The following is a 57,671-nucleotide window of genomic DNA, read 5'->3' on the forward strand; positions in this document are numbered from 1 at the left end:
CAACTTGGTAAACGATAAAATGAACCATCAACTAATCCTTTTCCAGAAGTAAAAATGATCCAACGATACGTTTCTTGCCCGATGATTTTTCCTAATTTCAAGGCTTTGAATCCTGCAGCTGTCATTTCTGCATCGCTCAATGAGTATTCGTTAATTAATAAAACAATTGGTTTTCCTGAAGGAGCAAAATTTGGTTGAACAGTTAATTGTCCTTCACGATATTTCCATTTCAAATAAGGTCTTTGCGATAAAAAGTTCAAAACTTTATCATGTACATTTCCACCTGTATTGAAACGTAAATCTAAAATGACACCATCTTTTCTATTCTCTTGCTCTACCATGTCCAATAAAAATACATCCAATTCAGAAGTAGACATATTTTTCATGTACGAATAAGCGATTCTATCGTTGCTTAATTTTTTTACACGCTGACGATTTTCATAAATCCATTCATCATATAAAAGCGATTTCAATTCGTTATTTGAAATTGGATGAATCTTCGTCGAAATTGTTTTTCCTTTTCGGTCAAATTCAAGAGTTAATTCTTCTAATTTTTTAGGCGTTGTAAAATAAGTTTCGCGATTTTGGTTTTGATCGATTTTTTGCCCATTTACGCTCACTAAAATATCACCTTCTTGAACATCAACATTTTTAAGAAAAGCAGGAGATTTTCGTAAGATTTTTTCAACTGTAAAAGGTTGATCTTTTTTGAAAATAATTCCTGTTTCGTTGGTGAAATAATTCAATCTTCGACTTTCTTCTTTTCCGAAAGATGAAAAACCTAAATGCGAAGAATTCAATTCACCTAGCATATCATTTAACAAAATTCTCAAATCATTTCGATTGTTGACATAAGGTAAAAACGTTGCGTATTGCTCTTTTTTAGCTTTCCAATCGATTCCATGAAAATTCTCATCATAGAAATTTTCTTCTACTCCAGCCCAAGCTTCTTCGTACATTTGATTGAATTCTGAAGCCAAGTTTTTATTGAAATTATATTTAATACTAACTTTTTCAGGATTTGTAGAATTAATACCAAATTTGTAAACAGAATTATCGATTAAAGCGTAAAGATTTTTTTCATTTTTCAAGATAAAATCAGCGCCTTTGTTGAATATTTTGTCTGTTTTATCTTCTTCAAAATCAGCGGTCGTTTTTCTGTATAACTGAAATTTACCATTTTCTTGGTTAGTATTATAGAATAAAAATTGCTTTTTATCATCCGCAAAAACAAAAGGATTTGTCTGATATCCAAAACGGTCTGTTACCAATTCAATTCTTTCTAAGAATCCTTCTGGATTAATAGTTAATGCTTTAAAATCGTTCTTTTCTTCTTTTTTCTCTTTCTTCTCAACCTTTTTTTCTTCGACAAATAAATTATCAAATTTTTCTGATTTATACGCTTGATCAAACCAATCTAAAGAAGCTCGATAAATACTCGATTCTTGCATTCCCAAAGGATAGGAAGGGTTTTTTCTGTCGCTTGAAAAATAAATGTATTTTCCGTCTGGTGACCAAGTAGGGTCAGCTTCTGAAACACCAGTATTTGTTAAATTAACCGTTGTATTTTTCTTGATGTTGTGAATAAAAATATCCAACTCGAAATTACGTTTTGCAGAGAATAACACATATTCATCATTTGGAGAAAAAGATGGTTTCGAATTTTGGAAAGCCCAAATTTCATCTTTAACAATTGTTGATGATTTAAGTGATTTCAAATCTAATAATCTGACTTCATCGCGTCCGCTTAAATAAACAGCTTGTGATAAATCATTGTTGAATGTAATGTCTCGATTATTTCTTAAATCAGAAGTTAATTGTTCAACTTTTCCTTTTCCGTCAGCCGAAATTTTAAACCAATTTTGGTAACCTTTATATGTTTGGTTGAAGATTAAATTTTTGTTGTCTTTCAACCATTTTACTTCTAAAACACGCTCTTTTCCATCAGAAATTTGATTGACAAATTTTCCTTCATTATCCGAAACAAAAATAATTCCTCTACTTACAAAAGCCATTTTCTTTCCGTCGGGAGAAATATCAAAATAATCAATATTATTTTCAACTTCAAAATTTTGTTCTTTTTCTAAAGATTTATTCGAATTAACATTAATTATAAGTGGTTTCGATGTTTTTGCTTTTACATCGTAAACAAATAATTGATAATCTTTTTCGAAAACAACTTTTGAACCATCAGCCGAAACAAAAGGTTTTTTAATCGAAGTTTCAAATTTTGTTAACGCTTCTTTTTTACCATTTGCTAACTGATATAAGTTGTATTCGCCATTATTTTCGTCCGAAATAAAATAGATAATTCCATTTTTATCAACTGTAGGATTGAAATCTTTTCCGTTATAATCGGTATATTGTTTATAACTTTTTGTGGTTGGATTATATCCTAATAAATCTGGATTATTTTCTCCTTTGTATCTTTTTCGTGTAACTTGACTTGCACTTTCAGATGAATTTGTGAAAATATATTCGCCTTGAGGAGTTTCTACTAAACCATTTGTTGTGTTGAAATAATTTGTAAAAAGCGCTTCTGGTGTTTTTCCATTTAAATTAATTTTAAAACTTCCAAATCCATTATTTTGGTTTGATGTAAAATAGATCGATTTACTGTCCCAACTCCAACTTTCGACTTCGTCTTTGGCTTGATGAAACGTCAATTGCTTAATTTTTCCACCATTTATAGGCATTACATAAATATCGTAATTCCCGTATTGATTAGAACTGAATGCCAACCATTTTCCGTCTGGTGAAACACGAGGATTGATTTCTTCTCCTTCTAAAGCTATGATTCTTGACGCATTTCCACCATTAATGTCAGTTGACCAAATGTCGCCATCGTAACTGAAATAAACCGTTTTAGCATCTGGACTTAAAGAAGGAGTAGAAGTGAAATACACTTTTTCCTGAGCAGAAACCTGCGAAATGGCGAAAGCACTAAGTAAAGTAAAAACTATTTTTTTCATGTGTGAGAATTTATAATACTATAAACTTAGAAAGTTTTTTAGGATTTGTTCTCCTATTCCTGCAGATTTCTCTGGGTGAAATTGAGTTGCGTAAAAATTATCTTTATGTAAAGCAGCTGAATATTCTAAAATATAATCTGTTTTCGCGATCGTATATTCTGAATTTTCGCAATAAAAACTGTGTACATAATAAATGTCGGAGTTTTCGTGAACTCCATTAAACAAAGGCGTTTTTAAATCATAAATCGTATTCCAGCCCATATGAGGAACGATTTCTGTTGAAGGAAATAATTTAACTTGAATAGGGAAAATTCCTAAACAATCGGTATTTCCTTCTTCCGAATAAGCACACATTAATTGCTGACCCAAACAAATTCCTAATGTTGGTTGTTTTAAGTTTTTGATGACTTTGTCTAATCCTTTTTCTTTTAAATAAGTCATTGCGGAACTTGCTTCTCCAACTCCAGGGAAAATTACTTTGTCAGCATTTTGCAAAGTTTCAAAATCGTCTGTAATTATAGCTTCGAACCCCAAACGAGTTACTGCATTATATACCGATTTTACATTTCCTGCATTATATTTTACTATTGCTACCATATTCTTTGATTTACGACTTTTGATTTACGATTGATATTAATCTTAAATCTTCATTCGTCAATTATAAAAGTCCTTTTGTTGAGGGTAAAATCATTTTTTCAGGATCGCGTTTTACAGCTACTTTAATGGTTTTTGCAAACGCTTTGAAAATCGCTTCGATTTTGTGATGCTCGTTTGTGCCTTCCGCTTTGATGTTTAAGTTGGCTTTTGCGCCATCTGTAAATGATTTGAAGAAATGATAAAACATTTCAGTTGGCATTTGACCAATCATCTCACGTTTAAAATCAGCTTCCCAAACCAACCAATTTCTTCCGCCAAAATCAATCGCTGCTTGTGCTAGACAATCGTCCATTGGCAAGGTGAAACCGTAGCGTTCGATGCCTAATTTGTTTCCTAAAGCTTGGGCAAAAACTTCGCCCAAAGCAATGGCAGTATCTTCAATTGTGTGATGTTCGTCAACTTCTAAATCGCCATCGACTTTAATCACCAAATCCATTTGTCCATGACGCGCAATTTGATCTAACATATGATCGAAAAAGTGAATTCCTGTCGAAATATCCGATTTTCCTGTTCCGTCAAGATTTAAATCAATTTTAATCTTTGTTTCATTCGTATTACGAACAATTGAAGCAGTGCGATTTTGAAGTTTTAAGAACTCATAAATATCTTTCCACGACGTTGTTTTTAAAGCAATCGTTTCATTCAAACCTTCGTTATCATTGATTTCGTCTGCGCCTAAAGCTTCATCATTCGCGATAAAAATTCCTTTTCCACCAAGATTTTGAGCTAATTTAACATCCGTTATTCGATCACCGATTACAAACGAATTTGTTAAATCATATTCAGGGTTATTGATATACTTTGTTAATAAAGCCGTTCCAGGTTTACGCGTTGGCGCATTTTCATGAGCAAAAGTTTTATCAATGTAAATATCCTCGAATTTCACGCCTTCATTTTCGAATGCTTTCACTACGAAATTTTGTATTGGCCAAAATAATTCCTCAGGATTTGCAGGTGTTCCTAAACCATCTTGATTGGTTACCATCGCCAATTCGTAATCCAATTCTTTTGCAATTTTACCTAAATAAGTAAAGGCTTCTGGATAGAATTCTAATTTGGAAAAGCTGTCAACTTGGTAGTCAGCTGGCTCTAAAATCATTGTTCCATCACGATCTATGAATAGTATTTTTTTCATTTTAGTTGTTTTTGATGTCATTCCGATGTTAGGAGGAATCTCAGAGATTTCTCATTTCACTGTCGTTTCATTCGAAATGACAAATTATATTATTTTAAGTGTTTGTATTAATTTTTGGTTTTCCTCTTCTGTTCCAATCGTTATTCTTAAACAGTTTTGACACAAATCATCGTTGTTTCGATTTCGAATAACAATTCCTTTTTCAACCAATTGATTGTAACGTTTGTTCGCATTATCAACTTTAATCAAAATGAAATTCGAATCGCTTGGATAGATTTTTTCTACAAATGAAATCTCAATTAAAGCAGTTTCTAAAACTTCTTTTTGTTCGATAATTGTATTTGTAACAGCTATCACTTTATCGTAATCGCTTAAAATTTCAATCGCTTTTAATTGTGTTAATTGATTGATGTTATAAGGTGGTTTTATTTTATTTAAAACATCCACAATTTCTTGTGAAGCATACAAAATTCCTAAACGAATTCCAGCCAAACCAACCGCTTTCGACAAAGTTTGGGTAACAATTACGTTTGGATAATTTTTGATTTCTTCTATCCAAGACTGTTCTGTGGCGAAATCGATATAAGCTTCGTCGATAATTATTAAGCCATTGAAACGATTCACAATTTCTAAAATAGTTTCTCTTTTGATGATTTCTCCTGTTGGATTATTAGGAGAGCATAAAAAAATCATTTTTGTATTTTCATCTACTTTTGAGAAAATATCTTCGATGTTTGGTTGAAAATCTTCTTTGTTTAATAACGATTTTCGGTATTCAATAGCATTTAAATTCGCTAAAACACCATACATTCCATAGGAAGGTGAAATCGCAATAACATTATCTTGATTCGGTTCGCAAAATGCTCGGAAAATTAAATCTAACACTTCGTCACTTCCATTTCCTAATAGAATCTGATTTGCAGGAAAGTTTTTGATTTCACTTAAAATCGATTTTACATTACGTTGTAAAGGATCAGGATAACGATTCAATCCATTATTGAAAGGATTTTCGTTCGCATCCAAGAAAACGAAATCGTTATTTATTTCTTGAAATTCGTCACGAGCTGATGAATAAGCTTTCAGCGTTTTTACGTTAGGACGAATGATGTTATTTATGTTGAATGAATTCATGTACGATTTTTGATTTACGATTTTAGATCATTTAGTCTTAAGGTTACTGCATTTTTGTGCGCAAATAACTCTTCGGCTTCAGCCATTAATTCGATTGCTGGACCAATGTTTTGAATTCCTTCTGCTGTTAATTTCTGAAACGTGATTTTCTTGATAAAACTATCAAACGAAACACCAGAATAGTTTTTCGCATATCCGTTTGTAGGAAGTGTGTGATTAGTTCCTGAAGCATAATCTCCAGCGGATTCGCACGAATAATTTCCTAAGAAAACTGAGCCTGCATTAATAATTTTTGCGATGTAATTGTCAGCCGTTTCGCAAGCAAAAATTAGATGTTCTGGCGCGTAAATATTCGAGAAATCTACACATTCTTCGATAGAGTTTAAAACAATTCCTCTTGAATTTTCTAACGCTTTAGTTGCTAATTCTTTTCTTGGTAGAACTTCTAATTGAGCATTAATTTCAACAATTGTTTCGTTTAACGTTTGCTCGTTTGTTGTTAATAAAATCACTTGTGAATCTATTCCGTGTTCTGCTTGCGATAATAAATCGGCTGCGACATATTTAGGAACTGAAGTTTTGTCAGCAATTACTAAAACCTCGCTTGGACCTGCGGGGATGTCGATCGCTACACCAAAGTTTTGAGCTACTTGTTTTGCTGCAGTTACATATTGGTTTCCTGGACCGAAAATTTTATCCACTTTTTGAATCGTTTCTGTTCCAAAAGTTAACGTTCCAATCGCTTGAATTCCGCCAACTTTGTAGATTTTTTCAATTCCGATTAAGTTCGCAGTATATAAAATTGCAGGGTGAATTTTTCCTTCTTTATTTGGAGGTGTACATAAAATAATATTTTGGCAACCAGCTAATTTAGCAGGAATTCCTAACATTAAAGTTGTAGAAAATAACGGAGCTGTTCCACCTGGAATATAAATTCCAACATTTTCGATACCGCGAGATTCTCTCCAACAATTTACTCCTTTTGTGGTTTCAATAACTTTTACTTCTTCACGTTGTTCAGTGTGAAACTTCTCAATATTAGAAGCTGCTAATTGAATTGCTCCTTTTAATTCTTCAGAAATTAAAGTTTTTGCTTCTTCAATTTCTTGAGTAGAAACTTCTAAAGAAGTTAGCTTAACTTGATCAAATTTTTCTGTAAAATCAATTAAAGCTTGATCTTTCTCGGTTTGAATTTTTCCAAAAATATCTAAAACTATTTCTTGTAAATCTTGTGCTTCTTTCGTTGGTCGAGCTGTTAACGTAGACCAATCTGAAAGTTGAGGTTTGATATATGTTTGCATTTTGTTACGAATTACGATTTTAGAATTACGAATTACGATTCAATCGTAAATTGTAAATCGTCAATCAAAAATTATAAAATCATTTTTTCAATTTCTAGTACTAAAATTCCTTCAGCACCCAAAGCTTTCAATTGCTCGATGATGTCCCAAAAAGTATCTTCTTTAATTACAGTGTGGATTGATGACCAACCTTTTTCGGCAAGTGGTAAAACTGTTGGAGATTTCATTCCGGGTAACAAAGCAATGATTTCTTCTAACTTTTCGTTGGGCGCGTTTAATAAAATATATTTGTTCTCAGAAGATTGTTTTACCGCTTCAATTCTAAATAAAAGACGATCTACAATTGCTTGTTTTTCATTGTCGAGATTTTTGTTAGAAATTAAAACTGCTTGTGATTCAACCACTGTTTCCACTTGTTTCAAACCATTTGTTAATAATGTTGAACCTGTAGAAACGATGTCAAAAATAGCATTTGCCAAACCGATACTTGGAGCAATTTCTACGCTTCCACCAATTTCTTCAATCTTAACGTTGATACCTTTTTCTTGGAAAAATTTTTGTAAAATACGTGGATAAGAAGTGGCAATTTTTTTGTCTTGAAAATAACTTAAATCTGTATAAGCTTCATCTTTCGGAATAGCTAAACAAAGTTTACAACCTGCGAATCCTAATTGACGAATTTGAGTGACATTTTTATCTTTTTCCCAAACTTCATTTTCTCCTAAAATACCGATGTCAGCAACGCCTTGTTCTACATATTGTGAAATATCGTCGTCTCGTAAGAATAAAACTTCGATAGGGAAATTTGGAGATTCGGTTCTTAATTTTCGATTACTTGTAGAAATTTTAATTCCGCAATCTTTCAATAATTCGAGTGATTTTTCACTTAATCGACCACTTTTCTGAATGGCTATTTTTAATTTACTCATTTTTAATGTTTTATATTTTTTAAGTTTGAGTAAATCGATGATTAAATCTTGAAGTAACAAAAAATCCCGTTCGATTTACTCAAACGGGATTTAGATATTGTGATAAAATCATTACATACCACTATCTGCTCGCTTGAGTGCAAGTATGATGGTGATGATGATGTAATTGATTTTTGTACATTTTTACTTTTTTGTCGGAACAAATGTAGAAAGGAAATTTTAATTGACAATAGATTTTTTGAAAATTAGTAAATAAACTTGTTATTAATTATGAAAACCTTATTTTTTTCTATTTTTATCCAAAAGAACTCAAATATTTATTGAGTTTTATTGATTTGATTAATTCTCAATATTTTATAGAAAGTTCGGTTACATCCAAAACTTTCTTTTATTTTTGCAGTAATATAATATATGTTAGAAAAACAAGAAGCACAATACGAAAAAGTAGTTTTAGTTGGATTGATTACACGTGAACAATCCGAAGAAAAACTGACGGAATATATGGACGAATTGGAGTTCTTAGCTTATACAGCTGGAGCGACAGTTGGAGAACGTTTTACACAAAGAATGGACAAACCTGATTCTAAATTCTTTGTAGGAAGCGGGAAATTAGATGAAATCACGGCTTTTGTCGAAGAATATGATATTGATACAGTTATTTTTGATGATGAATTAACGCCTTCTCAGTTGAAAAATATTGAGAAAGTTGTCAACAAAAAAATCATCGACCGTACACAATTGATTTTAGATATTTTTGCTCAACGAGCGCAAACTTCATATGCACGTACGCAGGTAGAATTGGCTCAATACCAATATTTATTACCACGATTAACACGAATGTGGACACACTTAGAGCGTCAACGTGGAGGAATTGGTATGCGTGGTCCTGGTGAAACGGAAATTGAAACGGATAGACGTATTATTCGTGATCGAATTACGTTATTGAAAGAGAAATTGAAAGGAATCGATAAGCAAATGGCGACTCAACGTAAAAATCGAGGAGCATTGGTACGCGTTGCGTTGGTTGGGTACACAAATGTTGGGAAATCAACGTTGATGAATGTCTTATCGAAGTCCGAAGTTTTTGCCGAAAATAAATTATTTGCAACATTAGATACAACGGTTCGAAAAGTGGTAATTGGTAATTTACCTTTCTTATTAACGGATACGGTTGGGTTTATTCGCAAGTTGCCAACACAATTGGTAGAATCGTTCAAATCTACATTAGATGAGGTTCGTGAAGCGGATTTGTTGGTCCATGTTGTGGATATTTCGCATGCGAGTTTTGAGGATCATGTGAATTCTGTGAATCAAATTTTAGCTGAAATAGAGTCGAAAGAAAAACCAACGATTATGGTTTTCAATAAAATTGATAATTTTTCTTATATCAAACAAGATGAAGATGATTTGTCTGAAAAGAAATTTGAAAATTATTCGTTAGAAGATTGGAAACGTACGTGGATGGCGAAAACAGATTATCCGACATTGTTTATTTCGGCAACGGAAAAAGATAATTTAGAAGATTTGCGAAAAACGGTTTATGAAGAAGTGAAAGAAATTCACATGAAACGTTTTCCTTATAATAATTTCCTTTTTCAATATTACGATGAGGAAGAAAATGATTCGGAAGAGTAATAGTTTTAATTTTTAGATTTTTTAAGATTAAAAATTAGAATTAATATAACCATAAATAATAATCCAATTTGAATATAAAGACCCATTGAATTTTCAGGAAAATTATTATACAACTTTATAAGACCATTGATTATTATAATCAGGAAGAAGAATAATATTAGAGGCTTGTGTTTGAAATTCATAAATGTAAGTTTGCATTAAAGTTATTAAATTTATATTTAATATTTTAAAATAAATAAGAGTTCAGTTTTTGGACTCTTTTTTTGTTAACTTCAAAATCTAATTGATAAAATATGATAGAGCAATTAAAATCAACTTTACAAGATTTAGCGGACGATGATAAAGCGAAGATTATGATGCGTTTTTTCAAAACTGGAAAAGGAGAATATGGTGAAGGAGATATTTTTCTTGGGATTTCTGTTCCGAATCAACGTTTGATTGCGAAAGAATTTTATCAACAAGTTTCATTAAATGACATCAAAAATTTATTGAATTCCAATATTCACGAATATAGATTAACAGCTTTATTGATATTGGTCTTGAAGTACGAAAAATCAAAAGATGAACTTGTAAGAAAAGATATCATCGATTTTTATCTTGCTCAAACTTCTCAAATCAACAATTGGGATTTGGTTGACACAAGTTGTTATAAAATTTTGGGACATTATTGTTTTCATCAAAAACGAGAAGAATTGCTTTTTGAATTGGCAGATTCAGATGATTTGTGGGAAAAACGAATCGCAACTGTATCAACTATGTATTTTATCAAACAAAAATCATTTTCAATTGTTCCTGAAATTGTGTTGAAAAATCTTAATCATTCACACGATTTAATGCACAAAGCAAATGGTTGGATGTTGCGTGAAATGGGAAAAATGAATGAAGAAAAGTTGATTGAGTTTTTGGACGAATATACGTTGCAAATGCCAAGAACAACGTTGAGATATGCGCTCGAAAAAATTGATCCAATTCTCAAAGATTATTATATGAAATTGAAATAGTTTGCATAAAAAAGTCGCTCAACGAGCGACTTTTGATTTTATATCAAGAATAAATTCTTACAAAATAACATGACCTAATTTCGTCAACTTTTGATGATCTAAAACTTTTATTTTTCTTCCTTCAACTTCGATTAATTCATCAGTTTTGAATTCAGAAATCAAACGAATTGCAGATTCTGTCGCTGTTCCAATCAAATTTGCCATTTCTTCGCGTGTCAACGAAATGTTGATAAATCCGTCTTTGTCTGTTCCTAATTTTCCTTCTAATAAAATTAAAACTTCAGCCAAACGTTCGCGAACTGTTTTTTGTGCTAAATAAGTGATTGTTCTTGCATATTCTCCCAAATCTTTAGCAATTCTTTGTAAAATATTGAAAGCTAATTTTGGATTAACTTCTAATAATTTTAAGAAGAATTTTTCTGGAATATAATATATTTCAACTGGCGTCATTGCGGTTGCAGAGGCACCAAATACTTCTTGACTTAAGATTGAGCGATAACCGATAATGTCACCTTCGTTGATAAAACGTAGAATTTGCTCTTTTCCATTAAAACCAATTTTGAACAACTTAGCAGTTCCTTTCATGACGCAATATATACCTTTTGGTGTATTACCTTCCTGGATAATCTCGTCTCCTTTTTTTAGGTTGATGATTTTCTTCTCTTGCTCAAACTCCAATAATTCTTCCTTACTAAAAACCCCGAAAGACTCTGGGTTATCAAACATCGCTTTAATCGATACTACATTCTCATTAAACTCTGACATATCTTGTTGTTATGACTTAATTCATACAAAGTTAACGTTAATTCTGATAAAAGGAAAGTAATTTTGTAAAATAGTATGGAAGAGAATTGTTTTCACTGTGGTCAACGAATTGAAGAAGAGGTTATTCAGTTCGATGAAAAGGATTTTTGTTGTCAGGGTTGTAAAACGGTTTACGAGATTTTAAACGTAAATAATTTAAAAGATTATTACGACCTTAATCGTAATGCAGGTTTGCGTCCTGATGGAAAAAGTAATCATCAATTTGATTTCTTAAACACAAAAGAAATCTTTGATAAAGTTGTCGATTTTTCAGATGATGGCGTTACTGTTGTGTCCTTTTATGTGCCTGTAATGCATTGTACTTCGTGTGTTTGGTTGCTAGAAAGTTTGGATACAATTAATCCAAATATTATATCTTCTAATGTCAATTTTACGCAAAAAACTGTTCAGATTACGTATCGAGATGCGGATTTGAAATTGGGTGATTTGGCAAGATTTATTACAAATTTAGGCTACAAACCTTCGATTAATCTAAAAACATTAGACAAAAAGAAAAAAAGCAAAGTCGATCGTTCTTTGGTGAGCAAATTGGTAATTGCAGGATTCTGTTTTGGGAATATTATGCTTTTATCGTTTCCAGAATATGTCGAAGTTTTTGGTAATGTAAAAGAACAATGGTTAGATCAAAACAAAGGATATTTTCGTTGGACGATGTTCGCGTTGTCGTTGCCTGTTTTCTTTTATTCATCTACCGATTATTTTGTTTCGGCTTGGCAAGGTCTGAAAAATAAATATATCAATATCGATGTGCCAATTGCGTTAGGAATTATCGTAATTATGTTCAAATCGACTTATGATATCATTTTTGATATTTCGCCAGGTTACTTTGATACATTAGCGATGCTTTTATTTTTGATGTTGACAGGTAAATGGTTTCAGCAACAAACAATGCAAGCATTGGCATTTGATCGAGATTACAAATCGTTTTATCCAATTGCAGTTGCGAAATTAGAAAATGGTTATGAACAACCAATTTTGTTAGCTGATTTGAAAAAAGGTGATCGAATTTTAATTAGAAATGAAGAAATTATTCCAGCCGATGCTATTTTGATGAAAGGTGAAGCGATGATTGATAACTCGTTTGTGACGGGAGAATCTCGTTTGATTCAGAAAAAAGCTGGAGATAAAATATTTGCTGGAGGAAAACAATCTGGTCATGCAATTGAGTTGGAAATTATTTCGGATGTTAATCAAAGTTATTTAACCCAATTATGGAACAATGATGCTTTCCAGAAAGAAGAATCTGAGTTGAATGCTTTGACGAATAAAATCAGTCATTATTTCACATTAATCATCCTTATTATTACAGCAATTTCTGCTGTTTATTGGTATTTCCACGATTCTTCAAAAATATTAGAAGTTGTTACATCAATCTTAATTATTGCTTGCCCTTGTGCGTTAGGTTTGTCTTCTCCGTTTATTTTGGGACACATGATGCGTATTTTTGGTAATAAGAAATTCTATGTAAAAAATACATCTACAGTCGAAAGAATGGAAAAAATTACAGATGTAGTTTTTGATAAAACTGGTACAATTACGGAAAGTGATGAAGCGCAAGTGCAATATGAAGGGAAAGAACTTTCTGAGTATCAAAAGCAATTGGTGAAAGCATTGATTAGAAACTCTAATCACCCGTTAAGTCGTACATTATATAAGAAGTTGACAGTTGATGATCATTTACCGATTTCTAATTACGAAGAGATTGTAGGAAAAGGTCAGCAAGCTGATGTAGATGGACATCAAATAAAAGTTGGTTCGAGAAGTTTTACGAATGCTATTTTTAATGAAAATACTTTAAATCAATCTCAAGTATTTATATCAATTAATGAAGAAGTTTTTGGTAAATTTGTTTACACCAATCGATATAGAAAAGGTTTAGATCGTTTATTGAAAGAATTGGATGCTTATCAGTTACACGTTTTGTCTGGGGATAATGATTCTGAAAAAGAATATTTAGAAACAATTTTTCCGTCAAATGCTAAATTGATTTTTAATCAATCACCATCTGATAAGTTAGATTATATCAAACAACTAGAACATGAAGGAAAGAAAGTAATGATGCTTGGAGATGGATTGAATGACGCTGGAGCTTTAAAACAAAGTACAGTTGGGATTTCGATTTCTGAAGATATTAATAGTTTTTCACCGTCATGTGATGGAATTTTGGATGCTAAAAGTTTTTCAGCAATCCCTAATTTCTTAAAGTTATCGAAGACCACGATGAAATTTGTAAAAATTGCTTTTTTTATCAGTTTCTTGTATAATATTGTTGGACTTAGTTTCGCTGTTTCTGGTTATTTACAGCCAGTTGTAGCGGCTATATTAATGCCAATAAGTTCTATTTCAGTGTTAATTTTTGCAACGGCAAGTACGCGAATTGTAGATAAATTAACAAAATGGAATTTAGATTGATTTTAAATTAGACTTATACATACTGCTCTGACCAAAATCATTGTGATAAGAACTTAGGGCTTTGTAATTTTGTGGAGCTATGGGGATATTATTATTAATGATATTAGTTAGTGTCTCTTTGGGGGCAATTTTCTTACTTTTATTCTTTTTAGGGTATAAGAAAGGACAATTTGATGAGGATGAATCCCCAGCAGTGAGAATGTTAAAAGATGATAAAAAAACACAAGATAAAATCGACTCATAATGCAAATGCAGACTTTTAGTTACGACAATAAGATCGTAAAGTATTTCCTTTATGCCACATTGTTTTGGGCAGTTATGGCATTTTTCTTTGGAGTATTGGTTGCAACTTTGTTGTTTTTTCCAACGTTACCAGAATACATCTTCGGATCGGATGATGGTACAATCGGAGGGAACATCCAAGGGTTAATCAATTCACAAGGGACACTTGGTTTTGGTAGATTAAGAATGATTCACACAACATTTGCGGTGTTCGCGTTTGTTGGAAACTCGTTCTTTACCGGAGCTTATTATTCAATGCAAAGGTTGTTGAAAACCAGAATGTACAGCGATGTTTTAAGCTGGATCGTTTTCTGGGGATGGCAATTATTTATTGTATTATCATTTGTAACATTTATCTTAGGATACAACACTTCTAAAGAGTATGCTGAGCACGAATGGCCAATTGATATTTTAATCGCTTTAGTTTGGGTATTGTTTGGAGCACAAATGTTCTTAACGATTGCTAAACGTCGTGTTCGTCATTTGTATGTAGCAATTTGGTTCTTTATCGGAACTTGGGCTGCAATTACAATGTTACACGTGTTTAACAATTTAGAAATCCCTGTAACATTTAGCTTAACGGCTCCGAAATCATATTCATTGTATTCTGGAGTTCAAGATGCGTTAGTACAATGGTGGTACGGACACAATGCGGTAGCATTCTTCTTAACGACACCTATCTTAGGATTAATGTATTACTTTGTACCAAAAGCAGCTAATAGACCTGTATTCTCATACAAATTATCTATTATCCACTTCTGGTCATTAATCTTTATTTATATTTGGGCTGGTCCTCACCACTTGCTTTATACCGCATTACCAGGTTGGGCACAAGCTTTAGGAACAGGTTTCTCTATCATGTTAATCGCTCCATCTTGGGGAGGTATGTTAAATGGTTTATTAACATTACGTGGTGCATGGGATAAAGTACGAGAAAATCCTATTTTGAAATTCTTCGTAGTTGCTTTAACTTGTTATGGTATGGCTACCTTCGAAGGACCGTTATTAGCAACAAAAACTTTAAATAAAATTGGTCACTTTACAGACTGGGTTCCTGCTCATGTACACGTAGGTACTTTAGGATGGAATGGATTTATCGCTTTTGGTATGATCTATTACTTAGTACCAAAGTTATTTGGAACTAAATTAGCATCTGTTAAGATGGCTAATACACACTTCTGGATTGGTACTTTCGGTATCTTATTCTGGGTAATTCCTATGTATGTTGCAGGTTGGACACAAGGTTTAATGTGGAAACAATTCGCAGCTGACGGAACATTAGAATATGGTAACTTCTTACAAACAGTTACAATTCTTAAACAATGGTTATATCCATTACGTGCATTTGGAGGAACATTATACTTAATAGGAGCAATCTTAATGATTATCAATGTTTGGAAAACTGTAAAATCTGGACACTTTGTTGCAAATGAAGAAGCAGAAGCTCCTGCATTGGCTCCAAAAACAGCAGCGCGTACACAAGGAGAAGGCGTACACTCTTGGATCGAAAGAACACCAATCGTGTTAACAATCGGAGCTGTATTAACTTTAGCAGTAGGTGGATTAGTAGAGATTGTTCCTACAATCGTAGTAAAATCTAACGTACCTACAATTGCAAGTATCAAACCTTACACTCCATTAGAGTTAGAAGGACGTGATTTATATATTAGAGAAGGATGTAATGCTTGTCACACGCAAATGGTTCGTCCATTCCGTGATGAAGTAAAACGTTATGGTGAATACTCAAAAGCAGGAGAATTTGTTTACGATCACCCATTCTTATGGGGTTCTAAAAGAACTGGTCCAGACTTACACCGCGAAGGAGGTAAAAACCCAGATGCTTGGCATTACAAACACATGTGGAATCCACGTTCTACATCAGATGGTTCTATCATGCCTCGTTACCCTTGGTTAATTGATAATAAATTAGACCGTGAGTTGACGCGTGATAAAATGAAATCTATGGTTGCATTAGGAGTTCCTTATCAACAAGAAGATTTTGACAGTATGCAAGTTTCTATGAACAAACAAGCTTTAGCAATTGAGCAAACTATCTTTAAAGATGCATCTGACTTGAAAGAGTTATACGCTAAGAAAGAAGCAGAAGCTAAACAACAAGGTAAAGAGTTTGTTCCGTTAAGAGATCGTGAGATTACAGCATTAATCGCATATTTACAACGTTTAGGAACAGATATAAAAGCTGAACAAGTAGAGACAGCAAGTAACTAATGTTAAAATATTATAAAGAATTCCTTTCTCAGTATGAGTATGCATCTTTCTTGCAGACATTGATCCTTATTGGATTCATAGCAGTCTTTGTAACGATATTTGTAAAAGTAATGAAAAAACCGAAAGGTTATTACAAAGACAACGAGTCAGCAGCTTTAGATTTAGAACCAGAAGAGAACGAAAAAAATAATACAAAATGAGACAACGTACCCCAGCTTATATATTTATCCCATTAACGCTATTAGCAGTAATCTTAGCGTTTACAATGGTGACGCCAGTAGATGTGGTGCCAGAACCAGGTTTTCAAGGAATGATTCACAATTTACTTGAGCACTTGAAACATGTGTTTGCACAAGGAATTTTCTGGGCAGTATTAGCAGTTGCAATTGTGATGCTTTTAATTATCAATGCTTTGAACAAAGTAATCGAAGCAGAAAGATTCAAAAGATTATCAGAAGTAGAACAAGCACAGTATTTAGAAGAAGGAAAAATAGGTTATTTCAAACGCTTATTTAGTTCAGCTGCTAAAAAACAATCTGATAAAGAAGAAGAGTCTATCATCTTAGATCATGGTTTTGATGGAATCAAAGAGTTAGACAATGCTTTACCACAATGGTGGTTATCATTATTCTATTTCGGTATTGTATTTATGGTTGTTTATGTAATGGCATATAGTTTTACAGACTTCGCTCACATGGACAAAGAATACGAAGAAGAAATGGTTTACAAAGATGCGCAAGATAGTATTTGGGCAGTTGCAAATGATATTGATATCACAGGAGCTGTAAACAAATCTAACGATCCTGCAATCGTAGAACAAGGTAAAAAAATCTTTGAGCAAAATTGTACACAATGTCACATGGAAGGTGGTAAAGGAGGTATTGGACCAAACTTAACGGATGATTACTGGGTGAATCATGTAGAAGATAGTTTATTCAAAAATATTTATCACATTGTTTACAATGGATCTCCACACAATCCTCAAATGCGTGCATTTGGACAACGTAAAGAGTTATCTGGATTAGCAATTGAGAAAGTAGCTTCTTACGTATATTACATCAACCAAAAAGAACCTACGAAAACAGTTGCAGAAGGTGCAGCTGCTCCTCAAGGTGACTTAATGGAAGCATGGAAACAAAAGTAATTGATTGAATAATTACAACAAATATCATATTGAAAGAGAGCTTATTTATAAGCTCTCTTTTCTTTTTTAGTCGTAAATTTGTATATATTTAAAATTCACTATAATGAGTGTTCAAAATTCTGACCCAAAAGATGAATTTAATTTAGACGATTATTTGGATGAAAACAGCCAAATGAACGAAGATGTACGTACTTCCATTGGAACTATGGAGCGAACAGGAGAGCGTAAATGGGTTTACCCTAAAAAACCAAAAGGTAAGTTTACAAATTATAGGACGTATGTAAGTTATGTATTGTTAGCAATATTAATCTTAACGCCTTTCTTTAAATTACCTAATGGAAATCCATTGTTCAAATTTGATGTATTGCACAGTCAATTCATTTTATTTGGTTTTCCATTTTTTACATCAGACTTCTTCCTTTTAGCTTTAGGAATGATCACGACAATTATTTTCATCGTATTATTCACCATGGCTTATGGTCGTTTATTTTGTGGATGGGTATGTCCACAAACTATTTTCTTGGAAATGGTTTTTCGAAAAATAGAATACGCCATAGAAGGAGATAGAGCAAAACAAATAAGATTAGATAAGCAAGATTGGGACGAAGAAAAAATTCGTAAAAAATTACTGAAATGGACCATCTTCGCAATCATTTCATTTATTATCGCAAATGTATTCCTAGCTTATATTATTGGAGCTGATGCATTGTATGATGTAATAAAAGAAGGTCCTGCAGAAAATGTAGGAACATTAGTTGGATTGGTTTTCTTCTCAGCTACTTTCTATTTCATCTTTGCATGGTTTCGTGAACAAGCGTGTACATTGGTTTGTCCTTACGGACGTTTCCAAGGTGTATTAATTGATTCGCATACAATCAATGTAACATACGATTTTAAACGTGGTGAAGGAACAGCTGGTCGAGCAAAATTCAAAAAGAACGAAGATCGTAAAGCAAAAGGAAAAGGGGATTGTATTGACTGTGGTCAATGTGTTGTTGTTTGTCCTACTGGAATTGATATTCGTAACGGAATCCAATTAGAATGTGTTAACTGTACAGCTTGTATTGATGCATGCGACGAAGTAATGGAAAAAGTCGGTTTACCAACAGGATTGATTCGTTATGCTTCGGAAGATGATATCAAACGTGGCGAAAAATTCAAATTCACAAAACGATTAGCTGCTTATACATTTGCTTTATTATTATTAATTGGAGCAATGACAGCTTTCTTGTTCTCTCGGTCTGATGTAGAATCTAAATACCTTAAAGTTCCTGGAACAGATTACAAGGTAGAAGGTAAATATTACGTTAATCAATTCGAGTATACATTGTACAATAAAACAAATGCAGACCAAATTGTAACAGTTCAATTGCTATCACACAAAAACTCAAAAGTAGAAATGTACGAAGGCGAGAATAAATTGAACATGGAAAAAGGTCAAATCATCCAAGGAAAATTCTTCTTGAAAATTCCAATGGATGAAGTTAAATCGTACAAAGAAAAAGTAGTGATTGGATTAGTCAATCAAAAAGGAAAAGTAATCGATAAATACGAAACGAGCTTCTCAGCTCCATTCAAATATTAATCATATGAAGTTAAATTGGGGACATTATGTAGCAATTGCTTTGGGATGTTTTATGATATTCATTCTATCATTGTTATATTTTGCAGGAGATACAGGTGGAATGGTAACCGAGGATTATTACGAAAAAGAAATTCATTTTCAGGATGAAATAAATGCTGAAAAACGTGCAAATACTTTAGCCGAAAAACCAGAAGTTATTGTACAAGCAAATGGATTTTTATTTCAATTTCCAGCAACTACTGCTGCCGATTTTAAAGGAGATATTTTTTTGATGCGAAATGATAACGAAACCAAAGACGTTAAAACAACAATCAAATTATCAGACAGAAAAAATTTCTTAGTACCTTCTGTTAAGTTAATTGACGGAGAATACGAATTAACTTTAAGCTGGAAAGAAAATAATCAAACTTATTTGATTAAAAAGTCCATTCGATGGATTTCACAATAGTTATCATAGCATTATCCATAGGTCTTACATCGTCCCTGCATTGCGTGGGGATGTGCGGGCCTATTGCTTTATCTTTGGGATTAGAATCTCAAAACAAACTAAAATTTACACTTCGTAATTTGACGTATCAATTAGGACGTGTAACCACTTATACAATTTTAGGCGCAATTTTAGGATTGATTGGTGAATCATTTTCATTTGTTGGATTACAAAATTACTTAAGTATTTTGATTGGAGTTTTGATGATTATTATGGTCATGATTCCAAAATTCTACGAAAATGGTGCTACGCAACTTCGCCCTGTTAACGCCTTGATGGTAAAAGTAAAACTCTCTCTTGGTAAATTCTTAATCAAGAAAGATTCTTCCTCACTTTATATAGTTGGTCTATTAAATGGCCTTTTACCTTGCGGAATGGTTTATGCTTCACTTACAGCTGCCATTGGTTTAGGATCAGTTTACAAAAGTGCGATGTTTATGTTCTTCTTCGGATTTGGAACTTTGCCTTTGATGTTTGCAACCGTTTTATTTGGTAATTTTTTATCAGTGAAACAACGTCAAACGATCTTAAAAATCTTACCAATTATCACACTTATTTTGGGTGTATTATTTATCCTTCGCGGATTAGAATTAAACATTCCTTTCATTTCACCAGCCAAAGAAGCACTTCAGCTAAATGGAATGGATGAGCATTGTATGTAAATTTATTTGTAATTAATTGAATTTTTGAATTTTTGAATTTGAAAAATTTAAAAATTATTATTTTATCCTTATTAATTTCAATAATAATATTATTTATAGTTCAACATTTTGGAAAAGTATTTGAACAAAGTCCATTAGAATCTGACGGATTATATCCTTGTGAAAAAAATTATGAGGGTTATTTTGAACCATTACCTTATTCATTTGATAAAAATTATGATGACAAATTAAGATGTTCTAGTCTTAAAACGAGAGTAACGTTTAATAATCCTATTAGTGATAAAGAGTATTCAACTGATTATTTTAAAACTGTATTTACATTTCCTCCGTTTAGTACGACGGTTATATTTCAAACCAACAACAATATGAAAAACTAAAAATTGATTTCTCAAAATATTTAATTCAAATCAATTGAAGCCTTGTCAAGATTTAAATCTTGACAAGGCTTTCATTAAAATCAATACTTTCATCCTTACAAAATAAATCGTATTTTTGACGTTATCACTATATGTGTGTAACTAAATAAACATCAAAATGATAACACAATTAAGAGGTAAATTAATCGAGATTTATCCAACAAATGCTGTAATAGATTGTAATGGGGTCGGATATTGGGTCAATATTTCATTGAATACATATTCTACTTTAGAACACGAAGAATTGGTTACAATTTTTACACATTTGATTGTTCGCGAAGATGCGCATATACTTTATGGATTTGCAACAAAATTAGAACGAGAAATTTTTCAGAAATTAATTAGTGTTAACGGTGTTGGTCCAGCTTCTGGAATGATGATTATTTCTACACTTTCTTCCAAAGAAATTGCAACTGCAATCGCTCAAGAAGATGCCAGATTATTGCAAAGTGTAAAAGGAATTGGAGCTAAAACAGCGCAAAGAATCATCATTGACTTGAAAGATAAATTGGATCAAAATTTAATATTAGATGTTAATTCTACTTCGGTTAAAAATAAATCTAAGAATGAAGCGTTATCTGCTTTAGAAGTTTTAGGAATTCCTAAAAAATCTGCAGAGAAAATCATGGACAAAATCCTACAAGATCAGCCAGATGCAGACGTGGAATTCTTAGTAAAAGAAACCTTGAAGAAAATTTAATGAAGATTCATAACGAACCAAAAACTATTCGTAAAGGCTCTACTATAGCGGCTTTGTGTTTCCTTTTTGCAATGGGAACTATGAGCGATGTTATGGCTCAGGAAAGTGATACGCTTAAGTTTCCTATCCGAGATCAAAAAGGTGGATTGTTTTTAGATAATCAAATAAAATACGATGTACAATATGATGCGATAAAGCGTCAGTATATTTTATATCCTCAAATTGGAACAAGTTTAGTTTCCGAACCTATCTATTTGACACGTCAAGAATACCTGACTTTGGTTCAGAATCAAGACATGAAAAATTATTTCCGTACAAAATCTCAAACCAACGATCAATTTTATCGTGAAGAACGTTTTGGAGATAAGGAAGGAAAAAAAGAAGGAAGTATTTTACCAAGTTTTAAGGTGAAATCTAAAGCTTTCGAAACTATTTTTGGTGGATCAGAAATTTCATTGATTCCGCAAGGTTATGCAAATTTAGAATTGGGTGTTTTCTTGCAAAAGATAGATAATCCAATGTTGTTGCCACAAAACCGTCAAACGCTTACAATGGATCTTAATCAACGTATGCAATTGAGTATTTTGGGTAAAGTCGGAGAAAATCTTCAGATGAAAGTGAATTATGACACGCAAGCTGGTTTTGGCTTCGAAAATCAAATGAAACTTCAGTGGAGAAAGGCTTTGGGGAATAAATTGGATCCATTTGGAGGAGAAGATGATATCCTACAAAATATAGAGGTTGGTAATATTTCGATGCCGCTTAGTACTTCGTTGATTACAGGTGCACAGTCACTTTTTGGAGTTAGAACAGATCTTAAATTCGGTCGTACAAATGTATCGGCTGTCTTTTCAGAACAACGTTCGGAATCTAAAAATATTGTGGTTCAAGGTGGTGGTGTGATGACTGATTTTAAAGTCGCTGCCGAAAAATATGAATACAATAGACACTTTTTCTTAGGTCAATTTTTTAGAAATAGTTACGATAGAGCGTTAGCAAATTATCCTGCAGTTAACAGTAATATCAATATCAGTAATATTGAGGTTTGGAAAGTTGATAAATCTGGAGGGAATCAACAGAATAGACGTTCTATTATCGCTTTGCGAGATATTGCAGAAGGTGATACAGCGCCTCAAAATAGTAGTAATGCCTTATTTAATGAGATTAATTCTCAAGGTTTTACTAAGATTAGTGATGCAAGAAGTTATTTGAACGGATATTCTTTCAATGGAGAACAATTTCAGGATGGAGAAAACTTTATCGTCAACGAAAATGTTCGTAAACTTGATGCTTCCGAATTCACTTTCTATCCAAAATTAGGATACATTTCCTTGAATACGCCTTTGGTTGATGGTGAAGATTTGTTAGCGGTTTCGTTTCAGTATTCGTTAAGCTCTGATCCGACAAAATTATACAAAGTTGGACAAATGTCGAGTGAGACAGATAAACCAATTATCGCGAAATTAATCAAACCAAATTCTGCAGTTAATGTGGCTTCGCCAATGTGGGATTTGATGATGAAAAATATTTATTCGCTAAATGCTTATGGTGTTTCGAGTGAAGATTTCTTGATGAATATTAATTTCAAAGATAATGGTGAACAATCTTCTGGAAAATTAAATTACTTACCAAATTCTGCTGTTTCAGAACAATCGTTAATTCAAGTTCTGAACATGGATAGATTAAATTCGAACGGACAATTACAACAAAATCCTGACGGAAGTAAAGGTGATGGTTTATTTGATTTTCAACCAGGGTTAACAATTGATACAGAAAGAGGAAATATTATTTTCACTTCTGTTGAACCTTTTGGTAAATATTTGAGCAATAAATTAAAAGGTCAAAATGAAGAATATGTTTTTAATCAAATTTATCGTCAATTACCAAATACACTTTCTGGCGAAAAATTAGCTAATCGTTATACGTTAGAAGGTCGTTACAAAGGAACGGTGACAGATGGTATTCCGTTGGGCGCTTTCAATGTGCCGCAAGGTTCTGTTAAAGTAACTTCTGGTGGAGCAACGTTGACGGAAGGCGTAGATTATACGGTAGATTATCAGTTGGGGCGTGTAAAAATCATTAATGAACAATTGAAAAATTCTGGAGCACCAATTAATGTTTCTTTAGAAAATCAATCTACATTTAATTTACAGAAAAAACGTTTCATGGGAATTAATGTCGAGCATAAATTTAGTGATAAGTTTATGTTAGGCGGAACTTTAATTAATTACCAAGAACGTCCAGTTACGCAAAAAACACAATTTGGTTCAGAACCTGTGAATAACACAATTGTTGGACTTAATACACAATATAACTCAGAAGCTGAGTGGTTAACTCGTTTAACAAATAAAATTCCGGGAATCAAAACGGACCAAATGTCGAACATTAGCGTTCAGGCAGAGGCAGCTTATTTGATGCCAGGAATGAACAAAGTGACAGGAGGTTATTCTTATATAGACGATTTCGAAGATGCACAATCGCGCATTAGTTTATTAGATGTTGGTTCATGGAAATTTGGATCAACACCAGGAAAACCTGCTGGATATTCTGCTTCTGGTTACCACCCGTTCTTCCCAAATGGAATGAAAAATGACGATTTATCATTCAACAATGGTCGTCGTATGTTATCATGGTATTCTATTGATCCGCGTTTTTATGGAATGGGAGGAAGTTCGCCTTTAACAGATCAACAAATGTCAACACACATGGCACGTCGCATTAAGTTAAAAGAGCTTTTTGATCAACGTGATGTAATGGCTGGTACAAATTCATACATCAGCACATTAGATATGACATTCTATCCGCAAGAACGTGGACCTTATAATGTTAATCCAAATGCAGTAGATACGAAAAACTGGGGAGCAATTATGCGTCCTATTTCAGTTTCTAACTTCAAAGATTCGAATGTGGAATACATCGAGTTTTGGATGATGGATCCTTATGCAGATGGAAAAGGTGGAGAAGGAGAGCTATTGGTACATTTAGGAAATGTTTCGGAAGATGTCTTAAAAGACGGCGAAATGATGTACGAAAATGGATTGCCTCATTCTGGAAATGGTGCGGCGACTGTTGCTTCTAAATGGGGATTAACACCTCAGTTAAATCCAATTTTATATGCTTTTGATACGGAAGGAGCTGCCCGAAAACAACAAGATTTGGGTTATAATGGATTAACAGATGAGGAAGAAGCGCAACGTTATGGAATTACGAGTAATAATTTAGTGACAGGAGAATTAGATCCTGCAAATGATAATTATTTATTCTTCTTAGATGATCGCTTTAGAGGTGCATCAATCGGGAATACGGTTCAAGATCGTTACCGTTATTTCAGAAATCCGCAAGGAAACAATTCAACTGATAATCCTTTACATGCATCATCTTTAACGCCAGATACAGAAGATATTAATGGCGATTTCAATTTAGATCAGACAGAAAACTATAATCAGTATACGTTAAAAATTAACCGTCAAACGTTAGAAGATCCAAACAATAAATTTATTGTTGCAAGAAAAACGGTTCAGGGAGAATTTCCAGACAAAACGAAACATGATGTAAAATGGTATCAAGTTCGTATTCCTGTTGATAACTTTGATTTAGATCTTGACGGAGATGGAGTAGAAGAGTTAAACAATGATGCGTCTATTGCACAAGCAGAAAGTGTGTTAACAGCTGCTCGTTTTATGCGTATGGTGATGCGAGGTTTCGAGGAAGAAACAACTCTACGTTTTGGTACTTTTGATTTAGTTCGTTCTGAATGGCGTCGTTATACAAAAAACATTTATCCTTATATCATTAGTAATCAAGAAGGTTATGAGGAGGATAAAAATATTGATGATTTAGAAATTGGTGAGGTAAGTATCGAACGAAATGGTACAGATCGTCCTCGTTATATGATTCCTCCTGGAGTTTATCGTGAACAAACACAAGGAACAACGGGATATCAATCTCAGAACGAAGCTTCGATGACATTGAAAGCGAAGTTTAAACCAGGAAGTACTTCAAAAGCTATTTTTAAGAATACAAATTTAGATTTGCGTCGATACAAAAAGTTGCAAATGTTTGTATCTGCTCAAAACTTATTAGATAGAGCGTCAAATGCGATTGATAATGGTACAAAATTATTTATTCGTGTAGGTAGTGATTATACAGATAATTACTATGAATATGAAATGCCGTTGAAATATACGCCACAAAGTTCTGCAACAGAAAGCACAGTTTGGCCAGATGAAAACTTTATCGATCTGAATACAGATTTGTTTACAGATGCTAAAAAACAAAGGGATGCTGATGGTTTCAGTACATTGCAACGTTTCAATTTTGCTTTTGATCAAGAGAATCCAAACAAAACGGTTTATGTAAAAGGTCGTCCAACATTGGGTAATGTCTCTTCGATTATGATTGGGGTTCGTAACACTTCTGGACCGTCTGATAAAGAAGTTTTACTTTGGGTAAATGAACTTCGTTTAAGCGAAATTGATAACCAAGGTGGTTATGCAGCTTCAGCAAATGTGCAGTTCAATTTAGGTGATTTTGCGAATGTACAAGTTTCTGGAAGCACAAGTTCTGTAGGTTTTGGTGCGATAGATCAAGGTCCTGCAAATCGTAATCAGGACGAATCATTACAATATGCGTTGAATGCACAAGTAAAATTAGACAAATTCTTACCAAAGAAATGGGGAATGGAAATTCCGTTCGATTTTACAATTCAGGAAAGTTTTGTCGATCCAAAATATAATCCATTAGACAATGATATTATTTTTGATGAAGCGCCTAATAAAGCTGAATTAGAAAAAGTTGTTCGTACTTATACACAGTTTAAAAGTTTTGCTTTTAATAACATTCGAAAAGTTAGATCAACAAATAACAACAACCCTGTTCGTTTTTACGATCCTTCTAACTTTTCAGTTTCGATGATGTATTCGGATAATTATTACCGTGATATTTATACGCAATATAACATCAACCAACAATTAAGAGCGTCGATTAATTATAATTACGGATTTAGAGGAAAATCGTACGAGCCTTTCAAAAAATGGCGTGCGGTTCAACCAAAAGAGGAATTAGGAAAATATTTACAATTTATTCGTGAATTTAATGTGAATCCTTTGCCAACACGTTTCTCTTTCCGTACAGAGATTGTGCGTACCTACAGTGAAAGACAATATCGAGATATCAGTCAATATTTAGGTGGAGGAAGCTCATCGAGTTTAATTAGTCCTACATATAGTAACAATTTCTTGTTCAATTGGCAATATAATTTAGGTTTTGATTTGACAAAATCGTTGCGTTTAGATTTAACATCTTCGACAATGACGTTGAATGATGGAACAACTTTCCAGCGTGCAGATCAAGATATGATTTGGCAAAATATGTTCACAATTGGACGTCCAGTTCAGTATGATCAACAATTTCAGGTGAATTATAAATTACCTTTAAAATTCTTCCCATATTTAAATTGGATGAATGTTGAAGCTGGATTTACTTCGAATTATAACTGGATTGCAACTTCTACAGCTTACAGAAATTTTGAGACAGAAGTTACAAATCCTGATGGTTCTACATCAACACGAATTGCGAATTTAGGTAGAGGTACAGCTCAAAACTCGAATTCGATCAACTTGATGGGAGATTTAGATTTTGCAAAATTTTATCCAGAATTTAAAGGATATAAACGTTACGATTCGATCTTAAAAGGTCGTCGTGCAGAAATAGATTCGTTGAATACAGTTTACACAACTTTATTCTCTAAAAAACGTCGTACAAATAAGAAATCAGCATACAAATTCAAACATAAATTTACAGCAAAAGATTATGGTTGGATGGTTTTATCATCGTTAAAACGTGCTAATTTTACGTATAATCAGACAAATGGAGCTGTAATTCCAGGATTATTGTATGAGCCAGGTTTCTTTGGTGTTGATGGTAAAAATGGACCAACTTTAGGTTTTGTTTATGGAACGCAATTCGATATCAAACGACAATTAGTCGAAAGAGGATTGATTGTTGGTGATGAATTGATGACAGATGCATATCAAATTACAAAAGGTTCTGATTTTAATGGAACTGCTTTAATTGAGCCTATTCCAGATTTACGAATTGATTTGAGTGCAAAACGTACAAAAGATCGTCGTATTTATCATTCAGGATTTAATTTAGCAGTCGAAAATCCTTACATTGATGAATTAGCAAATCTTAATATTTCGACCGTAAATATCAAAACAGCTTTCAAAGATGGAGATGCAATTTTTGAGCAATTCCTAACAAATACTAAAACTATTTCTGGACGTTTAGCACAAAAAAGAGGTAGCGGAAATGTAGATGGACTTGGTTATTACGAAGGATTTAATGCAAGAAGTTCTGATGTACTTTTACCAGCATTTTTAGCGGCGGTGCAAGGAAAAGATGCAGGTTCGTCTAAATTAGGATACAATCGTTCTATTCCGGTTCCGAACTGGCGCGTAACGTACACAGGATTGAAATCTGTTCCAATTATCAATAAATATTTTGATAATGTTGAGGTTTCGAGTTCATATAATTCGACATATACAACAACTGGTATTCAGTCCAATCCAAACTTTATGTTAGATACAGGAATTATGGGTGGTGGACAAGTGACTGGTAAAGATGAAAACGGAAACTTCTATACGCAGAATTTATATGGAGCGGTTACGATGATCGAATCATTTTCACCATTATTGGGAGTGGATTTAACATTCCGTAACAGTATGCAATTACGTGCGCAATATAACAGAGATCGTTTATTATCATTAAGTACAACAAATTATACGTATACAGAAGATTATGGATCTGAATATATTATTGGATTTGGGTATATTTTCAAAGATTTCAAAATGAAAATTCGTTACCAAGGAAATCAGAAAACAATCAAAGGTGACTTAAATATTCGTGGAGATTTCTCATTAAGAGATAATCAAACAACAATTCGAAAAGTAATTTATAACTTTGATGACGTACAAAATCCAAACGTACCAACAAGTATTTATGGAGATTCGCAAATTACAGGTGGACAGCGAATTATGACGTTTAAGATAACGGCAGATTATAACGTAAGTAAGAATTTGAACTTGAGATTCTATTGGGATCAGATGATGAGTAAATATAAAATTTCAACAGCTTTTCCAATTTCTCAAATTCGTGCCGGATTTAGTGCTACCTTTACATTCGGAAATTAAAAAAACAATAAAACAAACATTATGAGCATTCCAAACAATTTAAAGTACAGTAAAGATCACGAGTGGATTTCTGTAGAAGGAGACTTTGCAACAATCGGTATTACAGCTTTCGCACAAGGAGAGTTAGGAGATATTGTTTATGTTGACGTAGAAACAGAAGGAGAAACTTTAGGTCAAGAAGAAGTATTTGGAACAGTAGAAGCAGTAAAAACAGTTTCTGACTTATTTATGCCAATTAGCGGTGAAGTTGTAGAATTTAACACTGAATTAGAAGGTGAGCCAGAATTAATCAATACTGATCCTTACGGAAAAGGGTGGATTATCAAAGTAAAAATTGAAGATGCTTCTCAATTAGATGCTTTATTAGACGCAGCTGCTTACGGAGAATTAATTGGTGCATAAGACAAAAAAAATAATATTCTTTGCATATGTAGCGTTGGTGTTTTATCTGACGCTACTTCCACAAGAAAATTTCTCTAAATTAAGTACAATCGAAGAATTAGGAATCTTTTTTAAGATTGATAATTTTGATAAAATAGTACATTGTGGAATGTTTGGGATGATGACGATTTTGTTATTTGTCGCATACAAATTAACAAACCTACGCTTGATGATAATTCCGTTTTTGGTAAGTTTCCTCATCGAAATTTTACAAGGCGTTTTAACTTCACTTCATCGTAGTTTTGATTTTGTTGATTTAATGGCAAACCTATCGGGAATCACCCTTGCTTACATTACAATAACCTATTATTTACAACATAAAAAAACTCAGTAGAAATACTGAGTTTTTTGTTTTTCTTATCTTTTTGACTTATTCAAGTGTAAACTAAGAAAATGTCATTCCGACGTTAGGAGGAATCTTCGATTCTTCATTCTACTAACGTTTTATTCAGAATGACATTTATACGTAAGTCATATTGAACTCGTTTCAACATCACATCAAAATAAAAAAAAGCAACCTTTCGCTTGCTTTTATATTGAAAAAATTAATTGTGCTTACCGCTTAGTTCATCAACTCCTCAGGAATATCACATATCGGAATTGGAACCATTTTATGTTGGTTAATACGATTTAATCTGGAATAAATCTCGAAAACTTCTTTTTCTCTTCCTTCAAATTCATCTGCAGTTTTTCCAGCTTCTTTCGCTTTCATCGCCCATTCCAATTCATCGTAATTTGCTCCTAATTGATCTTCATCTGAACGATCATCGCCAAACAAACCATCGGTTGGTTTTGCTTTTTGAATATCTGTATTAATGCCTAAAAACTCAGCAATTTTATACACTTCCGATTTCATCAAATCAGCAATTGGACTAAGATCTACACCGCCATCACCATATTTTGTATAAAAACCAACGCCAAAATCTTCGACTTTATTTCCAGTTCCTGCAACCAAATAATTGTGTAAACCAGCAAAATAATAAAGCGTTGTCATACGCAAACGAGAACGTGTGTTGGCCAACGCTAAATTCACTTTATCCGTCGTTTCCGTTTCTGGTAAAGCCGAAACCATTGCGTCAAAAGTTGAGGTTAAATCAACTTCTATCGAATCGATTGGCGACGAAAACTTATTTTTTAACCATTCAATATGACGTTTTGCTCTATCCGCTTGATTTTTTTCTTGATGAATTGGCATTTCCAAATTAAGCAAAGGATAACCTGTCATTGCACAAAGCGTTGAGGTTACAGCCGAATCAATTCCGCCCGAAATTCCAATCACAAAGCCTTTTTGGTGCGCTGTTTCCAAATAATCTTTCAACCAAGAAACAATATATTCTACAACTTTTTCAGTTTGCATAGTTTAATAATTTATTTCAAAGATAGCAGATTATGAAAAAAATTAGGGTTGAAAATACTACAGATTATTTTACTATTTTTGTTAGCTAAATAACCAAGCAATGAAATTTGTATATGGCTTAGCTTTTGCGAGTTTAATTTTATTTACTGCGTGCAAAAAAGAAAAATCGTGGGAAGTGGATGTCAAAGAACAAAATGTTCAGTTGAATATTCATGATATCAGCCAAGATTTTTTTAACGATTCGATTCCTTTAGCGGCTTTACGAAAAGATTATCCTTTCTTTTTTGATGCAAAAACTGCGGATGACGTATGGGAAAGTCAACGTCGTAATAAAGAAGAGTTGAGTATTTATGGACAATCTCGAAAGGTTTTTGGAGATTTTAAAAACTTAAATGAATCGTTAACTCCGATGTTTCAACGTTACCAATTTTATTTTCCAGAATATAAAATTCCGACGGTTTATACCTATTCATCAGGTTTGCAAAATATAGATTATCCTGTGATGTTTAGTCAGCAATCTGGCTTGATGTTTATTGCGATGGATGCGTATTTGGGGTCAAAGAATAAATTATATGATAGCATTGGCGTAGAACGTTATTTACGCACAAATTTAGATCTTAATCGTTTGCCTTCTCAAGCTGTTGATGCGATTGCGAATGATGTGGTAACATTTAGCCCAAGAAATCAATTATTTATTGATAAAATGATTTATGAAGGGAAGAAATTGATTTTGCAAGATGCATTGTTAACAGATACGCCGGACGAATATAAAGTTGGTTACACGCCAGAACAAATTCAGTGGTGTATTGAGAACGAAGGTCAAATTTGGAACTTTTTTGTGGAGCAAAATTATGTATTCAGTTCAGATGCTTCTTTGGATAAACGCTTTTTAGCAATTAGTCCATTTTCTAAATTTAATAATGAAATTGAGCAAGATTCTCCAGGAAGAATTGCGGCTTGGATTGGTTTGCAAATTATTCGTCAATACATGAAAGAGAATCCGAAGGTAGAATTGAAAGCTTTGTTAGATGATATGGATGGTCAAAAAATATTCAAAGATTCTAAATATAAGCCAGCTTTAGAAAGTAATAATTCAACAAATTATACAACAAAAACAATTGATGGTAAAGTTTACCATTTTGTGAAATAAACTAATAATTAGAAGTTATGAGAACAACAAATATTACAGTAGAGATTGAATTGGACGAAAATCACGTGCCAGAAAAAATGACTTGGAATGCACCAGACGGTGGAATTAGTCACGAAGAAACAAAAGCAATGTTACTTTCTGTTTGGGATGATAAAGCAAAAGAGGCTTTGCGCATCGATTTGTGGACAAAAGAAATGACACAAGATGATATGAAACGTTTCTTTCATCAAATTTTAATTTCGATGTCTAGTTCTTACGAAAGAGCAACAGAGGAAAAAGAAGTTGCAGAAAGAATCGCTGCTTTTGCAGAAGAATTTGCAATTGCTTCAAAAATTAAAGGTTAATTTACTGACCAAATAAAACTTTAAGTCGAATTTCGTAACATTTTGGTTAGAAATTCGACTTATTTTATATCTTTAATTTTCTGACAAGAATAGTCTATGAAACAATTATTTTTTACTTTACTATTTATTACTTCTCTTCCTTCGTTTGCCCAAGAAGGATGGACAATTGAAAAATGTATTGAATATGCTTCGAAAAATAATTTGACTGTTCAGCAGAATACCATCAACCAAGAAATTTTTAATAAAAATTTAGAGTTAACCTACAATGCATGGTTGCCAACGGTTTCGGGTTATGTAGATACTAATTTTACAATCGGAACGTATAATCCAACAATAGAAAAGGGATATTATCAATTTGCGCATTCATTTGGTGTACAATCTAGCATTAATATTTATAGTGGTGGAGTTGTTCAATTGAATAAAGACAAAGCTGCTTTGGAATTGGAAGCGTCGAAAGTGCAAACTGCGATGACGATAAATGATATTTCGTTGCAAGTAGCGAATTATTATTTGGCGGTTTTATTGAACAAAGAATTGAAACAAGTTGCAGTTGGAAATCTAACTATTTCGAAACAATTATTGGATCAAAATCAAAAAAAGTTTAAAGCTGGATCTGTAGCTCAATCTGTTGTTGCTCAATCTGAATCTGAAGTCGCGACAAATACACGTGAAGTGGTAAATGCACAAATCGAAATAGAGCGTGCATTGTTCAATTTAGCGATGTTGTTGCAATTAAATGATTACCGAAATTTTGCTGTAACCGATGTGAAGATTCCAGATAATGTTACGTCTCAATTGTATAATTTGGATGATGTGGTGGAAACGGCTTATCAAAATCAGCCTTCTGTCAAACATGCCGAATTGCAAATTGATGTTGCTGCGAAAGAAACTCAAATCGCGCGAACTTCATTATTTCCAAAAGTGACAGGAAGTTTCAATTTCGGAACGAACTATCTGCAATATTTCAACAAGAGATTACGCCAAGATGCGTTATTAGAGCAATTAGGACATAATGTAACAGGTGTTTTTGGAGTTGGTGTGACTATTCCAATTTGGAATCAATATTCCTATAAAATTAATATTCAGAAAGCATTAATCAACGAGGATTTAGCAAAAGTTGGTCTTTTACAATCGAAACAAGAGGTGTTGAAAAATGTTCAGTCTGCTTATTTCGAAGTAAATAGTTCTTATGCGTCATACGATTCGTCGAAAGAAGCGGTAAAATATGCGAAAATTTCATACGATTTTGCGCAAAAATCTTACAATGCCGGTGTAATTAATCAATATGATTTTAACCGTTCGCGTAATGATATGATGGTTGCAGAATCGCAAATGTTGCAAGCGAAATATAACTATATTTTCAAACAAAAAGTATTAGATTTCTATGCTGGCGTTCCTATTACGTTGGAAGAAAAATAGAGGTTAAATGAAGCTTATGAAAAATATTTTCTTATTGTTCTTTTTTATCATTTTTTCATGTTCAAAAATAGATGAGGTTAAAGATAATACTATTCAGAAAGTAAAAAATAAAGCATCAACTACGACTGAAGTTGTGTGGAAAAAAAGTGTTGATAAACTATTTCAAAATACTACAGCGATTAATTCTATTAAATTAGGAGAAGTTTATGATAAAGGTTTAATATTTGAAATTAAAAATCAAAAAGGGGTTAAAATAGATTTTTTAGGAGGTTTTTATCAATGCTTTTTTAAATATCAATCAGATAAAAATGATTTATTCAAATTTTTAAATGATTTGAAAACAGATAAAGCTGACATTTCGGATAATGAATTAATGAAAACAAATGAAGTTACAATTTTAGAGAAAATAAATTTTATCAAGAGTAAATTTCCTGAAATATATAATAAACTTGATTTTTTTACAGAATTTAATAATATAGGAGAATTAGAATATTATCAAATTGCGAAATATCCTCATTATAATATCCTTATATATGATAAATCAAATAATACTTTTTATCATTTCGTAGAAAATTATCAGGATTAACTCCATTTCTGATAGAAAATCATCTTATCAAACATAAATCATCTAACTTTCGTGATGTATCTTTGCAACATGGCAACAATCTTAAATTTAGAAACTTCAACAAAAAATTGTTCGGTTTCGATTGCTAAAGATGGCGTTCAACTATGTTTGGTTGAAGAAAGTGATGAAAATTATGCACATGGTGAAAAACTGAATCAGTTTGTGGATTGGTGTGTGGAAGGTGCGCAAATAAATTGGAAAGATATCGAGGCGGTTTGTGTTTCAAAAGGTCCAGGTTCTTACACAGGTTTGCGTATTGGCGTTTCGTCTGCCAAAGGTTTTGCGTATGGTTCAGATATTCCATTGATGGCGATTAATTCGTTGCAAATTTTGGCGGAATCACAATTAAATCAAGAGGTCGATTATATCATTCCGATGATTGATGCGAGACGGATGGAAGTCTATACAGCTTTATTCGATAAGCAAGGAAATCAGTTGACAGAAACCGAAGCGAAAGTAATTGACGAAACTTCTTTTGAAGGATTGAAAGGAAAGAAAATTATTTTTGTGGGTGATGGAGCAGAAAAATGTCAAGAAGTTTTAGCACATTTGGATGCTACGTTTATACAAACTTTTCCATCGGCAAAAGATATGATTCGTGTTGCGGAAGAAAAGTTTAATCAAAAATCATTTGAAGATGTTGCGTATTTCGAGCCATATTATTTGAAAGATTTTGTGGCTGGAAAAAAGAAATCTGAATAAAATAAAAAGAGATAATTTATGAAAAATCTTGTGTTGACAATCGCTTCATTATACGGAATGACGGCGGTTATATTAGGCGCTTTCGGAGCTCATGCGTTCAAGAAAATTTTACCAGCCGAAAAATTAGCAAGTTTTGAAGTCGGAGTACGTTATCAAATGTATCACGCAATTGTTTTGTTAGCTGTTGGAATGTATTTTCAATTTAATAACGGATTAGAACGTTCTGCAGCTTGGTGTTTAATTGCCGGAACATTTGTTTTTTCTGTAAGTATCTATTTGTTGTCATTCGCAGAACATTGGAACGCAAATCTTAAATTTTTAGGGCCAATTACGCCACTTGGAGGTCTATTTATGATTATCGGTTGGGGTTTATTGGCTTGGATTTTTATGAAAGGAAAATAATTTTCTTTAAATTTATATAATTACTAATCAGTTATATGAATTTGTGGAATAAACTATTGGTTGGATTATTATTATTACTTGCAATTAGTACAAAAGCGCAAGATAAATTAGTATTGACGACTCCTTTAATCTTTAAATTAGAAGGTTTTAATAGCAACTTTGAATTGAAATTGTTTAACAACCAACAATTCAAATACAAGTCTGTTTTTCTTAGCTGTATTGTAGAGTTAGATAAAAACGGTAAAGAAATCAATAATGCTGATTATGGTTTTGCAGAAGGAACTTATCAAGTAAAGGATAATAAATTAATCTTAACTGTAAAATCGTTAAGCAACTATTATTCGTTGCAAAAAGAATATTATTTTTTGATTCTTGATAAAAAGACTTTTTTGATATCTAACAAGGATCGAAAAAATCTCAAAGAAGCAAGAATGAGAAGACCAAATAAATCTTTTCCGAATTATATTATAGATACAGATAATAGTAGAGAATATACATTTTATAGTACTGATCAAAAAGTAACTATCGAAGGTTACGAAAAAGATAAAATATATCAAATGTTTAAATAAAAAAGACACTTTATAAAGTGTCTTTTTTATTTTTAATCTTTACCATTTATCATTTTCGAAACAATTCCAGAATTTTTATTGACTTCATCGATAATAACTCCAATGAGATGAATGAGAAAGAAGATAGGAAACCAATAAATTGCAGTTTTATGCACTTCTTCCATAGGGTCTTTGTAAGTTCCATTTCCCCACATTAAATAAAATCCTGTCACAATATTAATTAGCATTAACAAATAGAAAATCATATAAATTATTCCCTGAAATTTTTCAGATGTTGAATGACTTTTCAAAGGATTAGGAAATCGGATTCCCTTTACCAGCATATAAACAATTCGGACAGCAAAAAGACCTAAAGCGATATAAGCAAATATTTCGTGCCATTGCCACATTGGTTCTAAAGAACTTCTTCCAATTGTTTTTAAAGTAGCGTCAGAAATGTTTAAACCTTCTTTTGAAACTTCATTGGTAATTAAAGCAGAAAGATTTTTCTTGCTCATCCATTCCATTCTCAAAAAACCAGTTAAGAAAAGCATTATCATCGATATTCCGATTGTCCAATGTAATAATCGATGAGTTAAAGTAAACTTTTTCATAATTTATAGTGATTAAAAAAAACTCTCTAAATTGAGAGGTTTTTGTTGTATTTTTTTTATTCAAAATCGTCTTCTGTGAATTCGAATTCTTCAAATGTACATTCTATTTCGAAAGGAATATCTTTTTCAGATTCTTCTACAAAATCTTGCACTTCACCTTTCCAATTCAAGGTCAAAATTCCTTTGTCGTTTACACTAAAAGTTAATTCGTTGTTTACCGTTTCGTAATCTTCTTCCGAAACATTCAACGTTGTATAATATACTTCCACAGTTTCACCTTCTTCGTCTTCTTCCTCGGCAAAACCGTAAGGAATAGAAACTTTTTTACCGTTTAATTCCTCCACAGATTCTACATCCAAAGGAAAATCATCAATAAATAAAGAAAGTTGAGGGAAATCGTTTTGTAACGAATCGCCTTCTACGTGTTCTAAGTCATCAGTCGAATGTATTTCGACCAACAAACATTTTTTATTTCCTTGAAAAACGACTTTGCATAACGATTTTTCAATATTATAATTAAATGTTTCATCCGGATGGAAGAACTTAATTGTTTTCATTGTTTTGTTAATGTATGTTATTAATTATGAGTACGAATATAATTAAGTTCAATTAATTATCACAAAAAAAATGAGAGAAATTATATTTTTTCGCCTCTAAACCAAAAAAGCCATCTATCTAAGATAAATGGCTTCTATTATTTTATGAATATTCAATTCGATTATTTTGCAGCTTCTTCAGTTGCAGCAGCTGGTTTAGCTGATAAATCTACTTGTAATAAAACTTCGTCTTTTACAATAGATCCTCCACCACCTGTGAAAACAATTCCGAAATCTTTACGGTTAATTCCGAATTCTTCAGATTTGATTGTAACACCATTCGCATCAACAGTTACGTTAGCTTTGAAAGTAACATTTTTAGGAACTCCACGGAAATCTAAGTTTCCAGAAATTTCTGAATTGTAATCTCCACCTTCTAAAGCTTTAACTCCTGTAATTTCGAAAGTTGCAGTTGGGAATTTTTCAACGTCTAAGAAATCAGCAGATTTTAAGTGTCCGTCTAATTTTCCTTTGCTTTCTGCATCAGCATCTAAATCTTTCGATTCGAAAGAAGCAAAATCAGCAACAAATTTCCCTGATTCTAAAACTCCGTCGTGTACTTTTACAGAACCTTCTTTTAATTTTACTACTCCGTAGTGACCTTCTTCTGGTTTGTTAATATCGTCAAAAGTTTTTCCACCTTTCCAATTTACAACAGATGCAGTTGTATCAACAGCATATTCTGCAGCTCCTTCAGTTGATGTTGCTCCTTCTTGAGCTTCAGTTGCAGCTTTAGTTTCAGTTTTTCCTCCACAAGAAGTTAATGCAACAGCAGAAACAACAGCCAATCCTAAGAATAATTTTTTCATATTGCTTTTTTTAATTTTTTCTTTTACAAAACTATAATATAAATTAATAGTTGATATTGATTTATATCAATAAATGAAATAATTAAACAATTATTTCATATTGAATAAATCTAATACCTTAGCCAAACATAAGAAAAATTATTCAATCGTGCTAAACGTAAAACAACTCAGTTATAATTATCCAGATTTCGAAGAAAAAGTACTCGATAACATCAATTTTGCAGTTAACAAAGGCGAAGTGGTAAGTATTATCGGAGAAAGTGGAAGTGGAAAATCAACTTTACTGAAATTGATTTATGGATTGTTGGATTTTAAAGAAGGAGAAATTTACTATCATACCAAAAAATTACGCGGACCTGCTTATAACTTGATTCCAGGTCATAAGATGATGAAATACGTAGCGCAAGATTATGATTTGTTAGATTTTGTAACGGTTGGTGAGAATGTCGGGAAATTTTTAAGTAATTTTGATTTAGAGCTTAAACAACAACAAATTGACGAAGCGTTAACGGTTGTTGAAATGTTAGAGTATAAACATATTTTTCCGAATAAGTTGAGTGGTGGTCAGCGACAGCGTGTGTCTATTGCACGAGCTTTGGCACAACAACCCGAAATTTTGTTGTTGGATGAACCTTTTTCTAATTTAGATCAAATATTAAAATTAACCATTCGAGAAAAAATTATGGATTGGTGTAAAGCGCATCAAATTACAGTGATTTTTACAACACATGATTTGAGTGATGCTTTTTATACTTCGGATAAAATTTTAGTTTTGCAAAACGGAAAAATGATTCAGTATGATGAGGTCGAGAATGTGCGAAATTTTCCTGCGACAACTTATGTGGCCAAACTTTTTGGTTATGTAAATGTGTTGGATGATTCACAAGATTTAGGAATTTATTCTTCTAAAATTGTCATTTATCCAGAAGAAATTACAATTTCTAAAAATGGAAAATTTGAAGGAAAAGTAATTTTATCAAAATTTCAGGGAAGAGATTATTTGGTAAGATTTACATTCAAAAACATTGAATTGTTGACTTATTCTTCTCAAAAATTAATGAAAGATGAGTTGATACATTTTGAAGTTATAAAATTTCATCAATTATGCATTTAGAAAGTTTACAAGTAACGGAATTGTGTAGCGAACGATTAATTTTGATGCCATTCACGATTTCCATTTGCGAAAATATATTACAAAATAATTATACCGATTTAGAGCAATTAAATTTGATTAGAGGAAAAGGTTGGCCAGATGCAGATGTAATCGAAACATTGCCTCGAATTATTGTGAACTTGTCTAAAGTTGATGCACCAACAGGTTTCGAATCGTGGATGATTATCAAGAAATCAACACGAGAAATAATTGGTGACATTGGTTTTAAAGGTTATAATTTTGTTGGAAGAAGTTGTGATATTGGTTATGGAATTATCGAAGCAGAAAGAAAGCAAGGTTTTGCAGTGGAAGCAGCTGCGGAATTGATAAATTGGGCATTTACAAAAGAAACTTTAGAAGAAGTAACCGCTTGTTGTTTGATAGAAAATATTGGTTCAACGAAACTTTTAACTAAACTAAATTTCACTGAATTGAATAGAGATTCAACTATGATTTATTGGTCGTTGTTGAGAGAAAATAAATTGAGTTAAAGAAAAGAATAGATTTTTCGATAAACTTGGAATGATAATCAGATATAAAAAAAGCGAAATTCAAATTATGAATTTCGCTTTTTTGTTTTTATTTATTCAACAAGAAATCTAAAACTTCTGCTGTAAAATCTTTCGGATTTTCGGCATGTAACCAATGTCCTGCATTTGCAATTTTCTTGATTTCCGCATTTGGAAAACGCTCCTTGATAATCATTTCATCTTCTGGCATAATGTAATTTGAATTTGCGCCACCCAAAAATAAAGTTGGACCATCAAATTCGCCTTTCAACAATTCAGAACCAATCATCTCTTGATAAAATTTATCCAAAATATCTAAATTGAATCGAAAAGCATATTTACCATTCTCGGCGTGGTAAACGTTTTTCAATAAAAATTGTCGCACACCAATTTCAGGAATATATTGTTCCAAAGTCGTTTCTACATCTTTTCGAGTTTCAACTTGATCAAAATTAACAGATTTCAACGCTTTGAAAATCGCATTATGATGAGGTTGATAAGCTTTTGGTGCCATATCAGCTACAATCAAATGATCTAATCTATTTTGATGAATCATCGCAAAATCAATCACAATTCTTCCGCCAAGCGAATGTCCCAACAAATGTGCTTTTTCAATAGAATTTGCATCCATATAATTCACGATATCTTGTGCCATCGCTGCTAAAGAAGAATCTTCGCTATGAAAACTACGTCCATGATTGCGTAAATCAATCAAATGTGTTGTAAAATATTCGCCAAAATGTTTTCCTAATGTGCTCCAATTATCCAATTGTCCAAACAATCCATGAAAAACCAATAAATGTTTTTCACCAGAGCCGACAATTTTGCTATGTAAGATTTCTGCCATTTTCTACAAATTTGCTAATTCAATTTTACGTAAATACGCTTGTATCGTATTTTCTAAACCTAAATATAGAGCTTCAGAAATTAACGCGTGACCAATAGAAACTTCGGCAATTGTTGGAATTTCGCGAATAAAATATTCAATATTATCTAAACTCAAATCGTGTCCAGCATTTACAGCCAATCCATTTTCGATTGCTAATTTTGCTGTTTCTTTGTAAGGAAGAATTGCGTCAAGATTTCCTAAACCGTATTGCGTCGCAAATTCTTCTGTGTACAACTCGATTCGATCAGCACCAGTTTTCGCAGCACTTTCAATTAAAGCAGGATTTGGATCTAAGAAAATAGAAGTTCTGATTCCAGCATCTTTAAACGTTTTAATCACATCTGTTAAATAATCAAAATGTTTGATTGTATCCCAACCAGCATTTGATGTAATCGCATCTTCTGCATCAGGAACCAAGGTAACTTGTTCTGGTTTTGAGTTTAAAACCAATTCCATAAAACTATCAATCGGTTTTCCTTCAATATTAAATTCAGTTGTTACAACAGGTTTCAAATCGTAGACATCTTGGTAACGAATATGACGTTCGTCTGGACGCGGATGAATCGTAATTCCTTGTCCTCCGAATTCCTGAATTTTGATTGCCGCTTCTACAAGATTTGGCGTATTTCCACCACGCGCATTACGAATTGTGGCAATTTTATTTATATTAACACTTAATTTAGTCATGATTTTATATTATAATTTTTTTATATCAGAAAGCGAAATGCTTTGCATAATTTCTAAGTCAAATTTACGACAAGCTGTTAGCAAATGATCGAAAATATCAGACTGAATTCTTTCAAACTCCAAATTGCTTGCCGAAGTTGTAAAACATCCAATTTCTATGGGCATTCCAAGCGGAGAAACAGGTAATTGTTTTACGATAATTGGATCATTTTGCGAAACTGTTTTCAAACTTTTTAAATAATGTTCAACATAAATTCTAAAAACACCAATATTGGTTAAGTTTTTACCATTAATATCTAAATCAGAATTTTCAATGTTTTGATTATAGATAGAGATTTCGTGACGTTTTTGTTGAATATAATGATGAATTAAAGTAATATTTTCGAAACGATTTAACATTTCTTCGTTACAAAACTGAAACGAATTTACATTAAACGAAACAGAACGTTTTATTTGACGTGTTCCAGTTGCCAACATCGCCATATGATTGGTTACCTGAGACGATACCAAATCTACAGTTGGAACCGTTGCAATAGATTTATCAAACTTCTCAATTTTTACTAAATTGATGTTAATTTCTTTTACTGTTCCTTCAATATCGCCTTTGGAAACGGTAATCCAATCGCCAACTTTTACAATTTTAGAATAGGAGATTTGCAAACCAGAAACAAATCCGAAAATTGCATCACGAAAAATCAATAAAACAGCTGCGGTTAAAGCTCCGAGAACGGTAATAATTGTGTTTTTATCAACCGTAAACAAAATCATTATTCCAGAAATAATCGCAAAAAACGTGATAATAAACTTCAACATTTGCCCAAAAGTTCGCACTCCAACTGTTGTATAACTATTTTCTTCGTTGTACACATCAATAATTGTATTGATAACTCGGAAAATAAGTTGCGTAAAAACGATTAATGAAATAAGTTGTGTAATGCGTTGAACAACATGAAAAATATTTCCTTCATTCTTGAATAAAATAACATTCATGCTTAATGCAAAACTGATTGGAATGAGATGAATAGCTGAAACAAAGACTTTGTTTTTGTACAAAAACTTCAACCAATCGTTTTCGGTGAAATTTTTCAGTTTTTTTAGAAGCGGAAGAATAATAGCTCTTAGCACAAAATCTATCACAAAAAGAATAGCTATCCAAGTAACAATTTCTAAAAAGGTAAAAAGATTTTCGGATAAATCAATTTTGAAATATTGATTGAAAAAAAATTTTACACCATCAGAAAATTCTTCATAAAAAGATTTATCTTGCATAAGCTGTGAATTGAGTTTAAATAGATTTGTTTGTGCAAAGTTACAGTTTTAAAAATACTAAAATAATGGATAACGATAGTATACTAAATCTTATTAGTGGAATTTTATTGGTTGTTGGTTTGGTCGGAACTGTTTTGCCAGTTTTACCAGGAGCACCTTTGGCATTGGTCGGATTATTGGTTTTCAAATTCAGTGGTGATTGTAGTTACAATTGGGGAACGATAATTATTGCAGGACTTTTTGTGTTATTAGGTGCGCTTTTAGATTATTTATTACCAGCTTACATGACCAAAAAATTAGGTGGAACCAAATACGGAATTTGGGGATCTATTATCGGATTAATCATCGGATTATTTTTTCCACCAATTGGTTTTATTGTAGGTCCTTTTCTGGGAGCATTATTAGGCGAATTAATTTTTACTGCGGCTTCGCCAAAAGTTGCATTAAAATCTGCTTTCGGATCTTTTGTAGGATTTATTTTAACAACAGGTTACGACATTATTTTAACGTTAATATTTATCGGAATATTTGTATATCAATTGATGAATTAATCAGATTAAATGGTTGAAATTAGGTCAATAAAAAAAAATGACCTATATTTGCAAAGAATTTAAAGGAATAAATGGAGGAGGGCTGGTTATAGCTCTCTTTTTCGTTGTATATGGATTCAAGTAAAGTAAAACAGCTGATAGACGAAGCAATTGCGGAAAATCCGTCATTGTTTCTTATCGATTGGAAAATCACTCCAGATGATAAAATTGTAATTTTAGCAGATGGAGACGAAGGTCTTTCAGTCGAAGAAATTGTAAGAATAAGCCGACATGTAGAGCATAATCTTGATAGAGAAGAATGTGACTTTGCATTAGAGGTTTCCTCTCCTGGTGTAGGAAGTAACCTAACCATGCCACGTCAATTTGCCAAAAATGTAGGAAGAACTTTAGAAGCTACATTAAGCGACAAAGTGATGGAAGGCGAAATTGTAGAAGCCGATGAAGAAGGTGTCACAATTTTTTGGGAAGCGCGCGAACCAAAACCTGTAGGAAAAGGAAAAATTACAGTAGAACACGAAGAAAAAATAAATTACGCTGACATCAAGAAAGCGATTATAAAAGTCACCTTTTAAAAAAATTAAAGTTTAATGGACAATCTTGCATTAATTGAATCTTTTGGAGATTTTAAAGACGATAAGAACATCGACCGTATTACGCTGATGGCAATCTTAGAAGAAACCCTGAAAAGTGTTTTGAAAAAGAAATATGGTACAGATGATAACTTTGATATTATTGTAAATCCTGATAAAGGAGACTTAGAGATTTGGCACAACCGTATTGTTGTAGAAGACGGTTTTTCAGAAGACGACGCAACAGATATCGAATTATCTGAAGCACGTAAAATTGAGCCAGATTTTGAAGTAGGTGAAGAAGTATCGGAAAAAATTCCGATCGAAGCATTAGGTCGTCGTGCGATTTTAACATTACGCCAAACATTGGTTTCTAAAGTAATGGAGCATGATAACTCTAATTTATACGAGAAATTTAAAGGTTTAATTGGAGAAGTAGTTTCGGGAGAAATCCACTATGTACGTCACAAACAAGTGATTATTATGGATGACGAACAAAACGAAATGATTTTACCAAAAGAAAATCAAATACCATCAGATTTTTTCAGAAAAGGAGATACATTACGTGCAGTTGTAGATGATGTAAAATTAAGAGGAGCAAAACCTCAAATTATTTTATCTAGAACATCACCAAAATTCTTAGAGAAATTATTTGAACAAGAAATTCCAGAAATTTTAGACGGATTAATTACAATCAAAAATGTAGTTCGTATCCCTGGAGACAAAGCAAAAGTTGCAGTAGAATCTTATGATGATCGTATCGATCCAGTAGGAGCTTGTGTCGGAATGAAAGGATCTCGAATCCATTCAATTGTACGCGAATTACGTAACGAGAATATCGACGTAATTAACTACACAAATAACATGAGTTTGTTTATTCAACGTGCTTTAAGCCCAGCTAAAATTTCGAATATCGAAATTAATGAAGAAGAAAACAAAGCCTTAGTTTACGTAAATGCAGACGAAGTTTCGAAAGCAATTGGTAAAGGAGGTTACAATGTTCGTTTAGCTTCTAAATTAGTTGGAATGGAAATTGATATTTTCAGAGAAGGAGCCCAAGACGAAGACGTAGAATTATCAGAATTCTCAGACGAAATCGATGCGTGGGTAATCGATGCATTTAGTGCTATCGGGTTAGATACTGCCAAAAGTATTTTAGAACAAGATGTTGATGATTTAATCAAACGTACGGATTTAGAAGAAGAGACGATCTTAGACGTAATCCGTGTGTTAAAAGAAGAGTTTGAAGATTAATTCATACTCAAGTCATAAACAATTCATACATTTGCAAACATTAAAATAAGAGATTAGCTTCATATGTCGGAAACAATAAGATTAAGTAAAGTATTAAAAGAATTAAATATATCAATAGATAGAGCTGTTGATTTTTTAGAAGGGAAGGGTACAACAGTAGAAAAAAATCCGAACTCTAAAATCGATGTGCCAACTTACGATATTTTAGTTAATGAGTTCCGATCTGATGCTAAACAAAAGCAAGCTTCCGGTGAAGTAGTCATTAACAAAATTTCAGATATCAAAGCCGCTGAGAAAAAAGAAGCAGAAGCAAAAGCTGCAACTGAAAAACCAGTAGAAAAGAAACCTGAAATCATTGAAACGACGAAAGTTGAATTGGAAGGACCAAAGACTGTTGGAAAAATAGACTTAGATGCTTTGAAACCTAAAGCCAAAGTAGAAAAAACTGCGGTAAAAGAAGAGGTGAAGAAAGAAGAAATCAAGAAAGAGGAAGCTCCAAAAGCTGAACCAAAAACTGAATCAAAAGAGGAACCGAAAGGACCGAAAGTGATAAAAGTTATTGATCTTGATAAAATAAATAATACAGGTAAACCTAAAAAGCAAGATTCTCCAGCTCCTAAAAAAGAGCAAGCAGAACCTAAAAAGGCGGAAGCACCGAAGGCGGAAGTTAAAAAAGAGGTGAAGAAAGAAGAACCTAAAAAGGTGGAAGAGGTTAAAAAGCCTGAAATAAAAACGGAAGCGAAGCCTGAAGTGAAGAAAGAAGAAATTGAAGAAGTAGCAGCAGTTGAACCTCAAAAAATTGAAACTGTCTACACAAAATTAGATGGACCTAATTTTACAGGTGCAAAGATTGACTTATCTAAATTTGATAAGAAAAAAACTGACGATAAAAAAGGGAATCAAAAAGGTGCTAATAACGCTGCTGACAAGAAAAAGCGCAAACGTATCCAGAAAAACGTTAAACCAGAAGATGTAACAAAAGCTGGAGAAAACGGAGGAAACAATAATAATCGTCAAGGTGGTAACAACAACCACGGAGGAAATAATAATAACCGCCAAGGTGGTAATAACAACCATGGAGGAGGAAATAATAACAACCGTCAAGGAGGTCAAGGACAAGGAGGAAATCGCCCAGGAGGTCAAGGTGGAAATCGTCAAGGTGGTGGAAACTTTAGAGGTGGAAACAACCGTGGACCAAGAGTTCCTCAAGTAGAACTTTCTGACGAAGATGTTAAAAAACAAATTAAAGACACTTTAGATAAACTTACTAACAAAGGAAAAGGATCTAAAGGGGCTAAACACAGAAGAGACAAACGTAAAGAACGTCGTGAGTTTGCTGAGCAAGAGCAAGAAGCAATAGACATGGACAAAACTTTACATGTAACAGAATTTGTAACGGTTAACGAATTAGCTTCGTTAATGGATGTTTCTGTTACAGAAGTTATCTCTGCATGTATGTCATTGGGAATCATGGTTACCATGAACCAACGTCTTGAAGCGGATACAATTCAATTAGTTGCAGATGATTTCGGATTCGAAGCAGTATTTGCTAATGCTGAAGAAGAAATCTCAACTGAAGAAGAAGAAATCGATAACGAAGAAGATTTAGTAACTCGTGCGCCAATTGTAACTGTAATGGGACACGTTGACCATGGTAAAACATCTTTATTAGATTATATTCGTAAAGCAAACGTAATTGCTGGTGAGTCTGGAGGTATTACACAACACATTGGTGCGTATAACGTAACATTGCCAAGTGGTAAGCGTGTAGCGTTCTTAGATACACCAGGTCACGAGGCCTTTACAGCGATGCGTGCTCGTGGTGCTCAAGTAACGGATATTGCAATTATTGTAATTGCGGCCGATGACCAAATCATGCCACAAACACGTGAAGCAATTTCTCACGCTCAAGCAGCTGGAGTACCAATGGTATTCGCTATCAATAAGGTTGATAAACCAGCAGCTAACCCAGAAAAAGTAAAAGAGCAATTAGCTCAAATGAACTTATTAGTTGAAGACTGGGGTGGTACTTACCAATCTCAAGAAATCTCGGCTAAATCTGGTTTAGGAGTAGAAGATTTATTAGAAAAAGTATTATTAGAAGCTGAGGTATTAGACCTTAAAGCGAATCCAAAACGTAAAGCATCTGGTACAGTTGTAGAAGCTGCATTAGATAAAGGACGTGGATATGTTTCGACAATTATTGTACAAACAGGTACATTACACATCGGAGATTATGTATTAGCAGGATCTCACCATGGTAAAGTTCGTGCAATGTTAGATGAGCGTGGTAACAATATCAAAGTTGCTGGACCATCAACACCAGTTACGATATTAGGATTAGCGGGTGCGCCAACAGCAGGTGATAAGTTCAAAGTTTACGAAGATGAACGCGAAGCGAAACAAATTGCAACTCGTAGAGATCAATTACAACGTGAGCAAACTATTCGTACACAAAAACATATTACACTTGATGAGATTGGACGTCGTATTGCTTTAGGAGACTTCAAAGAGTTGAATATTATCTTGAAAGGGGACGTGGATGGTTCTGTAGAAGCATTGACAGACTCTTTACAAAAACTTTCGACAGAAGAAATTATTGTTAACATCTTACACAAAGGAGTTGGACAAATTACAGAATCTGACGTATTATTAGCTTCTGCTTCAGATGCGATTATTATTGGATTTAATGTTCGTCCTGGTGGATCTGCTCGTGATATTGCAGAAAAAGAAGAAGTTGAAATTAGAACATACTCAATTATCTATGCTGCGATCGAAGAGATCAAAGAAGCGATGGAAGGAATGTTATCTCCAGAGTTGAAAGAGCAAGTAACAGGTAATATTGAGGTTCGTGAAACATTCAAAGTAACGAAAGTTGGTACTATTGCCGGATGTATGGTCTTAGACGGTAAAGTTTATAGAAACTCTAGTATTCGTATCATTCGTGATGGAGTTGTGATTCACGATGGTGAATTAGCTTCATTGAAACGTTTCAAAGATGATGTGAAAGAAGTTAGTAAAGGTTACGAATGTGGTCTTAACATCAAAAACTTCAACGACATTCAAGTAGGTGACATTATCGAAGCTTACGAAACTGTAGAGGTTAAAAAGAAATTGAAATAATCAATTCTCAACAAATATTTTAAAAAGGAGCTCAATTTGAGCTCCTTTTTTTATGAAATTTTATTTAATAAAAATCAATACTCTACTTATTATATAGAATTATATTCTGTTATTAATCTTATTTTTAGAATAGAATCTCTATTTAACATTAATTTAAAGTTTTATTTTATTTAAAAACGACTTGTTTTATATTCTATAAAGTCTATAAATTTGCTAGACTTTTAAAATTGTAAATATGAACAAGAAATTATACTCACTCAAAAAAATATTTTTTCTAACTGCTCTTTTCGGCGGAACATTTTTATTCGCCCAAACTAAAGTCACAGGTACGGTTGAAGATGTAAATGGACCAATCGATCAAGCAACGGTTAATGTAAAAGGAACAAATATTACGACGACAACAGATGCAGATGGTTTATATCAATTAACGTTAGAGCCTGGAAAGTATGAAATTATTGTTTCAAAAATAGGTGAGCCAACAACGACGCAAACGATTAATGTGCTTGATGAAAATGAAGTTTCTTTAGATTTCTTTTTACAATCAATTCGGATACTGATCTTAGCGAAGTCGTTTTGATTGGTTCACGTGCAGTTGGACGTACACAATTAGATTCTTCAACACCAGTTGATGTGATAGATATTAAAGAGGTGACAAAAGATGTAGGACAAGTTTCGTTGAATCAAATCTTAAATTATGTTGCGCCATCTTTTAGCTCGAATACGCAAGTTATTTCTGACGGAACAGATCATATAGATCCTGCTTCTTTGCGCGGTTTAGGACCAGATCAAGTATTGGTTTTGATTAACGGAAAACGTCGTCATACAACATCATTGGTTAATATTAATGGTTCGTTTGGTAAAGGTTCTGTCGGTACAGATTTGAATGCAATACCAACTTCTGCAATTAAACGAATTGAAATTCTTCGAGATGGAGCCGCGGCTCAATATGGTTCTGATGCGATTGCAGGTGTGATTAATATTGTCTTGGAAGATTCGACAGATAAACTACGTGCGTCAATTTCGTATGGAGGAAATCTTTCGAGAAATGCAGAAGATAATTTTGATGGTGAAACTTTTCAAGCGAATGTAAATTATGGTGTAAAAGTGGGTGAAAAAGGAGGATTTGTAAATGTTGCAGGTTCTTACGACAAGCGTCAACCATTCAATCGTCAAAAAGAATTTACAGGAACAATTTTTTCTGATTATAATCGACCAGATTTATACCCAAATCCAACTGGAAAAGATATTACAGAGGAAGAATTAGCCCGTCGTGGAGAAACGCGTGCTGATTATGTTTCGCGCATTGGACAATCAAAAAATGAAGGAGGAGCAATTTTTATAAACTCACTTTTTCCAGTTTCAGATAAAACCGAAATTTATGCATTTGGAGGATTAAATTATCGTTTGGGTGAATCGGCGGCTTTTCGTCGTCAGCCTGCTCAGTTACATCAAACAGTAGCGTCAATTTATCCAAATGGATTTTTACCATTAATTCAAACTAATAATTACGATCGCTCTTTAGCAGCGGGAATTCGTAGTGAAATTAACGGTTGGAAAGTTGATTTTTCAAACACATACGGAAATAATACCATCGATTTTGGAGTCAAAAATACAGTTAACGCATCGATGAAAGAATCTTCGCCAACATCTTTTGAAGCTGGTGGATATCGTTTTACGCAGAATACAACAAACCTAGATTTTACGCGTTTTTTTGATGATGTTTTAGCTGGAATTAATGTCGCGTTTGGTGCAGAATTTCGTTATGAGAATTATCAAATTGTAGGAGGTGAAGAATCATCTTATGCGAATTATGGTAAAGTTCGTCAAATTGGCGTAGACGGAAATGGAAAGCCAGTTTATGTACAAGATTTTAACGGAAATATCAATACTTTATTTGCTGCAAATGGTACTGCTTTAGCAGGCGGAGCGCAAGCTTTTCCTGGATTTTTACCAGCGAATGAAGTCAATGCAAATCGTCATTCTGTTGCGGGGTATTTAGATACTGAATTCAATTTTACGAAAGATTTCTTAGTAGCTGCTGCGTTACGTTACGAAGATTATTCAGATTTGGATCAACGTTAAATGGAAAAATTTCGACTCGATACAAATTAGGAAACTATGTGTTGAGAGCCGCTGCAAGTACAGGATTTAGAGCACCATCTTAGCATCAATTATATTTTAGCGCAACTTCAAGTTTATTCTTAGATGGAGCAATTTCTAATTCAGAAACTTTTACAAATGATAGTCGTGCTGCAAAATTATTAGGAATTCCACAATTGAACGAAGAAAAATCGAAATCAGTTTCGGCTGGAGCAACGGCAAATTGGGGAAAATTCAAATTGAGTGTTGATGGATATTTTATCAGAATTGATGACCGAATCATTTACACAGGATCTTTCACAGGAAGCAATGCAGCAAATGCATCAGCTCAAGACAAAGAGATTTACGAATTATTGCAACAAGCAAATGCAACTTCGGCTCGTTTCTTCGCAAATGCAATTGATACCGAAACCAAAGGAATAGATGTAGTTTTGACGTATCAAGATCGTTTGGGAGCAGGAAAATTACGTGGAGATTTATCGGCGACTTTTAGCAAGACAAATGTTGTGGGTGATGTACATGCTTCCGATTTATTGAAAGGAAAAGAGTCTACTTATTTTGATCGTTCAAGTCGTATTTATTTAGAATCGGCTATACCTCGTACAAAAATTAATTTATCCATGAATTATTCATTGGATAAATGGAATGTTTACTTAAGAAACGTGTATTTTGGAGAAGTTGATGCAGCGACAAATACGGTGGCCGATTCGCAAACATTTAGCGGAAAAGTTGTAACAGATTTGAGTTTTGGTTATGCTTTCAACAAAAATATTTCGTTAACAATAGGAGCAAATAATTTGTTTGATATCTATCCTGATGAAACGAAAATTGGAGGAAATAGAGGAGCAGGATATTTTGTGTATTCACGTACTGGACAACAATTCGGAACAGGAGGACGCTTTGCTTTCGCTCGTTTATCATTAAGTTTATAATTTAAATAGTTTATATGTTTTACCAAATCTTTGTCGTAATTGATGAAGGTTTGGTATTTTTGTTTAAATCGATTTTATGAAAAAAATATCATTTATTATAGTTTCATTCTTCGCGATTATTCAGTTGAATGCGCAAGAATCTTACAAAAATGGAGCTGTTGTAACAGCTCATCCCGAAGCTTCAAAAGTTGGAGTTGAAATTCTAAAAAAAGGTGGAAATGCGATTGACGCTTCTATTGCAGTTCAGTTTGCGTTGGCGGTTGTTTATCCAAATGCAGGAAATATTGGTGGCGGTGGATTTTTGGTTTATCGTGATTCAAAAGGAAAGACCGATGCGTTAGATTATCGTGAAAAAGCACCTTTGAAAGCGAGTGAAGATATGTATTGGGACAAAAATGGAAATGCAATTACTGATCTTAGTTTGTATGGACAATTTGCTGCAGGAGTACCCGGAACAGTCGATGGAATGGTGAAAGCGCATGAAAAATATGGGAAATTAAATTGGAAAGAATTAGTTCAGCCAGCTATTAATTTAGCTCAAAAAGGATTTAAAATAACAAAACAACAAGCGAGCGAACTGACAAATAAGCATAATGATTTTGTAAAATATAATTCAAAAACGAATGCTTTAACGTCTAAATCATCTTGGAAAGAAGGAGATTTGTTGGTTCAAAAAGATTTAGCAAATACATTAAAATTAATTCAACAAAAAGGTCGTGCTGGTTTTTATGAAGGAAAAACGGCTGATTTAATAGTGAAAGAAATGAAACGCGGAAACGGAATTATTTCGCACGAAGATTTAAAACAATATCAATCGGTTTGGAGAACGCCAGTTTCGGGAAATTATAAAGGTCTTAAAGTAATTTCGATGCCGCCGCCTTCAAGTGGAGGAATTGCATTGGTTTCGTTATTTCAATCAATCGAAGATTATCCAATCAACAAATGGGGATTTCAAGCAGATTCTACAATTCAAGTGATGGTAGAAGCAGAGCGTCGCGTTTATGCTGATCGCGCAGAGCATTTAGGTGATCCAGATTTTATAAAAGTTCCGCAAAAACAATTGTTGGATAAAAGTTATAATGTAAATCGAATGAAAGATTTTTCGTTTGATAAAGCAACACCAAGTTCAGCAATTAAAGCGGGAGAAATAATTGGTAAAGAGTCAATGGAAACAACGCATTATGTAATTGTTGACAAAGATGGAAATGCGGCTTCTGTAACGACTACTTTGAATAATTCCTATGGATCTTTGGTTGTAGTAGAAGGTGCAGGATTTTTGTTGAATGATGAAATGGATGATTTTTCTGTAAAACCAGGTACACCAAATTTATATGGTTTAGTTGGAGGAAAAGCTAATGCGATTGAACCTTCGAAAAGAATGTTAAGTTCGATGACGCCTTCTATTTTAGAGAAAGATGGTAAATTGTTTATGGTTGTGGGAACGCCAGGTGGCTCTACAATTATAACGTCAGTTTTTCAAGCCATCTTGAATGTTGTTGATTTCGGAATGACGATGCAAGAAGCTGTTGCAGCACCAAGATTTCATCATCAATGGTTGCCAGACCAGATCGATTATGAACCAAATGCGATATCAGAAAATGTTCGCGAAACGTTAAAACAAAAAGGTTATAAGTTGAAAGAACGTAAACCTTATGGACGTGTAGAAGGAATTTTGGTAAACAAGGATGGAACGTATCAAGCTGGAGCAGATCCGCGAGGAGATGATAAGGCAGTAGGGTATTAAAAAAGTTAGATAAACAAAAAGGCTATTCAATTGAATAGCCTTTTTAATATTATAAATAATTATTTTACCAACCTTTTATAGCTCCACCTTTGAATACTTCGTCTGCTTTTTTAACAACTTGTTCAGATTGGTATGCTTGTACAAATTTCTTCACTTTTTCATCGTTTTTGTTGTCTTCACGACTCACAATGATATTGACATAAGGCGATTCTTTATCCTCTGTAAAAATTCCTTGTTTTTTAGCATCTAAACCAGCTTGTCCTGCAAAATTATTATTAATAACAGAAATCGCTACTTTTTCATCATCTAAAACACGAGGTAATTGGGGAGCTTCTAATTCTAAAATCTCTAATTTTTTAGGATTAGAAACAATATCAGTTAATTTAGGAAATAAACCCACACCATCTTTCAATTTAATTAAACCTATTTTTTGTAACAACAATAAAGATCGACCTCCATTAGCTGGATCATTCGGAATAGCAATTGTATTACCTTCTTTTAATTCATTTATAGATTTTATTTTTTTAGAATATCCAACGATTGGGTATAAAAATGTATTTCCAATAGGTTCTAATTTGTAACCACGTTGTTTTTCTTGTTCTTCTAAAAATGGAACTGTTTGGTAAGCATTAACATCTAAATCACCTTGATTCAACGCTTCATTCGGAATAATATAATCATTGAAAGTAATCAATTCTACTTCCAAATTGTATTTTTCTTTTGCAACTTGTTTTGCAATTTGAGCAACCTCAAATTCAGGTCCAGTCATTACACCAACATTTATTGTATTTGCATCAGTTTTAGATTCTCCACATGATGTTAAAGCAAGTGCTGATAGTGTTGTAAGAAGTATATTTTTAATTAACTTTTTCATTGTTTAAATTATTTATGATTGAATTTTTTTGATAAGAAATCACCAGTAAATTGGATGATAAAAACGATAATTATTAATAGAATTAAAACGGTATTCATTATAAAAGTATCATATCCAACATACCCATATTGATAACCGATTTGTCCTAATCCGCCAGCTCCTACAGCGCCACCCATTGCCGAATAGCCGACTAAAGTAATTAACGTAATTGTTGCGGCATTTATTAACGATGGTAATGCTTCTGGTAACAAAACTTTGAAAATGATTTGCGAAGGTTTTGCACCCATAGAACGTGCTGCTTCTATCAAACCTTCAGGAATCTCTAATAAACTATTTTCTACTAAACGCGCTATAAATGGTGCGGCTCCAATACTAAGAGGTACCAAGGCAGCAGAAACGCCGATTGATGTTCCAACTAAACTTCGTGTAAAAGGAATCATCCAAACGATTAGAATAATGAATGGAATTGATCTGAAAATATTGACAAAAAAGGCTAAAATTTGATTAACCAATTTGTTTTCTAATAATTGTCCTTTTCTCGTTAAAAACAAGAATATTCCGATTGGAAGACCAAGTACAAAACCAAAAAATCCGGAAACAAATGTCATTAAAACTGTTTCCCAAGTTCCCTTAAGTAATAGATTAATAACTGCTTCTGACATAACCGATTTTTTCTAAATTAAATTTATTTTGCTGTAAATATGTTTCGATTGCTGAGTTTTCTTTTGAATTAATTTTCAAGAAAAATGTTCCGTAATTGATTTCTCCAGCATATTCGATTCTTGAATTTACGATTTCTGCTTCAATATTATGCAACGAATTTATTTCTGCAATAAGTTGATTGAATTTTGGTTGATTCGTGAAATTGATTTTATAAATTATTGAGTTATTATCTGAATAAGTATCAACCAAATTTTTCTGAAAACTTAGAGGTAAAGCTATGTCCAATGAATTTTTGATAAATTCTTGCGTGATATTCTCTTTCGGATTTGTGAAAATTTCTTCTACTGTACCATGTTCTACTAATTTTCCACTTTCAATCACTCCAACTTCATCACAAATAGAATTGATTACTTCCATTTCATGGGTGATTAAGAGAATCGTTAGATTTAATCGTTGATTGATTTCTTTCAACAATTTCAAAATAGATTTTGTAGTCGCAGGATCTAACGCACTTGTCGCTTCGTCACATAACAAAACTGTTGGATTATTAGCCAAAGCACGCGCTATTGCAACACGTTGTTTTTGTCCGCCTGATAAATTTGTAGGATATTCTTTTGCTTTTTCGTGAATATCAACAAGGTGTAAAAGTTCGTCAACCTTTGTTTTTATTTGGCTTTTTGAGATACCTTCCAATTCCATCGGAAAAGCAATATTTTCTTCTACAGTTCGCGAAGAAAGTAAATTGAAATGTTGAAAAATCATACCGATTTTTCTTCTTTCTAAAGTTAATTTTGAATTATTTAAGTTCAATAAATTTGTTCCATTTATCAAAACTTCTCCTGTATCAGGTCGTTCTAATAAATTAACACAGCGAATCAAGGTGCTTTTTCCGGCACCAGATTTACCAATGATTCCAAAAATTTTTCCTTCTTCTATCTGCAAAGAAACATCGCGCAAAGCATGAATTTCTCTTTTAGAAGTTCTGAAAGTTTTGGATATATTTTTTAGTTCAATCATTCTAAAAATCTTAATAAAAAAACCTCTCAATTATTATAAATAAATGCAGAGAGGTTGTGTTTTTTTTTGCTTTTATAAAGTCTATTAAAATTATGGACTTATAAAAAGTTATGCAAAAATAATTAGTTTTTTTTGAATGATTTTTTATTAAAAATGAAATTTATTCTACAAAATAACCATCTTGCAGGATAAATTTTCTAATTAATATTTAAGATTACGATTTATTATTGTATAATCGAAATTCATAGTAATTATTTCTTAAGATAAGATATCTCTAATTTCTGGATTTTTTTCAAACTGCGCTTTAGCAAAAGGACACAAAGGAATTACTTTGATATTATCTTTTCTCACCCAATCTACTAAGGCTAATAAAGCTTTTTTACCAACACCTTGTCCACCATATGCTTCGTCAACCTCTGTATGATCGATAATAATTTTATCATTACCAGCCCAAACGTAATCCATTTCTCCAGCTTTTTTATCACCATCTAAAACGACAAAAGCACCATTTTTCTTATCATCAATTTGTTTAATTTCCATGAGTTTTATTTTTTAAGTTGTTTATTAATCTTCTAAAGTACCAAACTTTCCGTTATTAAAATCCTCAAAAGCTTCGCGAATTTGCTCTTGTGTATTCATCACAAAAGGACCATAGGAAGCGATTGGCTCATTCAAAGGTTCTCCACTCAAAATTAATACCACACTATTTTTTGTTGCTTCAATTGAGAAATCTTCGCCTTCGTTTGTAAACAATAATAAGTGATCCGTTGGAACAATTTCTTGGTTGTTCACTTTTACTTCTCCATCAATAACTAATAAAACGGTATTGTAATTTTCAGGGAAATTAAAATTAGCTTTTCCGCCTTCATTCAATTTTGCATTCAGCATATTAACAGGAGAAAATGTTGATGCAGCACCTTTTGTTTGGTTATATTCACCAGAAATAACTTCGATAAAACCATTTTCAACTTCTACAGTTGGAATATCTTTATGTTCAATCGCTTGATATTTTGGAGTGCTCATTTTATCCTTTGCAGGAAGATTTACCCACAATTGAACCATTTGAAAAATTCCACCTTGTTTATAAAATTCTTCGGCATGATATTCTTTGTGTAGAACACCCGAAGCTGCTGTCATCCATTGTACATCGCCTTGATGAATTGTTCCTCCTCCACCAGAACTATCGTGATGAGAAACGCTTCCTTCATAAGAAATAGTTACAGTTTCGAAACCACGATGTGGATGCACGCCAACACCTTTTGGTTTGTCTGTTGCTGGAAAATTGAATTTAGAATTGTAATCTAACATAATAAATGGATCCATTCTTTTCATATCTAAATGATAACCACTTGGAATAAAATTGTGAACTCTAAACCCATCTCCAACGAAGTGAGGTTCTCTTGGAGCGATAACTATTTCTATATTTTTTGTATTCATAATGATTTTTTTATATGTTTTTATTTTTGTTATACAAATTTACGAAGCTAAATAGTTGATTATATTGATGTAGGTTAAGAAGTTTTAATTGAATAAGTTAACATATATCAATGGTTTGTATGATCTGTTAAATTTAAATAGTTCTAAAATATAGATGAACGATGTTTGTCTAATTATTGTTTTTTTTATATTTGGTTGTATCTATCTAACAAAATAAATAAAAATGAAAAAAAATTCAATAGTTTTAGGTGTATTTGCATTAGTTACATTAGGATCTTGTAAAAATGAAACACCTCAAGAAAAAGCGCAAAAAGAGTCACAGAAAGCTTTAGACAAAGCGTATGATGCAAACGAAGCAAATCAAGTTGCGACAAAGCTGTAGTAAAATCAGATATTGCAACAGTTATTTATACAGATATTGCTGCCGCAAATGCTGCTGTTGCTAAAATTCCGATGCCTGCATTGTTAAATGATAAAGCTAAAAAATTAGCAAGTGATTTGGGTAAAGCGTTGATTGATAGTATTAATGTAAAAGACGCAAAAGAAATAGAGAAATCTGAAAAGAAAATTACTGATTTGAAAAATGATGTTGAAAAAGCTTATCAAGACAGTAAAATAAATGTTGAGGATCGTGATGCAATCAAAACATATATCGAAGATTGTGTAAGAGCTGCAGTAGCTACTGTTGTAGCTATACATTCTTAATATTCTTTTTATAGAAGTATAAAGCCCACCTCAATTGAGGTGGGTTTAGTTATATATAATAAATTCTCATCAACCATATTAGGAAGTGTAACCTTTAGCAAAGGCTCTTCTTCCATGGCACGTTTTGTCGAAAAGATAGCTTCATCGTTTCATTCACATCCCAATGTATATTGATTTTAAACTGTTTTCAGCATCAGAATTTTATTCAACTGTTTATTTCAGGTCTATGAGATCACAATTAAACAAATAAATTAGTCAAGTAGTTTTTCTATAAATTCATTATTCTGAATTCTAATTTTTATAAAATTATCGCTATTAATTAAAAAATCTAAATATTTTTTAATAAGTATATCGCCGTATGATTTTTTAATTTTATTGATTAAATCAAGTTCCATATCTTTTTGAGAAGAATAACTGTAGAGATAAGCTAAACGTTTAAGTAAATTTATTAAGAAGGTATTTTTGTTAAATAAAAAGAGTTGATCAAAATAA

53 protein-coding genes (2 of these 53 cut by a window edge) are annotated in these 57,671 nt (G+C 32.8%); 33 read left to right on the forward strand and 20 right to left on the reverse strand.

Annotation, left to right across the window (positions count from 1 at the left end; genetic code table 11):
* From N5D46_RS01980 to hisG, 6 genes are all read right to left on the reverse strand, one after another.
* Window positions 1-2,972, reverse strand: the 5' portion of a protein-coding gene (locus tag N5D46_RS01980; protein ID WP_280049039.1) for a S41 family peptidase. It extends 148 nt beyond the left edge of the window; only the first 2,972 of its 3,120 coding nucleotides appear in the window; it begins with the start codon at window positions 2,970-2,972; its stop codon lies off the left edge, out of view.
* A gap of 18 nt (window positions 2,973-2,990) precedes the next feature.
* Window positions 2,991-3,569 (reverse strand): imidazole glycerol phosphate synthase subunit HisH, encoded by a 579-nt coding sequence (gene hisH, locus N5D46_RS01985; protein ID WP_280049040.1) that lies wholly within the window; start codon window positions 3,567-3,569, stop codon window positions 2,991-2,993.
* A gap of 61 nt (window positions 3,570-3,630) precedes the next feature.
* Window positions 3,631-4,764 carry a bifunctional histidinol-phosphatase/imidazoleglycerol-phosphate dehydratase HisB gene (hisB, locus tag N5D46_RS01990; protein WP_280049041.1) on the reverse strand — a complete coding sequence of 378 codons (1,134 nt, stop codon included), beginning with the start codon at window positions 4,762-4,764 and terminating at the stop codon, window positions 3,631-3,633.
* An 84-nt stretch (window positions 4,765-4,848) separates the two neighbouring features.
* Window positions 4,849-5,895 (reverse strand): histidinol-phosphate transaminase, encoded by a 1,047-nt coding sequence (hisC, locus tag N5D46_RS01995; protein ID WP_280049042.1) that lies wholly within the window; start codon window positions 5,893-5,895, stop codon window positions 4,849-4,851.
* Window positions 5,896-5,909: 14 nt separating this feature from the next.
* Entirely contained in the window at window positions 5,910-7,196 is a 1,287-nt protein-coding gene (hisD, locus tag N5D46_RS02000; RefSeq protein ID WP_280049043.1) for a histidinol dehydrogenase, read from the reverse strand.
* A 71-nt stretch (window positions 7,197-7,267) separates the two neighbouring features.
* On the reverse strand, window positions 7,268-8,125 hold the full coding sequence (hisG, locus tag N5D46_RS02005) for an ATP phosphoribosyltransferase (protein ID WP_125349882.1): 858 nt from the start codon (window positions 8,123-8,125) through the stop codon (window positions 7,268-7,270).
* Window positions 8,126-8,536: 411 nt separating this feature from the next.
* Between hisG and hflX the strand changes: the two genes are divergently transcribed.
* The gene (gene hflX, locus N5D46_RS02010; RefSeq protein WP_221854272.1) at window positions 8,537-9,760 is read left to right on the forward strand and encodes a GTPase HflX; all 1,224 of its coding nucleotides are present in this window, start codon (window positions 8,537-8,539) and stop codon (window positions 9,758-9,760) included.
* A gap of 293 nt (window positions 9,761-10,053) precedes the next feature.
* A complete protein-coding gene (locus N5D46_RS02015; protein WP_114997983.1) occupies window positions 10,054-10,761 on the forward strand; it encodes a DNA alkylation repair protein in 708 nt (235 codons plus the stop codon).
* 57 nt (window positions 10,762-10,818) lie between these two features.
* Here the strand turns inward: N5D46_RS02015 and N5D46_RS02020 are convergent, their stop codons facing one another.
* On the reverse strand, window positions 10,819-11,526 hold the full coding sequence (locus tag N5D46_RS02020) for a Crp/Fnr family transcriptional regulator (protein ID WP_221854269.1): 708 nt from the start codon (window positions 11,524-11,526) through the stop codon (window positions 10,819-10,821).
* A 75-nt stretch (window positions 11,527-11,601) separates the two neighbouring features.
* On the opposite strand from N5D46_RS02020, the gene N5D46_RS02025 reads away from it, so the two are divergent.
* From N5D46_RS02025 to N5D46_RS02080, 12 genes are all read left to right on the forward strand, one after another.
* Complete coding sequence (locus tag N5D46_RS02025) at window positions 11,602-13,998, forward strand: heavy metal translocating P-type ATPase metal-binding domain-containing protein (protein ID WP_280049045.1); 2,397 nt, start codon at window positions 11,602-11,604, stop codon at window positions 13,996-13,998.
* Window positions 13,999-14,077: 79 nt separating this feature from the next.
* A complete protein-coding gene (gene ccoS / locus N5D46_RS02030; protein WP_019974626.1) occupies window positions 14,078-14,242 on the forward strand; it encodes a cbb3-type cytochrome oxidase assembly protein CcoS in 165 nt (54 codons plus the stop codon).
* A complete protein-coding gene (gene ccoO / locus N5D46_RS02035) occupies window positions 14,242-16,509 on the forward strand; it encodes a cytochrome-c oxidase, cbb3-type subunit II (protein ID WP_280049046.1) in 2,268 nt (755 codons plus the stop codon). The genes ccoS and ccoO overlap by 1 nt, the downstream gene beginning before the upstream one ends.
* A 196-nt stretch (window positions 16,510-16,705) precedes the next feature.
* A complete protein-coding gene (locus N5D46_RS02040) occupies window positions 16,706-17,653 on the forward strand; it encodes a cbb3-type cytochrome c oxidase N-terminal domain-containing protein (RefSeq protein ID WP_280049047.1) in 948 nt (315 codons plus the stop codon).
* A gap of 103 nt (window positions 17,654-17,756) precedes the next feature.
* The gene (gene ccoG, locus N5D46_RS02045) at window positions 17,757-19,238 is read left to right on the forward strand and encodes a cytochrome c oxidase accessory protein CcoG (protein WP_280049048.1); all 1,482 of its coding nucleotides are present in this window, start codon (window positions 17,757-17,759) and stop codon (window positions 19,236-19,238) included.
* A gap of 4 nt (window positions 19,239-19,242) precedes the next feature.
* Window positions 19,243-19,686 (forward strand): FixH family protein, encoded by a 444-nt coding sequence (locus tag N5D46_RS02050; RefSeq protein WP_114997963.1) that lies wholly within the window; start codon window positions 19,243-19,245, stop codon window positions 19,684-19,686.
* Entirely contained in the window at window positions 19,671-20,387 is a 717-nt protein-coding gene (locus tag N5D46_RS02055) for a sulfite exporter TauE/SafE family protein (protein ID WP_219033852.1), read from the forward strand. Before N5D46_RS02050 ends, N5D46_RS02055 begins: the two co-directional genes overlap by 16 nt.
* A gap of 38 nt (window positions 20,388-20,425) precedes the next feature.
* Window positions 20,426-20,764 (forward strand): hypothetical protein, encoded by a 339-nt coding sequence (locus tag N5D46_RS02060; RefSeq protein WP_280036616.1) that lies wholly within the window; start codon window positions 20,426-20,428, stop codon window positions 20,762-20,764.
* Between the two features lie 157 nt (window positions 20,765-20,921).
* Window positions 20,922-21,503 carry a Holliday junction branch migration protein RuvA gene (ruvA, locus tag N5D46_RS02065; RefSeq protein ID WP_219033851.1) on the forward strand — a complete coding sequence of 194 codons (582 nt, stop codon included), beginning with the start codon at window positions 20,922-20,924 and terminating at the stop codon, window positions 21,501-21,503.
* Window positions 21,503-28,696, forward strand: coding sequence for a cell surface protein SprA (gene sprA, locus N5D46_RS02070; RefSeq protein WP_280049049.1), 7,194 nt, complete (start codon window positions 21,503-21,505; stop codon window positions 28,694-28,696). Before ruvA ends, sprA begins: the two co-directional genes overlap by 1 nt.
* A gap of 21 nt (window positions 28,697-28,717) precedes the next feature.
* Entirely contained in the window at window positions 28,718-29,098 is a 381-nt protein-coding gene (gcvH, locus tag N5D46_RS02075; protein ID WP_280049050.1) for a glycine cleavage system protein GcvH, read from the forward strand.
* The gene (locus N5D46_RS02080) at window positions 29,091-29,471 is read left to right on the forward strand and encodes a VanZ family protein (RefSeq protein WP_280036607.1); all 381 of its coding nucleotides are present in this window, start codon (window positions 29,091-29,093) and stop codon (window positions 29,469-29,471) included. Before gcvH ends, N5D46_RS02080 begins: the two co-directional genes overlap by 8 nt.
* 228 nt (window positions 29,472-29,699) lie before the next feature.
* Here the strand turns inward: N5D46_RS02080 and nadE are convergent, their stop codons facing one another.
* The gene (gene nadE / locus N5D46_RS02085; protein ID WP_280049051.1) at window positions 29,700-30,494 is read right to left on the reverse strand and encodes an NAD(+) synthase; all 795 of its coding nucleotides are present in this window, start codon (window positions 30,492-30,494) and stop codon (window positions 29,700-29,702) included.
* A 100-nt stretch (window positions 30,495-30,594) separates the two neighbouring features.
* Between nadE and N5D46_RS02090 the strand changes: the two genes are divergently transcribed.
* From N5D46_RS02090 to N5D46_RS02120, 7 genes are all read left to right on the forward strand, one after another.
* Window positions 30,595-31,644, forward strand: coding sequence for a gliding motility protein, GldB (locus N5D46_RS02090; protein ID WP_280049052.1), 1,050 nt, complete (start codon window positions 30,595-30,597; stop codon window positions 31,642-31,644).
* A gap of 17 nt (window positions 31,645-31,661) precedes the next feature.
* The gene (gldC, locus tag N5D46_RS02095; RefSeq protein WP_038335027.1) at window positions 31,662-31,988 is read left to right on the forward strand and encodes a gliding motility protein GldC; all 327 of its coding nucleotides are present in this window, start codon (window positions 31,662-31,664) and stop codon (window positions 31,986-31,988) included.
* A 96-nt stretch (window positions 31,989-32,084) separates the two neighbouring features.
* Complete coding sequence (locus tag N5D46_RS02100; protein WP_280049053.1) at window positions 32,085-33,407, forward strand: TolC family protein; 1,323 nt, start codon at window positions 32,085-32,087, stop codon at window positions 33,405-33,407.
* A gap of 16 nt (window positions 33,408-33,423) precedes the next feature.
* Window positions 33,424-33,993 (forward strand): hypothetical protein, encoded by a 570-nt coding sequence (locus N5D46_RS02105; protein ID WP_280049054.1) that lies wholly within the window; start codon window positions 33,424-33,426, stop codon window positions 33,991-33,993.
* 69 nt (window positions 33,994-34,062) lie between these two features.
* The gene (gene tsaB, locus N5D46_RS02110; RefSeq protein WP_280049056.1) at window positions 34,063-34,734 is read left to right on the forward strand and encodes a tRNA (adenosine(37)-N6)-threonylcarbamoyltransferase complex dimerization subunit type 1 TsaB; all 672 of its coding nucleotides are present in this window, start codon (window positions 34,063-34,065) and stop codon (window positions 34,732-34,734) included.
* Between the two features lie 18 nt (window positions 34,735-34,752).
* A complete protein-coding gene (locus tag N5D46_RS02115; RefSeq protein ID WP_280049058.1) occupies window positions 34,753-35,136 on the forward strand; it encodes a DUF423 domain-containing protein in 384 nt (127 codons plus the stop codon).
* Between the two features lie 35 nt (window positions 35,137-35,171).
* Window positions 35,172-35,705 (forward strand): hypothetical protein, encoded by a 534-nt coding sequence (locus N5D46_RS02120; RefSeq protein WP_280049059.1) that lies wholly within the window; start codon window positions 35,172-35,174, stop codon window positions 35,703-35,705.
* Window positions 35,706-35,737: 32 nt separating this feature from the next.
* Here the strand turns inward: N5D46_RS02120 and N5D46_RS02125 are convergent, their stop codons facing one another.
* The 3 genes from N5D46_RS02125 to N5D46_RS02135 form a co-directional block, all read right to left on the reverse strand.
* Window positions 35,738-36,298 carry a cytochrome b/b6 domain-containing protein gene (locus N5D46_RS02125; protein ID WP_280049060.1) on the reverse strand — a complete coding sequence of 187 codons (561 nt, stop codon included), beginning with the start codon at window positions 36,296-36,298 and terminating at the stop codon, window positions 35,738-35,740.
* 56 nt (window positions 36,299-36,354) lie between these two features.
* The gene (locus N5D46_RS02130) at window positions 36,355-36,855 is read right to left on the reverse strand and encodes a hypothetical protein (protein WP_038335039.1); all 501 of its coding nucleotides are present in this window, start codon (window positions 36,853-36,855) and stop codon (window positions 36,355-36,357) included.
* A gap of 161 nt (window positions 36,856-37,016) precedes the next feature.
* Window positions 37,017-37,703, reverse strand: coding sequence for a YceI family protein (locus N5D46_RS02135; RefSeq protein WP_038335041.1), 687 nt, complete (start codon window positions 37,701-37,703; stop codon window positions 37,017-37,019).
* Between the two features lie 100 nt (window positions 37,704-37,803).
* Between N5D46_RS02135 and N5D46_RS02140 the strand changes: the two genes are divergently transcribed.
* Window positions 37,804-38,817 carry an ABC transporter ATP-binding protein gene (locus N5D46_RS02140; protein WP_280049061.1) on the forward strand — a complete coding sequence of 338 codons (1,014 nt, stop codon included), beginning with the start codon at window positions 37,804-37,806 and terminating at the stop codon, window positions 38,815-38,817.
* Window positions 38,808-39,347 (forward strand): GNAT family N-acetyltransferase, encoded by a 540-nt coding sequence (locus N5D46_RS02145; protein WP_125350502.1) that lies wholly within the window; start codon window positions 38,808-38,810, stop codon window positions 39,345-39,347. The genes N5D46_RS02140 and N5D46_RS02145 overlap by 10 nt, the downstream gene beginning before the upstream one ends.
* An 88-nt stretch (window positions 39,348-39,435) precedes the next feature.
* Here N5D46_RS02145 and N5D46_RS02150 read toward each other — a convergent pair whose 3' ends face one another.
* From N5D46_RS02150 to N5D46_RS02160, 3 genes are read right to left on the reverse strand one after another with little or no spacing between them, the layout of a single operon-like run.
* Window positions 39,436-40,212, reverse strand: a complete 777-nt coding sequence (locus tag N5D46_RS02150) for an alpha/beta fold hydrolase (RefSeq protein ID WP_280049062.1) — start codon at window positions 40,210-40,212, stop codon at window positions 39,436-39,438.
* 3 nt (window positions 40,213-40,215) lie between these two features.
* Window positions 40,216-40,941, reverse strand: coding sequence for a pyridoxine 5'-phosphate synthase (locus tag N5D46_RS02155; RefSeq protein WP_125350500.1), 726 nt, complete (start codon window positions 40,939-40,941; stop codon window positions 40,216-40,218).
* Between the two features lie 9 nt (window positions 40,942-40,950).
* On the reverse strand, window positions 40,951-42,210 hold the full coding sequence (locus N5D46_RS02160) for a mechanosensitive ion channel domain-containing protein (protein WP_280049063.1): 1,260 nt from the start codon (window positions 42,208-42,210) through the stop codon (window positions 40,951-40,953).
* Between the two features lie 65 nt (window positions 42,211-42,275).
* On the opposite strand from N5D46_RS02160, the gene N5D46_RS02165 reads away from it, so the two are divergent.
* From N5D46_RS02165 to ggt, 8 genes are all read left to right on the forward strand, one after another.
* Complete coding sequence (locus tag N5D46_RS02165; RefSeq protein WP_125350498.1) at window positions 42,276-42,761, forward strand: DUF456 domain-containing protein; 486 nt, start codon at window positions 42,276-42,278, stop codon at window positions 42,759-42,761.
* A 110-nt stretch (window positions 42,762-42,871) separates the two neighbouring features.
* Complete coding sequence (gene rimP / locus N5D46_RS02170) at window positions 42,872-43,333, forward strand: ribosome assembly cofactor RimP (RefSeq protein ID WP_219033837.1); 462 nt, start codon at window positions 42,872-42,874, stop codon at window positions 43,331-43,333.
* A gap of 15 nt (window positions 43,334-43,348) precedes the next feature.
* A complete protein-coding gene (gene nusA / locus N5D46_RS02175) occupies window positions 43,349-44,584 on the forward strand; it encodes a transcription termination factor NusA (RefSeq protein WP_280037281.1) in 1,236 nt (411 codons plus the stop codon).
* 63 nt (window positions 44,585-44,647) lie between these two features.
* Window positions 44,648-47,707 (forward strand): translation initiation factor IF-2, encoded by a 3,060-nt coding sequence (gene infB, locus N5D46_RS02180; protein WP_280037279.1) that lies wholly within the window; start codon window positions 44,648-44,650, stop codon window positions 47,705-47,707.
* Window positions 47,708-47,942: 235 nt separating this feature from the next.
* Window positions 47,943-48,284, forward strand: coding sequence for a carboxypeptidase regulatory-like domain-containing protein (locus tag N5D46_RS02185; protein WP_280049064.1), 342 nt, complete (start codon window positions 47,943-47,945; stop codon window positions 48,282-48,284).
* Complete coding sequence (locus tag N5D46_RS02190) at window positions 48,281-49,789, forward strand: TonB-dependent receptor plug domain-containing protein (protein ID WP_280049065.1); 1,509 nt, start codon at window positions 48,281-48,283, stop codon at window positions 49,787-49,789. Before N5D46_RS02185 ends, N5D46_RS02190 begins: the two co-directional genes overlap by 4 nt.
* Window positions 49,790-49,983: 194 nt before the next feature.
* The gene (locus tag N5D46_RS02195; RefSeq protein WP_280049067.1) at window positions 49,984-50,739 is read left to right on the forward strand and encodes a TonB-dependent receptor; all 756 of its coding nucleotides are present in this window, start codon (window positions 49,984-49,986) and stop codon (window positions 50,737-50,739) included.
* 76 nt (window positions 50,740-50,815) lie between these two features.
* Window positions 50,816-52,483: a gamma-glutamyltransferase gene (gene ggt, locus N5D46_RS02200; RefSeq protein WP_280049068.1), complete on the forward strand. Its 1,668-nt coding sequence runs from the start codon at window positions 50,816-50,818 to the stop codon at window positions 52,481-52,483.
* A gap of 64 nt (window positions 52,484-52,547) precedes the next feature.
* On the opposite strand, the gene metQ is transcribed toward ggt, so the two are convergent.
* From metQ to N5D46_RS02225, 5 genes are all read right to left on the reverse strand, one after another.
* Window positions 52,548-53,357, reverse strand: coding sequence for a methionine ABC transporter substrate-binding lipoprotein MetQ (gene metQ / locus N5D46_RS02205; protein WP_280037274.1), 810 nt, complete (start codon window positions 53,355-53,357; stop codon window positions 52,548-52,550).
* An 8-nt stretch (window positions 53,358-53,365) separates the two neighbouring features.
* A complete protein-coding gene (gene metI / locus N5D46_RS02210; RefSeq protein WP_280037273.1) occupies window positions 53,366-54,019 on the reverse strand; it encodes a methionine ABC transporter permease MetI in 654 nt (217 codons plus the stop codon).
* A complete protein-coding gene (locus N5D46_RS02215; protein ID WP_280049069.1) occupies window positions 54,000-55,037 on the reverse strand; it encodes an ATP-binding cassette domain-containing protein in 1,038 nt (345 codons plus the stop codon). The genes metI and N5D46_RS02215 overlap by 20 nt, the downstream gene beginning before the upstream one ends.
* A 258-nt stretch (window positions 55,038-55,295) precedes the next feature.
* Window positions 55,296-55,577 carry a GNAT family N-acetyltransferase gene (locus tag N5D46_RS02220; RefSeq protein WP_280037269.1) on the reverse strand — a complete coding sequence of 94 codons (282 nt, stop codon included), beginning with the start codon at window positions 55,575-55,577 and terminating at the stop codon, window positions 55,296-55,298.
* 24 nt (window positions 55,578-55,601) lie between these two features.
* Entirely contained in the window at window positions 55,602-56,474 is an 873-nt protein-coding gene (locus N5D46_RS02225; protein WP_280049070.1) for a pirin family protein, read from the reverse strand.
* A gap of 223 nt (window positions 56,475-56,697) precedes the next feature.
* Between N5D46_RS02225 and N5D46_RS02230 the strand changes: the two genes are divergently transcribed.
* A complete protein-coding gene (locus tag N5D46_RS02230; protein ID WP_185144212.1) occupies window positions 56,698-56,856 on the forward strand; it encodes a hypothetical protein in 159 nt (52 codons plus the stop codon).
* 71 nt (window positions 56,857-56,927) lie between these two features.
* Window positions 56,928-57,179, forward strand: a complete 252-nt coding sequence (locus tag N5D46_RS02235; protein ID WP_125350491.1) for a hypothetical protein — start codon at window positions 56,928-56,930, stop codon at window positions 57,177-57,179.
* Between the two features lie 251 nt (window positions 57,180-57,430).
* Here the strand turns inward: N5D46_RS02235 and N5D46_RS02240 are convergent, their stop codons facing one another.
* A protein-coding gene (locus tag N5D46_RS02240) for a hypothetical protein (protein ID WP_125350490.1) crosses the window boundary here: on the reverse strand, window positions 57,431-57,671 show its 3' portion. The gene runs 1,424 nt beyond the window's last position; only the last 241 of its 1,665 coding nucleotides appear in the window; the start codon falls outside the window, past its right edge; its stop codon occupies window positions 57,431-57,433.

Source organism: Empedobacter sp. GD03865, assembly GCF_029840775.1.
GTDB lineage: Bacteria > Bacteroidota > Bacteroidia > Flavobacteriales > Weeksellaceae > Empedobacter > Empedobacter falsenii_B.

Excerpts from the sequence above, each read along its gene's own strand:
- hisH (WP_280049040.1), bottom strand. The coding sequence starts at position 3,569 with ATGGTAGCAATAGTAAAATATAATGCAGGAAATGTAAAATCGGTATAT.
- hisB (WP_280049041.1), bottom strand. The coding sequence starts at position 4,764 with ATGAAAAAAATACTATTCATAGATCGTGATGGAACAATGATTTTAGAG.
- hisC (WP_280049042.1), bottom strand. The coding sequence starts at position 5,895 with ATGAATTCATTCAACATAAATAACATCATTCGTCCTAACGTAAAAACG.
- hisD (WP_280049043.1), bottom strand. The coding sequence starts at position 7,196 with ATGCAAACATATATCAAACCTCAACTTTCAGATTGGTCTACGTTAACA.
- hisG (WP_125349882.1), bottom strand. The coding sequence starts at position 8,125 with ATGAGTAAATTAAAAATAGCCATTCAGAAAAGTGGTCGATTAAGTGAA.
- hflX (WP_221854272.1), top strand. The coding sequence starts at position 8,537 with ATGTTAGAAAAACAAGAAGCACAATACGAAAAAGTAGTTTTAGTTGGA.
- N5D46_RS02015 (WP_114997983.1), top strand. The coding sequence starts at position 10,054 with ATGATAGAGCAATTAAAATCAACTTTACAAGATTTAGCGGACGATGAT.
- N5D46_RS02020 (WP_221854269.1), bottom strand. The coding sequence starts at position 11,526 with ATGTCAGAGTTTAATGAGAATGTAGTATCGATTAAAGCGATGTTTGAT.
- N5D46_RS02025 (WP_280049045.1), top strand. The coding sequence starts at position 11,602 with ATGGAAGAGAATTGTTTTCACTGTGGTCAACGAATTGAAGAAGAGGTT.
- ccoS (WP_019974626.1), top strand. The coding sequence starts at position 14,078 with ATGGGGATATTATTATTAATGATATTAGTTAGTGTCTCTTTGGGGGCA.
- ccoO (WP_280049046.1), top strand. The coding sequence starts at position 14,242 with ATGCAAATGCAGACTTTTAGTTACGACAATAAGATCGTAAAGTATTTC.
- N5D46_RS02040 (WP_280049047.1), top strand. The coding sequence starts at position 16,706 with ATGAGACAACGTACCCCAGCTTATATATTTATCCCATTAACGCTATTA.
- ccoG (WP_280049048.1), top strand. The coding sequence starts at position 17,757 with ATGAGTGTTCAAAATTCTGACCCAAAAGATGAATTTAATTTAGACGAT.
- N5D46_RS02050 (WP_114997963.1), top strand. The coding sequence starts at position 19,243 with ATGAAGTTAAATTGGGGACATTATGTAGCAATTGCTTTGGGATGTTTT.
- N5D46_RS02055 (WP_219033852.1), top strand. The coding sequence starts at position 19,671 with ATGGATTTCACAATAGTTATCATAGCATTATCCATAGGTCTTACATCG.
- ruvA (WP_219033851.1), top strand. The coding sequence starts at position 20,922 with ATGATAACACAATTAAGAGGTAAATTAATCGAGATTTATCCAACAAAT.
- sprA (WP_280049049.1), top strand. The coding sequence starts at position 21,503 with ATGAAGATTCATAACGAACCAAAAACTATTCGTAAAGGCTCTACTATA.
- gcvH (WP_280049050.1), top strand. The coding sequence starts at position 28,718 with ATGAGCATTCCAAACAATTTAAAGTACAGTAAAGATCACGAGTGGATT.
- nadE (WP_280049051.1), bottom strand. The coding sequence starts at position 30,494 with ATGCAAACTGAAAAAGTTGTAGAATATATTGTTTCTTGGTTGAAAGAT.
- N5D46_RS02090 (WP_280049052.1), top strand. The coding sequence starts at position 30,595 with ATGAAATTTGTATATGGCTTAGCTTTTGCGAGTTTAATTTTATTTACT.
- gldC (WP_038335027.1), top strand. The coding sequence starts at position 31,662 with ATGAGAACAACAAATATTACAGTAGAGATTGAATTGGACGAAAATCAC.
- N5D46_RS02100 (WP_280049053.1), top strand. The coding sequence starts at position 32,085 with ATGAAACAATTATTTTTTACTTTACTATTTATTACTTCTCTTCCTTCG.
- N5D46_RS02105 (WP_280049054.1), top strand. The coding sequence starts at position 33,424 with ATGAAAAATATTTTCTTATTGTTCTTTTTTATCATTTTTTCATGTTCA.
- tsaB (WP_280049056.1), top strand. The coding sequence starts at position 34,063 with ATGGCAACAATCTTAAATTTAGAAACTTCAACAAAAAATTGTTCGGTT.
- N5D46_RS02115 (WP_280049058.1), top strand. The coding sequence starts at position 34,753 with ATGAAAAATCTTGTGTTGACAATCGCTTCATTATACGGAATGACGGCG.
- N5D46_RS02120 (WP_280049059.1), top strand. The coding sequence starts at position 35,172 with ATGAATTTGTGGAATAAACTATTGGTTGGATTATTATTATTACTTGCA.
- N5D46_RS02125 (WP_280049060.1), bottom strand. The coding sequence starts at position 36,298 with ATGAAAAAGTTTACTTTAACTCATCGATTATTACATTGGACAATCGGA.
- N5D46_RS02130 (WP_038335039.1), bottom strand. The coding sequence starts at position 36,855 with ATGAAAACAATTAAGTTCTTCCATCCGGATGAAACATTTAATTATAAT.
- N5D46_RS02135 (WP_038335041.1), bottom strand. The coding sequence starts at position 37,703 with ATGAAAAAATTATTCTTAGGATTGGCTGTTGTTTCTGCTGTTGCATTA.
- N5D46_RS02145 (WP_125350502.1), top strand. The coding sequence starts at position 38,808 with ATGCATTTAGAAAGTTTACAAGTAACGGAATTGTGTAGCGAACGATTA.
- N5D46_RS02150 (WP_280049062.1), bottom strand. The coding sequence starts at position 40,212 with ATGGCAGAAATCTTACATAGCAAAATTGTCGGCTCTGGTGAAAAACAT.
- N5D46_RS02155 (WP_125350500.1), bottom strand. The coding sequence starts at position 40,941 with ATGACTAAATTAAGTGTTAATATAAATAAAATTGCCACAATTCGTAAT.
- N5D46_RS02160 (WP_280049063.1), bottom strand. The coding sequence starts at position 42,210 with ATGCAAGATAAATCTTTTTATGAAGAATTTTCTGATGGTGTAAAATTT.
- N5D46_RS02165 (WP_125350498.1), top strand. The coding sequence starts at position 42,276 with ATGGATAACGATAGTATACTAAATCTTATTAGTGGAATTTTATTGGTT.
- rimP (WP_219033837.1), top strand. The coding sequence starts at position 42,872 with ATGGATTCAAGTAAAGTAAAACAGCTGATAGACGAAGCAATTGCGGAA.
- nusA (WP_280037281.1), top strand. The coding sequence starts at position 43,349 with ATGGACAATCTTGCATTAATTGAATCTTTTGGAGATTTTAAAGACGAT.
- infB (WP_280037279.1), top strand. The coding sequence starts at position 44,648 with ATGTCGGAAACAATAAGATTAAGTAAAGTATTAAAAGAATTAAATATA.
- N5D46_RS02185 (WP_280049064.1), top strand. The coding sequence starts at position 47,943 with ATGAACAAGAAATTATACTCACTCAAAAAAATATTTTTTCTAACTGCT.
- ggt (WP_280049068.1), top strand. The coding sequence starts at position 50,816 with ATGAAAAAAATATCATTTATTATAGTTTCATTCTTCGCGATTATTCAG.
- metQ (WP_280037274.1), bottom strand. The coding sequence starts at position 53,357 with ATGAAAAAGTTAATTAAAAATATACTTCTTACAACACTATCAGCACTT.
- metI (WP_280037273.1), bottom strand. The coding sequence starts at position 54,019 with ATGTCAGAAGCAGTTATTAATCTATTACTTAAGGGAACTTGGGAAACA.
- N5D46_RS02215 (WP_280049069.1), bottom strand. The coding sequence starts at position 55,037 with ATGATTGAACTAAAAAATATATCCAAAACTTTCAGAACTTCTAAAAGA.
- N5D46_RS02220 (WP_280037269.1), bottom strand. The coding sequence starts at position 55,577 with ATGGAAATTAAACAAATTGATGATAAGAAAAATGGTGCTTTTGTCGTT.
- N5D46_RS02225 (WP_280049070.1), bottom strand. The coding sequence starts at position 56,474 with ATGAATACAAAAAATATAGAAATAGTTATCGCTCCAAGAGAACCTCAC.
- N5D46_RS02230 (WP_185144212.1), top strand. The coding sequence starts at position 56,698 with ATGAAAAAAAATTCAATAGTTTTAGGTGTATTTGCATTAGTTACATTA.
- N5D46_RS02235 (WP_125350491.1), top strand. The coding sequence starts at position 56,928 with ATGCCTGCATTGTTAAATGATAAAGCTAAAAAATTAGCAAGTGATTTG.